Source organism: Bacteroides sp. 11BF (assembly GCF_019633765.1).
Taxonomy (GTDB): Bacteria; Bacteroidota; Bacteroidia; order Bacteroidales; family Bacteroidaceae; genus Bacteroides; species Bacteroides hominis.
The window spans coordinates 115343-173013 of the sequence record NZ_JAFKPJ010000006.1 but is presented as its reverse complement, the minus strand read 5'-3'; the positions used below and the strand labels follow the sequence as shown (position 1 = coordinate 173013).

Here is a 57671-nt window from a genome sequence, read left to right as displayed (position 1 = left end):
GCGTGGAGCCAGACCAGTTAAAACAAAACATGTAGGAAATGACCTGATTGTTGTATTCAAAATGAAAGACACCGGCATAAACTCAGAGGAATTTGCACCCAAAATAATAGGAACGGACAAAAATGGAAATATGATTTACGGTTACGCCCGGATGCCATTTGTAAATTACGAACCGGCTTTGCTCTCCACACGACGTCCAATATATGACAAAGAGACAGAAACACTTCAGATAGAAATACAGAATTTTGGCTTATCATCCTCCGAACCTGCAATATTAGAAATATCAAGCGATAACATCTGCTTAAAAAATATCAAGGTAAAAGCTCTTCATCCTTACGAGAAAACAACCTTATCAATTAAAAATGTTACTCAAACTTTGAAAAATAATACGCAGTATAAAGTTCTCATTTATGTTAATGGAATAGAAGTGAGTTGTAGCAGCTTTAAATAGAAAACAGCAGAATAGCAACACACGAATTACTATACAATCAAACGAATACATATCTTTATAGTAAACAAAGGCTAAATGACATAAACTAAATTATACATTTAGCCTTTATTTATCCGCGAACAACCGACAATTATTTAGCTATACGTATATTCATGCCGACAGGCTTCTTCACATATGCCCTTTTCATGTTATCAATATAAATCTCTTTGTTTGAGACACCTTCTTTGCAAATCACATTCCGGATAGTAACGTCTTTACATCCATTTAAATAAAACATAATATCATTTTTAGCAGAAAACCTCAATTGCATGGTACGTTCGACCGTATTATTCGCAAATAAAATACCTTCCGTACTTTTTGCAAACAACAAAGGAGTATTAAAACTCTTAAAAAGATTATTTTCTATCCGGATATTCTTATGGACAGGCCGGTTGGCATTGATGACAGAATTAGACGGATTAATCGCAATCACGGCATTTCCCGGTCCTCCATTATAAGCACAGTCTACAAATGTATTCTCTCTGATCAGCACATCATTGACGGGCCCCGACTCAAACCACCCTTCTGCATCACCTTCTATCAGAATAGCACTCATACCGACCTTATAATAAGTATTTTTTTCAATCACGACTTTGCGTGGCGTTGTGACCAACGTTCCTCTTGTACTGGTTCGAGTAAAGTAATTATTCCGGATTTCCACAGAAGGAGTATAAGTCAGGTTCTCTACACAATCATGATTTATTTCCAACCATTCAGGAACCTCCCGGTCGAACTTAACCTGCCAAATACGGTCCGACAAGCGCTTAACCGAATGTACAGATGCTGTTGAAAGCCGTTCCATGGTAGTCGCCTTCACAAAAGCAACCGTATCTCCCGTGAAATATGCTTGAAACCCATAACTTTGTCCATGCGAGAACCGCATATTCAATGTATTGGAACTAACTTTCTCAACTACTTTCAGGTTGGTTCCATGTATATTGATCGCGTCATCCTGAGCGCCTGCAAAGTAACAGCTGTCAATTAGAAGCCTCCCTCTGCACCCGGAAAAGTGCATCATATCCGCTGAAGCAGCCAACAATCTTCCTGATTTGGGTTCGGGCATACACTTTACCCTACACATTGTTATGTTATCAGAATACTGGCTTATTATCCCCAGACCATGCATATAATGCATTCGCATATCCTTCAGAACCACATTCTTACTTCGATGGATAAACATACCGACCTGATCACGGATCACGTCACGAATCGTCAATGTATTGCCTTGCTTCGGTTGGAAACCGGGCAAAGTAGTAAACCTAACTCGCCCTGCAACTATCTCTTGCGCATGTAAGTTGGATAAAACCTTCCACCCCTGGCTATAATGGCAGGTTTCTGTTTGCCCGTCATATTCGATACAATGATTTTTGTTAGATTTCCACCCCTCACCATAAAGGTTCAATTTCCCATTAACTATTTCATACTTAGTATCACGATGTACAGAAACGTCCACATAATTTTCACCCACATACTCATAATGTAATTCAGAGCCTGCCGGACGTTCAAAGTCAACGGACAAGCCTTCTAAGGTAACATCCTGACAGCTATCCAGTACGATTGTAGTCATTTTCCCATGAAACATCAATAAAGCTCCGTTACCTTCTACCTTCAGGTTTCGCATCTTATTAAACAATAGTCCGATCGTTTTAATTTTAGAAGGACACTCTTTTTCTGTAGATGTATTCGAGATATAAAATTCTTTTCGGACAGCTCCTTCCGGCCATATATCATATCTCCCTTTTGAAAAGGACAGCACCTTCGCCCCTTTCTGCTTACAAGCCTCAATCGCAGCCTGAAGTTGGGCAACACTATTCTCGTATGAATACGGTTTTAGCCCGAAATCGGATATGTAAATTGTATCTGTGCATTGTGCTTTGGATAAATGGACAAGAAAGGCAAAAAAAAGGCAAAGCAGTATTCTCTCTATGCTCATAATCAGTTATTGCGATTTATTGGTAATATTTTCATTCCTTTCGAATACTTTGCATACTCACATCATTATCTAAAACAGCGAATAAGCAACCTGTGGTTTCAGAGAGATCTTTAGAACTTTTCGCAGAAGACAGACACTCAATCTACAGAGTCCTAAAGACCTATGAACCTCCAAGGATGGCGGTTAATCCATCTCCAATTCGAACCTATATTCCTGATTCACCCGGATATCTGACAGAACAGGAATTACACATTCAGCAGGATCTACGTTTTTCTCAAAATAAATTTGCTCATCCGCCGATTTCAACCCGTCTATACGAATCACTAATGGGTTCACATCAACAGCCTCTTTCAGACGGTTCAAACTGATAATCCAATCGGTTCCGTCATAATAAGAATCAGCGACGAGTTTTCCGTTCAAATACGCATTGGCCACATCTCCTTTATAAGAAAGATACATCCGTGTTTCCTCGTCACCACATAGAGGTACCGGTGCTTTGACTTCATAAACGGCCAAATGTTCTTCGGGTGCAAAAGCCAAAGGTTTCTCTTGTCCGAAAAGAATTCGCACGGGCTTATTATCGGCCGCAGACAACCAGGTAGCATCCGTATTCCAAATAATCCGCTCACCGTTTTGCAGCAGAATTTCAATCTCACCCACTACTCCTTTACCAGAGGTAGAAAACTCTATTGTATTCTTTCCTTTCTGGATGAGTGCAGTAACATCAGCCCGTTTATATCCGCCCATTGTATTGGCTTCTACTTTCTTCCCGTTTAAGATGCAGTGGGCGGGGGCAAACGAAACATAACGTAAATAAGCCTTTTGAACTGTTGAGAATGTATGGACTGTGAACTCGCGTTTCACCTTATCGCCGCTTGACGGGCAAATCCATTTTCCCTTTGCCATAGGAGCGACAGAGCTGTATGCCGCACGTAGGTGACGGGGCTTCGACTGGAAGGTTTGTTGTTTGAAACAACCTTTTTTAAACATCCATATATCTGCTTGGGACGAGTCTCCAATTAAGGTAATTTTACTTTTATCATAAACTAATGAAGCATGAGTTATCGCTACAAACTCTTTCCCCGCCACAGTTCCTTTCCAGATATAGTCTGATTCTTCTTCTGTCAACGTAACAAAACGAACCATAGAACCATTTGTCTTGGTGATATTTATAATACATTCTTTTCCTGGAACAATTCGATCAATAAAATATCCCTCTTTCTCTTCCTTCAAAACAGCATTCTTCACTTCTATATTCTTTACATTCTTATCTGCAATCAAATACTCCGCCGGAATCTGGTCATCCTCGAAAAAGAAGAAAGTACAGTCCTCTCCATCTTTCAAAGAACAGATAGGTTGCGTCGTCGCATACTTCAGCCAAACCTCATTCAGATACTGATTGAAAGGCCAGAGAAAATAAGTGCCATTTTTAACTGTCACTTTTTTACGTGGTATGCGTACTGTTTCATCTTTCAACTTTATAGTGAACCGGACATCCTTATAATCCTTCCTACTGTTTTTATATAAATAATTAGAGCAAAACAAATAGCCGGCATTCCCATTTGAACGAACGGCCCATTGCAGATTCTCTCTATTTTGATTACTGGTAGGTAAATAAGCTATGGCCGGAGCAAGCGATGTACCAAAATCATTCATAAAATAGTTATATTTTTTAGTCTCTTGCATCACCGTCCCCAATGTCCCGAATTCGCGTATGGGTGCCTGATAATCATAACTTACCCGGGGGCCGGAAGATTGATACGTGCTTATTTTCCCTATAGGGTTAGTCCCACCGACATACATGTAATACCCCATCATATTGGCACCACATCCTAAACGTAAATTTATATTCTCTCCTGCCATTTCTTCGGGTACAACAGCACGGCGATGATAGAAAGCAGTCGTTCCCACTCCAATTTCACACGTAAAGAAAGGAGAATCATTGTTCTTTCCACTTAAAGATTCCACCTCTCCTTCTATTTTTATAATGTCTGTGCCTATGTTATCTGAAAGCCGGTTATAAGTAAAATATTCAAAATTGGATGTAGGAATCTCTTTTTTCCCAGAAGTTGTCCAGGGAGCCTCAATATAAAAACCGGCATAAGGTACTATTTCCCCCTTCGGGTATTCGCTATCCATCCAGTGAGTCATCGAATAAATCGGTACATCAAACCCTATTTCCACTGCCATTTTCTTTAAATTAAGCAGATGAGAAATGATCATCCCCTTTCGCACGTATTCATTTTCTAACTGGAGAGCCATGATAGGACCTCCGTCTTTATACAAAAGTCCCTTCACCTGATCATACACAGCCTGATACCATCGACGTGAATATTCCAGATATAAAGGATCGTTTGAACGTGTCTTGAGATTTTTATTATTTATAATCCAGTCAGGTAAGGCGCCGTTTCTGATCTCTGCATTACAATAAGGTCCGAAACGCAAATGTACTTTCATATCCAGTTCTTTACAAAGCTCTATAAAATGGCGAAGGTTTAGATTGCCTTCCCATGATAACTCCCCTTCAAATTCCTCGTGCAATGACCAAAGGCAATAAGTAGCTACAATATCAACTCCAGATGCCTTCATTTTCAGCAATGCATCTCGCCAATACCTTGAATCCATGCGGCTATAATGAATTTCTCCCATTACCGGCAACTGTGGGATGCCCCCTTCTTCCATATATAAATTATTGACGCGGATTTCTTTTCCGACAGGACCGGCATTCCCCATTTGCAGATAATTAATAGGGGGAGAAACCACCTTACTTAAATCAATATTGTATTGTGCAGATGCAGTTCCAATAATCAGAGAGTATAGAACGAATAGTATTTCTTTTTTCATTAATCAATATTTTTATAAGTTACCATTATCATAATGTTCTCCATACAATGATTATTCCGAACAGATAAAAAGTCATTCATACTTTTTCTGTTCGAAACAATCAATTTAAAATAGCTTGAAAGTCTTATTTACTGAAATCTTCAATTTTAATCGTCCAATTTGCTTTGTCACCATTTCCAGCCGTTACGCTATAAATAAATTCTTTAGCGGAAAAGTCTGCCGGAAAGGTCCCCATTGCAGGAGCATCTCCTACCGGACTAATACGTGCGGCTGTAGACACATCCACATTAATGGATAAAGTACTCAAAGAAACCTGATTCCTGACACCAGCTGTAAAAGCACTCGTCACTTCGGGAACTTTGATAGAACATTCTATTTTTTTTGCTTTCGTATCAATCGTCTTTGTCACTCCCATCTCTATCACACGAAGTCTTTGAGCAGCTTCATCCCACCATCTGTATTCAAATCGGATGTTGGTAATATCATTTTGATCATAAGTTTCAAGTTCATCCAAACCTGACTTAAGACAAGAAGTATTTAATACGATCAGTAATGCCAATGCTAAATAGCGATACAATGTTTTCATAACTTTACTTTTTTTGTTGTATTTGAAATTACCATCCCTCATTCTGGTCTAATGACGGATTATTTACTCTTTCACCTTCCGGAACAGGATATAAGTATCTTTTCTTTGTAAAGACACGTTCATTAAATACAGTCTGATAAGGCAATGGAATAATCTTAAATGTTTTTCCATCCTCTGATATACTGATCGAATGATGGGTTTTATTTAGTTCGGATATTGTTTCTTTACCATCCGCTTTTCCCCATCTCAGCAGGCTCCAGTAACGGTCACCCTCATGAACCAATTCTACCCTGCGTTCGCGTTTATACGCCTCCCAAGCTTCACTCAAGGACAAATCTTTGGAAAGAGCCGGCAAGCCGCCATGAATTGTACGGGTCTTATTGACATATTCAATGGCCGTTTCTATATCATTCAGTCGTAACATCACTTCAGCGTAGTTCAAGTAAGAACGTCCCAGACGCATAACAATCTGATGATAGTAAGTCGGATCTGAGTTCCATAAATTCCTACCAGTGTATACCCCTTTACGATAGATATATCCCGTCAATGCAGTTCCCCAGTCACTGCCTGTCTTACTGTCCCAATGCAAGTTACCCTTTTCACGCATCGTCACCAGACTATTGAAGTACTTGGAAGAGTCCTGTACAACAGTGGCATAAAAACGGTTATCTCTATTCCGGTATATCGCCTTTGATACATATCCTCCATTCTGTTGATACTCTTTATAGTAGCTACTTTCATCCCAGTTCTTTGCGTTTCCATCCGTATCTACCACTTCGTATTCATTGACTAAATCTACAGAAGGAAACATTCCGATCCAGCCTTCAAAGCTATCGACAAGTTTAGGATTGGCAAACTCCTTTAATTTATCATTGCTGATGTTAGGAACCAGATATTGCATCCACGTCCCGGCAAAAGTCGTATTATTTTCATGTCTCCACTGAGCCAGGATAACTTCATTCGAATTTAGCGCATAATCAAACTCATTAAAAAGCTTTTCATAATTCTTATCCAATTCATATATGCCCAAGGCAAAAAGATCTTCACTGGCTTTCTTTGCTGTAGCATAATATTCATTTTGTCCCGATTCAATGTAGGCAGCCCCATGCAACGCAACTTCCGCAATCAACGCATAAGCCGCTCCCCTGCTTAGCATACCTTGTTGGCTGGACAATGACACAGGCAAGTCAGGTGCTGCCTCCCTCAAATCTTTAAGGATAAAATCATAAGTCTCTTTAATCGTATTTGTTCTTGGCAGTTCCATGTTCTCCTCCGCATCAAGAACCCGATCCACAATCATTAATTTACCGAACAAGCGCGCACGAGTGAAATAGATCATAGCGCGCAACATTTTTGCCTGTGCTGTCAGATATTTCCTGTCTTGTTCTATAAATGTTTCATTTTCTTCCATCTTCTGAATGGTCAGGTTACATTTACGGATTTGCCCATACACATTCCATCCGGCATCATGATAACGATCTATCTGTTCCTTATTCACGTTCGAAGCGTTGCCATCGTCCTGTATCACATCATTATCCGTCCATTTATCATCCCAGATCAGCTTTCCAGTCGCATCGTTCAGCGTTGGATACAAAAAAGCCTGTGCCAGTTGCGGACTGCTCCATACATCGTTCTCTGAGAACTTATCCAACGGACCTTTGTCTAAAATATCACTGCAAGCAGAACATCCCCAAATAAGGGATAATGCTATTATTACATTTATCTTTTTCATAATCATTAAAATCCAATTGTTACACCTAAAGAATAAACACGTTGCACCGGATAGCCTCCCCTTGTTGAAGCTGTTTCCGGATCGAAATAATCCATGACATCCGATATCGTAAACAAGTTTGTACCCGTAATATTGGCTCTACAAGTATTCAACCATTTTACCCTCCGCAACAATTTATATTTAAAATCATATTCTAACGTCAAATTTTTCAAGCGTAGGAATGAAGCGTTCTTGACCCAGAAAGTAGAAGCAGCCTGATTGTTCGAACCATTGGCCGACGCCTCCAAAGAGATTCTGGGAAAAGTGGCATCTCTATTGTCTTCACGCCAATAATCCAGTTGATAATCATTCAGCACCCATATAGCTTCATTTTTCTTAGTCGTGACCCCAAATTCCATATTACGTTTTCCTGTTCCATATAGCAATCCTGACAAAGTGAATCCTTTGTAACCCAAAATAAAATCGAAACCGTAAGTGAAATGAGGAGCTGTCGGCATTCCCCAACGCACCTGGTCCTCTCCATCTATTTTACCATCGCCATTAATATCTTCGTAGGCAATATCACCTAATTTAGTAGCAGAAGACTGCAATCTCCGTGGTAATCCGAGTACTTGTTCCGGAGTTTGATACAGTCCGTTATTCATATACATAATGCCATAGTAATCTGTCTGATGCGTATTACGTTTATATGGATTTTTCAGATCAGACAATGATTCACCTTGGTTTTTAACGTACAGATTATTATAATAGGTCATATTTGTACCAACTTCGTAATAGAAATCAGATCCTATCTTATCATCCCATCTCAAGGAGACTTCAAAACCTTCCCGACGATGTTCATTCTCCGACTTTATTTGAGGAAGAGACGTTCCTAAGGGAACTACATATCGGTCTGCCGGACTAACCAGTCCCCCTTTGGTAACATAAAAGAAATAATCGACAGAACCTTTCAGGTGGTGATTAAAGAAAGCGGCATCAACGCCATAATTCAAAGAATTACGGGTATACCAACTTAACAGTTCCGGTGAAACCAAAGCCCCTTCATTGAAACCGGACTGCAAATTGCCGCCAATACAAATCGCGTTTTCAGCCAAGCTGTAAGTTGACAAATAGCCAAATCGGTTTACACCCGCTTCTGTTCCGGTTTGTCCATAAGAACCGCGCAGTTTCAAAAGATTTACATTCTTCAGGTTGAGACTTTTAAAGAACGGCTCTTCCGTGATATCCCAAGCCAATGCAACAGAAGGGAAGAAGCCCCAACGATGTCCAGGTGCAAAATTGTCGGACCCGTCATAACGGAAACTTCCTTCGATATAATACCGGCTGTCAAAGTCGTACTTCAAACGTCCGACGAGTCCCATACGTCCTCCTTCATCCGAATTACCGGAATTTTGCATGCCAATACTTGAACCGGCAAATAACTGATCTACAGTGGCAGACAGATAGTCTTTGCGTGAAGCCCAGAAGTAGCTTCCATTACTTTCGGATACAGTAAATACAGCCTTCGCATCTATAGTATGCTTCTCTGCAAAAGTCTGTGTATAAGCTGCGTTCAGCTCAAGACTGTACGAATCTCCGAAGTAAGCTTCTTCTTTCAATGACGGCTTGGTCACAACAACCAATGTTCCATCCTGATTATATTGGGGAGCACGGGCTGAAAGTCCCTTGACATGGCTGGAGTTCAAACGATAGTTCAACATGGTTCCAAGCGACAGACCTTTCACCCAAGGCAATGTCCAGTCGGCAACAAACTGAGTATTGACATATAACCCGTCATTCTTATCATATCCCGAACGTTCGTCCATCTCCATCAAAGGATGATCGGATATGGAGCTTAAGGTTCCATCCTGATTATACGCCAACTCCAGCGGCTGTTTATTATTTAAATGATCCCAGATGGTATTGGCACTAAACGAAGGGTACTTCTTTTTTTCGTATGCAGCATTAATATTTACCGCCACTTTAAGACCAATTTCTTCAAAAGTAGTATTTACGTTACTTCGCAAATTATATCTTGAATAGTTCAGTGCATCAGACTTGTACAAACTACCTTGCTCAAAAGTACCCAATGAAATGTAATAATTAATATCTTTACGGTTGCCTGTCATCGACAAAGAATGCCTGTACTCGGGCGCAAAGTTCTTCAACCCTAAATCAAACCAGTCTGTATTGGGATATTTCAAAGGATCGGACTGATTACGGATAATATCCATCTCTTCTTTGCTATACGTATAGTATTCTCCATATCCATCAGCCATTGCTGCTTGATTTTGCACATTGGCATAAGTATAAGAATCGATTTTATCAGACAAAACTGTGGGCTGGCTAAACTGTGCATTGAAAGTATACACGATAGAAGTTTTTCCTTTTCTTCCTTCCTTGGTTTTAACCATGATGATACCATCGGCCGCCCGAGAACCATAAACCGCCAATGAAGCCGCATCTTTCAAAACCGACAGACTCTCTATATCATTGGGATTCAAAGTTTGAAACTCCCAATCATCCGTACTGATTACCCCATCAATGACATATAATGGCTTGCCACCACCACGGATAGACAGGGAAGGAACGCTTCCGGGTTCGCCGCCCGAATTCTGAACGATAACGCCTGTCACACGTCCTTGCAAAACAGAAGTTACATTGGCAAACGGGAGATCCTGTAACTTTTCTCCCTTTACGGCAGTAACGGCGGCCACCATCTTTTTAGCCGAGGTCGCACCGTAACCGATCACGATGACTTCATCCAATACCTTTGTATCTTCCGTCAATTTTATGATCACATGATTTTTACCATTCACAGGCACGGTCTGGCTTACATAGCCGATATAAGAGACAGTCAACAAAGCTTTATCCGCTACTTCCAAGCTAAATTTACCTTCAATATCAGTAATGACTCCATTGGTTGTTCCTTTTTCCTGTACACTGGCACCAATGACCGCTTCTCCATTATTGTCCACCACCGTTCCAGTTACTTTTCTTCCGGTCTGCCGCGATACATCAGCTTCGCTGACCTTTTTGGAAAATACGATGTAATTATTAGTATGCTCGTACTTCAGATTCGTATTCCGCAAAAGTTCGTTCAGCATTTCGCTTACTTTAGCCTTCTTCTTTGAAAACAGGATTTTGGTTTTCACATCCAGTTCACGACTACTATAAACCACTAAATAATCCGTCTGTTTCTCTATCTCCGCAAACAGTGTCTCTACCGTCACAGAATTAGAGGATAGTTCTATTACTGCATTTTGCGCTTTGCCATTGGAGGCTAACAACTGGAAAACGCAGAAAAACATCATAAACACAGCTACTTTCATAATATTTAACGTCCTACTATGTATTTTTAGGCACAAAAGATGTGCTAACAAAGGTTCTATTTTCATATCTTTGTTTCCGATTAAGTTAATAATTTCTGAATTTTTGAAAGGGTTTGGAATACGTATTACTTAATAACCCGGGTTGGCAGGTGTTGACGCATCTGCCGACCTTTCTTTATTAAGATCATACATAATTAAGAAAAATCTTTTATGTTTTCATATCTTCTTTGATTTTATAGGTTCGACAATAAGGTTAACGATATAAAATGATTTCATTCGTATCTTCTTTCTGTTCTATCTTGAACGGATGAATTTTCTGGATGATGCGCAAGACTTCCATCACACCATCACGTTGACGAAATTTTCCGGTGTATTCATATTCAAGGATGGAAGGATTCTTGACAAGTATTCTCACATCATAATAGAGTTCCAGCTTTTTCAGTATATCNCACATCATAATAGAGTTCCAGCTTTTTCAGTATATCTTTCAGTTTTTGTTTATCAAAAGCATAGAGCCCTTCTTTCCAGATAATAGGATTCTTATCAATGGAACTTATAAGAAAACGTCCATTATCCTCTGTCAATTGCTGATTGGGCTTCAATATAACCCCTTGTCGCTCACATTCGGGACGGTATATGCGTACAGAGCCTTCAAGTAAAGCTACCGCTAACTCCTCTTTAGGATAATTAAATACATTAAACTGGGTTCCAAGTGCTTTTACATCTACCTTTCCCGTCGATACAATGAAAGGCTTATTCCCCTTCGCAACCTCAAAAAACGCTTCTCCAGTCAGTTTGACACGCCGTTCGTCACCAAACACTGACGGATAACTAAGAGTTGAGCCTGCATTGACCCATACCTTACTCCCATCCGGCAGCAGGATATGCGCACGCTGTCCAGCCGGAACCGATAATTCCTGGGCAACAACAGGCTGAAGTATATCCGTACCGACGAACGAGAAAGTAATCCACCAAGTGGAAACGATGCACACAAAGACAATTGCCGCATAACGTAAAAAATAAAAAAACAATCTTTTCCTTTTTTCCGCCTGCCGTGCTTCCATAAAGCACTTTAGGCTCTCCCTACCTAATAATTCGTTTTTCTCCTGCGGATGAAGATTCATCAGCGATTGCAAATGTTGATACTTCATCATCTCGCTTTTCAATTCCTGATCGGAAAAGGCTTTCTGCAATAAGGCTTTTCGTTCTTCCTTACTGAGTTCTCCTGCATAATATTTAATAATTTGACTATTCATATTGCATCTGTTCTATATGGTAAACGAAGCAAAAGAAAAAATCCGCCAAAAGGAAATAAAAAAAATCAGGAAATAGCAAACAAAAATATGAATAGAGGCAGGCAGTCCTTCAATTCTTCACGCAATTTCTTGTAAGCAATGCCCATCTGCGACTCTACGGTATTGATAGACAAATTCAATTCTTCTGCAATTTCTTTTTGCTTTTTCCCTTCCAGCTTATTCATTATAAAAATGTCGCGACATCGTTCCGGAAGTTTCTGAAGTGCACTGTTCAATAGCTCCCCTATATCGGTTTCATCCGAAAACTGCGTATTGAATATCTCCAGAGAATCATATTTCATCCGAAGTTCCATATCAAATTCATCTTGCATTTCCTGTGCGGTTTCTTGTTCAAGAACCCATTTGCGCAAATAGTCCAAACATCTGTTTTTGATGGAAGTAAAAAGATAAGCAGTCAGATTGGTATATGCATCCATTAAATCGCGCCTCTCGTACAGGTGCAAAAAAACGTCTTGAACAATATTTTCAGCATCACTTTCAGAAGTAACGTATTCGCGTGCAAAATATTTCGCACGCGAATACCATGTTATGTAAAATTGTTCGAAGTCTATCATAGTAATTAATATGTCATAGAGTTGAATGCAAATATAGCTGTTTATTTGTTAATAATGCACGTCGGCATCCAATTCCATCCAATGCGCTAAGCCAACAAGCATATAAATGCCGGAATTTAAAGCTCAATCCCTTTACAACTCCACCACACAATAGAAATTCCCGTTTTTCATTTTCCTGCAAGGCACTCCCAGCTTACGAAGTATTCTGCCAAAATGCACTATCTTCGTAGCCGACAGTTTAAAGCCGCTTTTCTTTTGTATGCGTCCTAAAATATCGACTGCGAGCAGGGTTTCACACTTTTCTCCCTCGCCGGCAGAGCGGAAATACTGTTGAAAGAGCTGTTCAACCGGAGTTTGCAGTTCAAATTCCTGATTGCTCTCCGTCAAAATGGCCTCTTCCTCGGGAGAGAAATAAAAGCGCTCACCGTCACGGAGCTCCCGCACTGCCTGCGCATAGAGTTGCGGATAGTTGATGACAGCATCATTACGGATTCTGCCGGTGATATTGATACAGATAAAACGGCGGCTTCCCGAAGGATCGGAAAGCAAATCGCTATGATTGCTGGTCGCTATGAACGAAGCATAACGCTTCAACTCGCGGACAGCCGCCTCGTTGGGCTTACGCACATTAAGCACCGGTTTCTGGAGTATATGTTTCAAGAAGCCTTGATGATTGACACTTACCTGATCGAACTCGTCAATATTGATCAGCATGAAGCGGTTGAGATAAAGCTCGGCATCGCGTTTCCGGCTGAAGTCAATGCTGTCGGTATAATAGGCTCTCAAATCAGGCGGCAGGATATTGCGGCAATAAGTGGATTTGCCGCATCCCTGCGAACCGATCAACAGGGGTGAAACGGAGTTGGCATACTGCTTGTCATTTCCTTTCCAGTGGGCCACCATTGCGAGAAACCAGCGATGGAAGAAGTCGGGCCAATGCGAATTGTCGCAAGGCACGTAGCGGGCTAACGCCCGAATGCGGTCTTTTCCATCCCAACGGGGCAAGCCATACAAAAAGTCGGTAACAGGTGAATAGACCGGCACACGTTCGGAGTTAATCCAGCGTTTCACATCCCTGTCCCAAAGTTCAAGCCCTTCGCTGATAGCATTTACCGCAATTGTATTGAGCACCCGGTCCGTCACCGGACGAAAATCGAAACAAAACGTCTTTCGTTCACGATATTCCACCACTCCGGCCAGTATGTTATAGCGAAACTCATAACGTCTGCCCATAAACTCGTCGGTACGTACGGCCATGGTCTGCTTGAGAGAAATGCAAGGATTACTTCCGAATCGCTTCTCAACGGCATACACATTGTGAACCGTCTCACGTATCAGTATTTCGGACACTTTACCCCGGAAATGCATCAGCGTCCAACCCACTACCTCTTCTTCGGGGATTCCCGAACGAAAACAGTTCCGGGTCAGTTCCACGATCAAAGATTTAGAATCCTCCTCCCGGTCGCAGCCTACCGTATTAAGAGCTTCATACAGTGAAGTTTCAAACAATGTCGAGATAATTTCGCTCCGTTCGTAACCGGGCATCATACGCTGCAAAGGATCAGTTTCCGCCTCCACTGTTTCGCGGTAGGTAACTTCACCGGGCATCGACAAAGGTTGCTCCAGGCGAATGGGGTAGGCATCCGGATTGAAATAGAGCCCCGGATCGAATGAATACCGGCAACTCTGTTCCGGCACCGGATTCTCAAGCGTAACATCCCGGTGTTCCGCCAAAAGCTGCCCTCTGTAAAAGTTCACCGCCCACTGGTAGGCATGAGCATGAAAAAATCCGGCTTCCTCTACGGTTACGGGCAATGAACCGTCGGGACGTAGGAAAGGCACGAGTATCTTTATACTCCGGCCGCTTGAACCGACAAAGGCAATCATCGTCTGAGGCAGTCCGGACAGCTTGTCACGCAAGCGTGCAGCCTCTTCCACTCCGGTGAATCCCTTCACACTCAGAAGTACCAATCCATGATAAGCCTTCATCACCGATATTTCTTTACTCTTGCCCAGTTCCACCGAAAAAAGGATACGGGGCAGTTTGTCCACCGCCGTGACATGTCCACTTCCACCCGAAAACTTCAGTGTCCGACGTAAAGCACTCACGGGGCAGGTTTTGGTTTCGGTTTTCATATTCTCCAACACAGTTTCGAGTTTCACCGTACGTTGTGCTACGACAGTTTCTTCCTTTCGGATCAGGGTTATTTTCATGGTTTTTCCGGTTTTTTATAGAATGGTAAAGATACTCTTTCTTACCGGATAAAGCAAGCAGATCATCGCAAATAAATCAATTATATTTAATAACAAACAAGAGGAGTATTACTTGTTTTCACGATAAATATTATGTATCTTTATAGGAGCATTATCCAAGCCCGGACAGCGGGACTCATGGGCCCGCATCCCCGGGCTGACAAGCCTGCATACCGAGGCTAATGAGCCCGGGGATGCGGGCTCAGGTAAAGAACAAAGGAAAAAGGCTAAAACAAAGAAAGAAAAACCAATAAACAAATAACTATCAACAATTAAAAACTAAACAAATTATGGCAGCACGTTATGATTTCAGAGAAGTTCCTTCTAAAAAAGAGAACGGAGAGGAACCCAAGCTTTATCCCCACATCATTTCGAGTGGAACCATCCGGACACGCACCATTCTTGAAGAAATTTCGGAAGCCTCCACCTTCACAGTAGGCGACCTGGAAGGAGTGCTCTGTGCCCTGACAGAAAAAATCTCCAAATATCTGGTGGACGGATACCATGTGGAGTTGGGCAAGATCGGCTATTTCTCGGCAAGCCTGAAGGCAACGCATCCGGTGAAAGATAAAAAAGAGATCCGCGCACAATCCATTTACTTCGACAACATTAATTTCAGGGCTTCGATGTGGTTTCGCAGACACACCAAGGGCTATGTGGAACGTGCCGGCAAATACGGTTCAAGAAGCTCGTCACAGCTCAGCGAAGAAGAAAAGCTTTTTCGACTGGAAAGGTATCTAAATGAAAATGCTTTTATCACCCGTTCGGACTACACCCGACTGACCGGAAGACTGAAAAATAAAGCGTTGGAAGATCTACACCGATTTGTAGATCAGGGAATTATCGAACCCAAAGGGCGAGGAAGCCTACTGGTATTTATCAAAAAATCGCCTTCCAAAGAGGAAATTTAGCGGGTGGAAGATGGAAGATGAGGGTGGAAGATAAACGGCTAAAAAACCGCATCTTCCACCCTATTAGTTTTCTACGAATCAGACAGTTATCTTTTAAAAGGTGGAAGATGGAAGATCGAAATGCATTTTTTGTATGAGAGGAGGATTTTCTTCATGAAAGCGGCAAACTTCGATTCCTCGTTTATTGGGTCTGTATCCTGAATTTCAGTATCTCCCATGGAGACCAGCATTGCCGCAAGCCTCTCCTCTATCGATTCAAAGAGTTTTGACTGTTTGGAAACACATTCATTCAGCAGTTCGGTTTGCTTTTCCAGCAAACGGATCTTTTCTAATGCATTAGCATATAATTTCGCGATTATCTCGACATTTTCAAAGGTGATGGCACAACCGTAGTCTTTTCCTGCTTCAGCCGGAAGACTATGCAATTTAATAAAATCACACACGCTGTCATCATTCAATAACAAAGTGTAGTTTACGTAAGTGAAAGTAATTTCAGGAAGTTCCGACCAAGAGAGAACGTCTTTTACCGTAGTCTCGTATTTTTCGGCAGCTTGCCGTAGAGTAATCCAATTAGCCATACAGGGAGAAAAGATTAAAGTTAAAATAATCTACCCTGCACGGTTTCTTGAATGTGATTATATGAAAAGGTACGGGGCATTACTCATCCAATGGATTAGGTATGTAGCGGCACCCCGACACATGGATAAGTAAGCCCGTACCAATACAGATACAGGCTGCACTCATCCGGTGTGTCTTATAAATCGCTACATTTTAATCCACCGAAGAGAACTGCGTATTTATGGGCATAAAAATGTTTATGCCAACCATAGTTCTACTGCAAAGATACGTTTTTTCTGAACAAAACAACAAACAATAATGAATGTTTTTCAGAAAAGCATTTATCTATCTGCAAGAAGATTATGCGGATGGCAGGATATGTTCAATCAAACGCAACCTAACTTTACTATTCATTTACCACAAACTGTCTGATCTGGCAGGCCGTACCCTTACTTTGCGGATGATGATCTTTTGACATCCTGAGCATCAGACGATGTTTGCCTTTCGGCAACTCCGTATCGAACATATATACCCAAGGAATATACAGTCCGCCGCTCCAAGCCGTAAACGTATCCAACTTTTTAAACGGAGCACCGTCGACACTATATTCCAGAATCCCGGCAGCCGGACCACTTACACAGAAGATACCGACAGCCGTCCCTTCAAAGTCGAGTGTCAGTTTCGCTCCGGGACGATCGGTTTCAAGCATGGGCACATCGACAAAGCCCGGACGCGTTTCGGCAATAAGGCGCGGAGTCCACGAAGGGACTAACTGCCAGCCTTTATTTATATGAGCTTGCCGGATGTCGACCAACTTACCATTTGTATAACTATATCCGTCCAGTGGCACGGCAGGAAGCACATGAGGCTTGACGGCAGTTCCGGCAGCAACACAAGAAGCATACATTTCATCGAGCACCTTATTTATCGTAGCCGCATAATAAGCATGCCCCAAAGGTTTGGGATGCGTACCGCCAAACTGTTCCCAAGTGAATTCACCTTCCCGCATACGGGCGGCGATTTCTGTAGCGAGGTTGACGGAAGGGATCAGATAATGGTTCGCCACCCGTTCGTGATTCAGAATCACATCGGGCATCTGACCTCCGTCCAGTTTCGGGATAAAAGGATCGTAGATAAAATGCAGCATCATGATATCCATAGACGGATTGGAAAGCAAAGCATGGCGTACGATACCTTCCATTCCTCTTACCTGCTCAATGGCATTAAAGCCGTTGGTATCATCGTTCACCGCCGCTTCCACAAAAAGCAGATCGACTTTGGCCTTGGACAACACATCGTCCGCCAAGCGGAATGCTCCGGGCGTACTGCCCGTAGAAGGAATCCCGGCATCGATAAAGGTAAACTTTGTATAAGGGAAACGCTGCTTCAAATCTTCACAAATCATATCCCTCCATCCCTTCATTTCTGTGATGGAACCTCCCAGAAAAGCAACCGTACCAACACGTTCTTTCTCAAACATCTGATACGAGTTACGATAGTCCCCTCTTAATGTATAGCATTGTTTGGCTTCATAACCCGGCTGATGGCGGATAATAAAGTCGACCACCGGAGCAGGATCTGACAAACTATGCGGATGATGATCCACTCCTGGTTTCAAGATAAGTTCGAATGGAGCCCCCATGGCTGTATATCGTTGGCGGACAATAGCCGAGTTCTCTGAAAACGGCACTACCTTGTCACTGTCTCCACATACACAGATCACCGGAATCCTCGCATCCGCCAAAGGTTTCAGCCGGTCAATCGGATTACCGGAAAATGAATTCATCTGATCATCCGTCAGCCCCCATTCCTCTAACAGACCTTTCCATAGTCCGGCATTCTCAGGCGAACGTCCCGGCCAACTGAATACGTTACAAACCGGAGCGTCCACATAGATACAGGCCACTTTATCCGGATGATCGGCCGCCCAATTATAAGCAAACAGACCTCCACGACTGAAACCCTCAAGCGTTACTTTGGGAGATAGTCCATACATACGTACCATATTCCAATAAAAATCAGTACCGGACTTCCGGGCACGGGGACTTCCATAAAGATGAGTCAGATCATAATATGCCACATGAAAACCACGCCTCAACAATTCTTCATCAACTGAAGCAAAAGCACCGAAAAAAGCAGGACGCCAGATCCAGGGATTGCCGGTTGCCGCATCTTTCGGGCAGACAACAATAGCCTCCCGATCCTGATAAGCAAAAGTATATTGATCGAACCCTTTCCATTTACCTTTAAGTCCCGGGAAGGGTTGAGAAACATGTGCCGGTGGTTCCTCGCCGGTCAGTTGCCGGTAAATGGCCTGTGCAATACGGACAGCAGCTTTTTCGTTGGGATGTACGTTGTCGGCAAAACACTCTTTCATCCCCGTTAACGGAGTATGCAGATCGATTACTTTCAATCCGTATTTGGCAGCCAACCGGTTGATAACCGGCATCACTCCATGAACAATGATACTATCATTGATGCCCCACTGGACAGCGTATGCGGGAATAGGATAACATAAATAAATTTCCGGCTTCGACGGTAATGCCCGAAGCGTTCGGATCATCGTCTCCATATCTTTCTTAAAATCGGATTTATATCGCCAGTTCTGAGGTTTCGTATCATTGGTCCCCAATTTAATAGTCACAATATCGGGATTATAGTCCAATGCTTGCCGATAGCGCTCTTCCTTCATATAGGGATTGTCCCCTTTCATCAGCATGGTGCGGGCACTGACTCCAAAGTTCCGGACCTCATAACCGTCGCCCAACATCTGCCCCAGCACAGCGGGATAGCTGTCTTTAGCAGGATTACGTGTACCTACACCATATGTGATACTATTACCGATACAGGCTATTTTAATAACCTTTTTTTGTGCTGCTACATATTGCACGGCAATAAAAAGCAGGAATAAAGAGATGATTGCGTTTTTCATTATTCTGTTAGTTTATCCGCCCCAAAGATACACAACGGTTTTTAAACCCAAAAAGATACGTATGAAAACAATTGTTCCTGACAATTATTCTAATTACCTTTGCCAGCAACCGCTATCAATAAAACAATGGAAACAAAAGACGAAGCCTGGCAAGTAGTCAGCAGCAAATATCTATTTCGCCGCCCGTGGTTGACCGTACGGTGCGACGATATGCTTTTGCCTAACGGCAATCATATCCCGGAGTACTACATCCTTGAGTATCCCGACTGGGTGAACACTATCGCCATCACCAGAGAAGGAAAGTTTGTATTTGTCCGCCAGTTCCGACCGGGAATCGGCAAACAGCTATATGAACTTTGTGCGGGTGTATGCGAGAAAGAGGATGCATCACCGCTTGTTTCGGCACAACGTGAACTGCTGGAAGAAACCGGATACGGCAATGGTAACTGGCAGGAATATATGGTGATTTCGGCCAATCCAAGCACACATACCAATCTGACTCACTGCTTTCTGGCAACGGATGTAGAACGAGTAGACATACAACATCTGGAAGATACGGAGTCACTTACAGTGCATCTGCTCACCTTTGAAGAAGTACAAGAACTCCTGCAAAGCAACCAAATCATACAGGCATTACATGCGGCACCGCTCTGGAAATACGTAGCAGAACAAAAACAAATGAAATAAAACAGTTGTCCGGGTAGGGAGTTTCTTATCGGCCGTTGTCTTTATAGAAAAGAACCTATAAAACCAACAAACTATATGAAAGAGTTTATGCTGATCACTTCCCTGCTTCTGTCATTCTGCATTCTCATTTTATGCAGAGACTACATTGTATTTATGCTGAAAAAATGAAAAAGTTTCGCTTTTATGCCTCTTTTTTCGTTTTGACATGACATAACAAATAAGGAATCATTATTTTGCTTTTCTTTGCATTAAGAAAAAAGCAAAATGGATTCCTTTGATAAATACATATCACGAAACCTCCCATTGGTCAGCCTGATCAGTGCGGTTTTCATTATATATCCCAACATAGCTTGCATTCCATGGGAGCTAAACTCTCTGAAACCATCGGACTACCTTGGTTTCTTTTCTTATTTTATATATCGCTTCCTTTTCTTTTGGGGAATGATCGGTTTTCTGATAAACTACAATCTGCGCCAGATACCGACAGCATTATTCCGCAAACGTCTGACCCACAATTTTCTGTTTGCACTGACCGGCTATCTGTTCTTCGCTTCCGTTTCGTACACCATTTCCTCGTATGGTTTCCATACTGACTTTCTGGGCAGTACCCTGATATCACAGTTCTTCACACTGTGCTTTTTATGTACACTGGTCGGATATATCTCTATGCTCTATACCCGGCAGAGAGAAAAAGAGCAGGAAATAGAACGTCTTCGTTTTGAGAACTTACAAAGTCGTTGTGACGCACTGGCCAACCAGGTAAACCCGCATTTCTTCTTTAACTCACTGAACGGAATATCTTCATTAATACGAAAAAAGAATGATGAAAACACGCTGATGTACGTCAATCAGCTATCTGATATCTTCCGGTACATCTTGCAAAGCGACCGGAAAGGGCTCGTCACGCTGAGAGAAGAACTGGAGTTCATCCAATCTTTCCAATACGTAATGGAGGTACGTTTTGCCAATAAACTGGTTTTTGCCATCGACGTAGCCGAAAGGCAAAAAGATTTGCTGACACTGCCTGTACTCTCACTACTTCCGTTAGTCGATAACGTCACCGTACACAACCGGATAGACAGCGAACACAAGATGGAGATCTCCATCCGGCTGAACGAGCAATCTGAACTGGTGGTGTCCAATCCCATTTACCCTAAACTATCCCCGCCCGACACAAACGGAACCGGACTAAGTAACTTGGAAAATCGATTCAATCTGTTAATGAATAAGCAAATCCGGGTGGAATCCGACGAAGAGACATTCCGGGTATATCTACCTCTAATATAGTAGTTGTTATGAAAGTACTGATTGTAGAAGACGAAACCGCTGCCTATGAAAACCTGACGGATATCCTCGCGGAGGTAGCCCCCGATATCCGGGTCATGGCCAATACAGAAAGTGTCACGCAGACTGTCGGATGGTTGCAGTCAAATCCGGCTCCGGATCTGATATTCATGGATATTCATTTATCAGACGGATCGGCCTTTGCCATTTTCGACAGAATAAAGCTGGAGACTCCTATTATATTTACAACGGCTTATGACCGATATGCCATCGAAGCTTTTAAAGTGAACAGCATAGACTATTTACTGAAACCTGTCAAGGTGGAGGATGTAGAACACGCACTGGAAAAATACAGCAAACTGACCCGACAGGACCTTTTGCAATATTTGGCACAACTGACGCAGCTGAAACCCGCACCCAAGTACAAAGACAAACTATTGATTGCACATAAAGACAAACTGCTCCCGGTGAGCATAAAAGAGATTTCTTATTTCTACGCAACCGGTAAAAACACATATGTATGCCTGAAGGACGGCAACTGTTATCCTTATTCCAAGACCTTGGAACAGATCGTCTCCTCACTCAATCCGACAGACTTTATCCGGGCTAACAAACAGTTTGTCATAGCCAGAGACAGCGTAACGGATATAACTATCTGGTTTGACAGCCGACTGCTCATCACACTCGATACCGAAGTGCCGGAACGTGTTTATGTCAGCAAAAACAAAGCATCGGAGTTTAAGACGTGGCTTGTAAACGATAAATAACAAACTCAATAAAAACAAACGCAATGATACGAAAAATCAGACTAACATGTGGCATCATCTGCCTGACACTGATCACCCTGCTGTTCCTTGATTTCACCGGAACACTGCACGGTTGGTTCGGCTGGCTGGCAAAAATCCAGTTCCTTCCTGCGATACTGGCATTGAACATAGGGGTAGTAGCCTTTTTAATAATTCTGACAGCCGTATTCGGACGAATCTACTGTTCGGTGATTTGTCCGCTCGGAGTATTCCAGGATGTGGCAGCCTGGGTTGGGAAAAGACGGAAAAAGTTGCCTTACTCCTATTCTCCGGCACTCTCTTCACTACGCTACGGGGCATTGGCTATATTCATCATTACCCTGATAGCAGGAGTTAGTTTCATCGCAACTTTGTTTGCTCCGTATAGTGCTTACGGACGTATTGCAAACAACCTGTTCCAACCCATCTGGTTATGGGGAAACAACCTGTTTGCTCATCTGGCGGAACGAATCGACAGTTATGCATTTTATGACGTCGAAGTCTGGATGAAAAGTCTGCCGACATTTATCATCGCTGCAGCGACTTTCGTCATCCTGATTCTGCTGGCATGGCGAAACGGGCGTACCTACTGTAATACCATCTGCCCTGTGGGGACAGTACTGGGATTTCTTTCACGCTATTCTTTATTCCGCGTCACGATTGATACGGATAAATGTAACGGGTGCGGACTGTGTGCACGCCATTGCAAAGCGGCATGCATCAACTCCAAAGAACATACGATAGACTACAGCCGTTGTGTGGCTTGCATGGACTGCCTTGGCAAATGCAAGCAGAAAGCGCTCAGTTACCAATTACGAACAAGCAAAACAGGATCACCACAAGTGAAGCAGAATGCTCCTCTGGCTTCATCCGGCCAAGTAAATGAAGCACGCCGCAACTTCCTGACCGTAACGACAATGGTAGCCGCAACATCGGCACTCAAAGCACAGGAGAAAAAAGTAGATGGCGGACTCGCCACCATAGAAGATAAAAAAATACCCAATCGGCAGACACCCATCACACCTCCCGGTTCGTTGAGTGCGCGTAATATGTCTGCACATTGCACGGCCTGCCAACTGTGTGTATCAGCCTGCCCCAATCAGGTATTGCGTCCTTCCACGAAACTGATGAACCTGATGCAGCCCGAAATGTCGTACGAACGCGGCTATTGTCGTCCGGAGTGTAACGATTGTTCCCAGGTATGTCCGGCAGGAGCAATCCGCCCTATCACGGTAGCCGACAAGTCTTCGACTCAAATCGGGCATGCGGTCTGGGTAAAAGCGAACTGCGTACCACTGACTGACGGGGTGGAATGTGGCAATTGTGCCCGTCATTGTCCGACAGGAGCCATTCAGATGATTCTATCCATACCGGACCAAACAGACTCTCCCAAAATACCGGCAATCAATACCGAACGTTGCATCGGTTGCGGAGCATGTGAAAATCTTTGCCCGGCACGCCCGTTCAGTGCCATCTATGTAGAAGGTCACGAAAGACACCGTATCATATAACACATCCCAAAAGCAGAAACATATGGAAAAACAGAATAAGCATATAGACCGAAGAGGATTCCTCAAAATTGTGGGTATCAGCGCCGCTACAACAACTGCCGCTCTTTATGGTTGCGGCTCCGGAGATAAAGCCGGTCAGGGACGGAGTGCCTCTTCTCCTGTCCCCACAGATAAAATGACCTATCGCTCAGTCGGAGGAATCAAAGATCAAGTTTCTCTCCTGGGGTATGGCTGCATGCGCTGGCCTACAATCCCTTCACCGGAAGGGAAAGGAGACCTTATCAACCAGGAAGCCGTCAATGAACTGGTAGATTATGCTATCGCCCACGGAGTAAACTATTTCGATACATCGCCCGTATATGTACAGGGCTGGTCGGAAAAAGCAACAGGAATTGCCCTCAAAAGGCATCCGCGTGAAAAACTGTACATAGCAACCAAACTATCGAATTTTTCAAACTTCTCACGTGAAAACTCACTGGCTATGTATCACCAGTCGTTTGAGGATATGCAGGTAGAGTACTTTGATTATTATCTGCTGCACGCCATCGGTGGCGGCGGAATGAAAGTGTTCAACGAACGATATATCGATAACGGCATGCTTGACTTCCTTCTCAAAGAACGTGAAGCCGGGCGTATCCGGCACCTCGGCTGGTCATTTCATGGTGATGTCGAGGTTTTCGACCAGGTACTCGCCATGCATGATACGGTGAAATGGGATTTTGTACAAATTCAACTCAACTATATGGACTGGCGCCATGCTACAGGAAACAATGTCAATGCGGAATATCTTTACGGAGAACTGGCCAAACGAAACATTGCCGCTGTCATCATGGAACCACTGTTGGGCGGGCGCCTGTCAAATGTCCCTGAACACATCGTGGGACGACTGAAACAGCGACGTCCTGAAGACAGCATAGCATCGTGGGCTTTCCGCTTTGCCGGTTCACCGGAACTGGTACTGACTGTATTGAGCGGTATGACCTACATGGAGCACTTGCAAGACAACATCCGTACTTATTCACCACTGGTTCCTCTGACCGATGACGACAAGGAATATCTGGAAGAGACTGCACAACTTATGATGCAATATCCTACCATCCCATGCAATGACTGCAAATATTGCATGCCCTGCCCATACGGCATCGATATTCCTGCCATCCTCGTTCATTACAACAAGTGCGTAAACGAAGGGAATATTCCGCAAAGCCGGACAAGCGAAAACTATAAAGAAGCACGGCGCGCTTTCCTGATAGGCTATGACCGCAGTGTACCCAAACTACGGCAAGCCAGCCATTGTATTGGCTGCAACCAATGCACCTCACATTGTCCGCAGTCTATCCGGATTCCGGACGAACTGCACCGTATCGATCATTTTGTAGAACAACTCAAACAGGAAACGCTATAATGGAAAAGATAATCGATCTACTCCACTCCAGAGGCTATTCCTGTGTGATCGGGAACGGAGCGGAAATACGCACCTTCACTCAGCGGGGCGTAGCCGATTTATACGATCTGTTCCAGCAAGAACCCTCTTTCATGGAAGGAGCCTGCATTGCCGACAAGGTGATTGGGAAAGCTGCCGCAGGACTAATGGTTCTGGGAGGAATCCGGCGGGTATATGCAGATGTCATCAGCCAACCCGCACTTACACTCCTGCATGATGCCAATGTTGAGGTTACTTATATCCGATTGGTGCCTTTCATTGAGAATCGGGACAAAAGCGGATGGTGTCCGCTGGAAACAGCTTGCCATGAAATCAGTTCTTTAGAAGAAATATTCCGGATCATTGAGAATTTCCTCTCCAAAATGAGGATGAAGAAAAATCTGCTTGGCATCCTGTTTGCCTGTACTTTTCTAAGTACCTCTTTAGAGGCACAAGTCCGGAGAGACACGACCCACACGACACAGAATTACGAGATAGATGGGGTAGTAGTCACCGGCACACGAAATGAAACTGACATCCGCCATCTGCCTATGACTGTTTCGGTCCTGAACCGCGAAACCATAGAGAAACGTTTAGAGCCTTCTTTACTCCCTATGTTGACAGAACAGATCCCGGGGTTATTCACAACCAGCCGTGGCATCATGGGGTATGGCGTGTCGAGCGGTGCGGCAGGTGGTATCAGCCTGCGTGGCATCGGAGGCAGCCCCACTACAGGATTATTAGTATTGATTGACGGACATCCACAGTACATGGGGCTAATGGGGCATCCTATTGCCGACGCTTATCAATCGATGCTGGCTGAAAAAGTGGAAGTAGTACGTGGCCCTGCATCCGTACTTTATGGTTCGAATGCAATGGGCGGAGTAATCAACATCGTGACCCGTCAGCAGCGGGAAGACGGAGTGAGAACGGGAGCCCGGCTGGGGTATGGCTCATATAATACATGGACGACTGAAGTTACCAACCAAGTAAAAAAAGGACGTTTCAGCAGTGTTATCACCGGTTCTTACAACCGGACAGACGGACATCGCCCCGATATGGAGTTTGAGCAATACGGCGGATATACAAGGCTGGGCTATGAATTGAACCGCACATGGAACATATCCGCAGATCTGAACCTGACGCATTTCAATGCCTCTAATCCGGGAACAGTCAGCACTCCGGTTTTCGATAACGATTCACGCATTACACGTGGCATGACTTCATTTGCTTTGGAGAATAAGTATGAACATACATCGGGGGCACTCAAGCTTTTTTATAATTGGGGTAAACATCACATTAATGACGGATACGGTACAGGCGAAGCACCACTGGACTACCGTTTCAACTCTAAAGACCGGATGACGGGAATTTCCTGGTACCAGAGTACTTCTTTATTTACGGGTAACCGGCTGACTGTAGGATTAGACTATATGCGATTTGGCGGTGAAGCATGGAATCGCTTCATTACAGACCGCCATAAAGAAAATATCTCGGATAAATCGGAAAATGAAATTGCGGGATACGTTGATTTCCGTCAGGCAATCGGTAGTCATCTGACAATAGACGCGGGTATCCGTGCAGATCATCACACTGTCTCCGGAACAGAATGGATACCACAAGTCGGCTTGTCGGTACAGTTGCCACACAACGCAAGCTTGAAAGCTATGGCCAGTAAAGGATTCCGCAACCCTACAATCCGCGAACTATATATGTTCCGCCCTGCCAATCCCGATTTATTACCGGAACGGTTATGGAATTACGAACTGTCTTATTCTCAACGACTGTTCGATCAAACGTTTTATTATGGGGTTAACCTCTTTTATATCAATGGTGACAATATGATCCAGACTATCCGCACAGACGGGCGTCCGCTGAACGTAAACACCGGTAAAGTAGAGAACTGGGGAGCAGAAGCCAGTATAGCGTACCACATCCATCCTACATGGAACCTGACTGCCAACTACAGCTGGCTTCATATGGAACACCCTCTGGTTGCCGCACCGGAACATAAATTATATGCAGGAATTGATTTCACAAAAGGCAAATGGAATTTCTCCACCGGAATACAATATGTGGCAGGACTTTATACTGTAGTGAGCCCTGAAGAAAAGAAAGAAAACTTTCTTCTATGGAATCTTCGGGGTAATTATCGTATCTGCTCCATCGCCGGTCTGTTTGTAAAAGGAGAGAATCTGCTGGCGCAACGTTATGAAATAAATGCCGGTTACCCTATGCCGAAAGCTACATTTATGGGAGGAATCAACATTAACTTTTAATTATCATATCATAATATGGAAACAACATCTATCAAGCTTTATTCATTAAATTACAACGATGCCAAAACATATCTGGCAGCGATGCTGTTTGTCGTGGGAAATATGGCATTGCCCCAACTTTTTCATCTCATCCCCCAAGGGGGTATCACCTGGTTACCGATCTATTTCTTTACTCTGATCGGAGCCTATAAATATGGGTGGAAAGTCGGATTGTTGACAGCACTCTTTTCACCTGTCCTGAATTCATTGTTATTCGGTATGCCCCATCCGGCAGTTTTACCTGCTATCCTTTTAAAATCAGTGCTTCTGGCTGTAGCGGCCGGTTATGCCGCCCATCATTATAAGCGTATCTCCATTCCCATTCTGCTGGTTGTCGTGTTGGCCTACCAAGTGGCCGGTACTTTGGGTGAGTGGATCATGGTCAAAGATTTCCTCAGTGCCGCACAGGATTTCCGTATCGGCCTGCCGGGAATGGCTCTGCAAATATTCGGAGGATACCTGTTTATAAGCCGTTTGATTTATAAATAAAAAGAAAGGCTTTCGCAACGTTAGCATTATCCGACTTAGGGTATCCGGTAAATATCTTCCGATCACAGTTAGATAAAGAGTAAGGCATCTGTTCAAATGGGCTTTACTCTTTATTTCTTCTACCGTACAGACAACAGTATATAATACAGCACCTCTACCATATTCCTAATTATACACTTCTTTGATGTATATAGTCCGTTTTGTATATATTTCCCCAATAAAGTCATTACCGTAAACAGTAACAGACAGATTAACTTTGCGACAATTATTGTTATCCATCCTATTAAAACTATTAAGAACATGAAACAACAAATCTGTACTATTACAAAGTATATCCTATTTGCTTTGTTAACATTCAACTTCACTGCTTGCAAACAACAAGAAGAGAAAACTCTTACTTTTGCCATTGCGTCAGACTTCCATGCGCAAGATGTACCCGACGGAAAAGAGCGGATAGAAGCTTTTATCAAAGCCGCAAAAGATAATAATGTGGATTTTATTATTGAATTAGGTGATTTCATCCGTTTGGATAGTGCTTCAATACCTTATTTAAATGCTTGGAACAGCTTTACGGGTGACAAATATCATGTGATAGGGAATCACGACATGGATCGGTATTCTCCTGAAGAATACGTAAAAGGCAGAAATATGCCGGGACGGTACTATTCATTCGACAAAGGAGATTTCCATTTCATCGTCCTGGACGGAAATAACCTCTACGACGGTAAGAAATATACTCATTATTCTAAAGCCAACTATTATGTCGATGCCCAAAAACGCGCATTTCTAGATCCGGAGCAATTGGAGTGGTTAAAAAAGGATTTGAAAGCCACAGACAAGAAATGTATCTTATTCTCTCATCAAAGCATCGAAAAAGCGATGAACAATAAAGAAGTCGTACGCCAGATTCTGGAGGACGAAAACAAACACGCGGGCTTTAAGAAAGTGGTACTGGCATTCAGCGGACATAATCATAGCAACTATACTGAAGAAATAAACGGAATCACTTACATGCAGATGAACAGTGCATCGTATGTATGGATAGGCGAACCGACACAGACAGAGAAACGTTATCCGGAAGAAATAAATAAAAAATACGGAATCTTACAATATTCAATGACTTACACCCAACCTTTATATGCTATTGTAAGCTTGAATAGTAAGGGAGCAAAAGTAAAAGGGACAAAAGCTGATTTTATTCCTCCTACACCAAAAGACCTAAATATGAAAGACTCAATTGACACTTTCCCCTTGGTGTCAGTTATAGAAGATGCAGACATAAAATTCTAAAAATATACCTTTAACTCCCCTTTTATCGCTAAAAGAAATAGAACAAAAATGAAAAAAGTCATTTTATTAAGTGTCTTATTATTATCTGTCATCACACTTAATGCCCAGAAAAAAGAGACATATAGGGAATTGACAAATCCGGTCACCACCAACCCTGCACAATGGGCAAAAGTCAAGACTACGCAGGTGAGTTGGGGAAGCACGGATTCACGATATAAAAAAGAGGAACCGGCTCCGATCTCCCGTATACAAAAGAGCATGAAACTGACTGCCTGGAAAGGAGAGAAAGTTTCCGCACAGTTCGTTGTATGGAGCACGCAGGATGTGAATCACCTGTCATTCGTAATCAGTGATTTGCGATCAAGTAAGAGCAAGATCACTGCAACTGGAAACATACAGACCGGATTTGTACGTTATGTGATGACTGACGAACTAAACAAAGATGGCAAAGGGGGTTGCGGTTATCGGAATAAAGCTGATTTTGATTCGACTTTAGTTGCCGACCCTATCGATCATCATACCCACATACTTTCCATTCCGGCACGCTCTACACAGGCAGGATGGATTAGCATCCGCATACCACAACAAACTAAAGAGGCACAGCATGGGCTGCCGGAGACACTTACCTCATCTACCCGGAAGGGCGTACCTCCATTCGCTTTGAGAGGTTGATAGAAGGTATACAGGCATTTGAAAAAATTCATCTGCTAAAAGAAGAGTTCAAGAGGAAAAATAATCGTCAGGGGCTGAATCAGATCCATAAAATTCTGAAGACATTCGATGAGTTCGGCCTGGAGACCCGTCCGGCAGCAGAAGTTGTGAAAAAGGCGAAAGAAATAATAAACCACTATTAACCGACAGAGATGAAAAGAAATATAATACTGATATGCCTGATGTTCACTGCCTCAGAGATGTACGCACAATGGGAGTGGCATAACCCGCAGGATAACCGAACCACCCCAGGTTCCGTTATCCAAAATCAAGGATGGAACGAAGACGGGGGCAATTATTGCCGTCTGCCATTACGAGCCAAAGCTAAAGTCAGAAAAAAAGTATGGAGCCTTGCCGGTGAATCGGCCGGACTTGCCATCCGTTTTAAAACAGACGCGAAAGAGATCAAAGTAAAGTATAAAACAACAGGAAACTACAGCATGCCACACATGCCTGCCACCGGAGTTTCGGGAGTCGACCTTTACCGTAACGCAGACCGTGGGTTCTGCTTCGGCAGTTATTCTTTCGGAGATTCCGTCCGTTATAATTATCAGATAGACCGTGGCAACCTTTCAAACGGCGAACAGGAATATACGCTGTATCTGCCGCTGTACAATGGAGTGAGAGCAATGGAAATAGGAGTCCCCGAGGGTAGTAAGTTCTCTTTCATACCCCGGATAACCGAAAAACCGATCGTTCTTTACGGAACCTCCATAGCGCAGGGAGCTTGCGCGTCACGCCCGGGAATGGCATGGGGGAACATCGTGAACCGGTCATTGGAAATCCCTTTTATTAATCTGGGATTCTCCGGAAATGGAAAACTGGAGAAAGAAGTGCTCGACCTCATCAACGAACAGGAAGCATGTGCTTATATAATTGACTGCATGGCCAATTTAGGCGACTATGACGTGGAACAAATAAAAAAGCTGGTAAAGCAGGCTGTTCTTCAAATACGTGAAAAGCACGATACACCTATCTTACTGGTAGAACATGCAGGATACAGCAATGGAACCACAAACCAAAAGCAATATGAAACCTACAGCCACACCAACAAAGGACAAGCGGAAGCGTATAAAGAACTGAAAAAAGCGGGAATAAAGGAGATCTATTACCTGTCAAGAGAAGAACTGGCATACGATCCGGACGCATGGGTCGACTATGTGCATCCTTCTGATGTAGGCATGATGCGGCAAGCAGCTGCCGTAGAAAAGAAACTCAGAAAAATGATTAAATGAAACATACTTCATCAGATCAGTAAAGATTCAATAAACAAAAAGATTACTTCTTTAAAACGACTATCATGAAAACATTTTTATTAGTACTTGTATGCTTTTGCTCACTCACAGGATTTTCCGCTCCCAAAGCCAAAAGAGTAGTATTAATTGCCTTGGATGGAATATCTGTAGAAGGCTTTCAAAAAGCAAACACTCCGAATCTGGACGCACTGCTAAAAGAAGGCGTGCTCTCAATTCAAACCAGAGCAGTGATGCCTTCGGTAACCTTGCCCAACTGGACAAGTCATTTAACAGGCAGCGGACCGGAACAACATGGGATCGTAGACAATGGCTGGGAAATCAATAAAAAGAAGTTCCCGTCTGTCGAAACCGATGCCGATGGTTATTATCCGTCAGTATTCAAAGTACTGAAAGATAAGGTTAGCGGAATGAAAACTGCTTTCTACTACAATTGGATTAACCTATTTTATCCCCATAACAAAGCCTATTTTGATGAAGTCAGCTATCTGGAGAACGATGCTTACCTTCCCAATTACGACAAGGCTTTCAAGTTCATCGTAGAAAACCGGAAACAACCCACCCTCGTATTTCTGTATTCCGTACATACAGACCATGCGGGGCACAATCATAAATGGATGTCTCCGGAATATATCAAATCCATCGAAGAAGCAGATGTCGAGATAGGCAAATTCATCGAAAAGATGAAAAAGGAGAAGTTGTATGAAAGCACACATTTCATGTTTTTAAGCGATCACGGAGGCATTAACTACGGTCATGGAGGAATGAGTGTGAATGAAATGATCGTACCATGGGGCATTACAGGACCCGGCATAAGAAAAGATTTCAATATGGAAGAACCTAACAATACAGTGAACACCGCATCGGTCATATTGCGCTTATTTAAGGTGAACCAGCCACTTCCCTGGACAGGAGAAGTACCTAAATCAATCTTTAAATAACAAATACCCTATGAAGAAGTTATTATTATCCATGGTTGGTTTCATGGCTATAGCAAGCATTCAGGCACAAAATGAAAACATACATTTTGCGAATACCATTGAGATTGCTCCGGAAGACAGCAAAGAAACCATTATCAACAAGGCGGCCCACATAGTGCCTACCCCCAATCAATTAAAGGCATTGCAGAATGAATTTATCGCCTTCATCCATTTCGGACCAAACACGTTCACCCGCATGGAGTGGGGAAACGGTATGGAAGATCCGAAGATATTCGACCTTAAGGAACTATATACCGATCAATGGTGCGAAGCCATGAAAGCAGCCGGCATAAAAATGGTGATCCTGACGGTGAAACATCATGATGGATTTGTTCTTTGGCAAAGCCGATATACCAAACACGGCATCATGTCCACCGCATTCCGAAACGGGAAAGGGGACGTATTGAAAGAGCTGTCTGCATCTTGCCGTAAATACGATCTGAAATTGGGCGTTTATCTCTCTCCGGCAGACTTGTATCAGATAGAAAACCCGGAAGGGCTGTATGGCAACCTAAGCAAATATACGCTGAGAACCATCCCGCGGGAAGTCGCAGGAAGACCTTTTAAGAACAAAACCCAATTTAAGTTTGAGGTGGATGATTACAATGAATATTTCCTCAATCAGCTGTTCGAACTCCTGACAGAATACGGTCCCATCCATGAAGTATGGTTCGACGGAGCGCATCCCAAACGGAAAGGAGGCCAGACCTACAATTATCCTGCCTGGAAGAAACTCATCAAAACATTGGCACCCCAAGCGGTTATTTTCGGACGAGAAGACATCCGATGGTGCGGAAATGAAGCCGGAGGTACCCGATCAACCGAATGGAACGTTATCCCATATATGCAGAATCCGGATACAGCGTCCCATTTTCCAGACATGGAAGCCCAAGACTTAGGAAACCGAGAACAATTATACAAAGGTAAGTTCCTGCATTATCAGCAGGCGGAAACCAACACTTCCATTCGCGAAGGCTGGTTCTATAGAGATGATACGCGACAGAAAGTGAGAAGTACGGATGATGTATTCGATATTTACGAACGTGCCGTAGGGGGTAATTCAACCTTTTTGCTGAATATTCCTCCCAACCGTGAGGGACGCTTCTCTCCCGCCGATGTCAAGGTATTGAAGGAAACCGGAGAAAGGATCAGGGAGACGTACAACACGGACTTACTGAAGAATGCCAATGGACCGAAGGAGGTTCTGGACGGGGATGCCGAAACTTACATCCAATCAGCTGACGACATTGTGATTTCCATGAATGCCCCCGTTACATTCAACCGTCTGCTCATTCAGGAGGCCATCCGCACGAATGGAGAAAGAGTGGAAAGACATACGCTGGAAGCATGGAAAGACGGAACATGGAAAGAGATTGCCCACGCCACCAACATCGGCTACAAGCGTATTCTGCGATTCCCAGAAGTGACTACCGATAAAATCAGGATTCGCATCAACGAAGCGCGCCTCACTCCCGCCATCAGTAACATCTCGGCACATTATTACCAATCCCGCCCCCCTCAACTGAGTTTTAAAAGAGCCTTGAATGGTATGATGACCATCGAGCCATTGCAACAGGAGTTCAACTGGAAAGCACATGGCGAAGACATCGCAAAAAATCTCAATGCGGGATTTAAGATCTATTATACCACCGATGGAACAGAGCCCGACACGAACGCTTCACTCTACACCGCTCCTTTCAAGATGGAAAAGGGAGAACTGAAGGCCGTAGCCGTACTCAACCGCCAGAAGGGAGCTGTACATAGCGAACTGTCCGGATTGATAAAGCAAGGATGGAAGCCCTTGGAGAGCAGCAACGGAACAGGCAAAAAGCAGATGCACAAAGCCTTTGACGCTGACCCGCGCACCTATTGGACCAGTGAAGAGGGGGTTCCTCCCACCCTCACTATTGATCTGGGAAAAGAAGAATCTTTGAGTGGCTTCGCTTATACTCCACAAAGAGAACACTCGAAAGGCATGATGGCAAAAGGCGATATCCTGATCAGCAAGGATGGCAGGAAATGGAAAAAAGCGGAGACATTCGTGTTCGGCAATTTAATCAATGATCCCACCAAGCGGTTTCATTACTTCAAACAAGCGGTGAAGGCACACTACGTACGCATTGAAACAACCGAAATCGCTGCCGGCGGAAAGACGGTGACCATCGCTGAAATTGATTTATTCTAAATATTAAATATAAATAGTGATTCATGAAGAAAAACATTTTATTCTTATTGTTACTGGCCGCTACCACGAGCGCAACTGCTGCATACAACGGCCGCGTGTTTGTTGACAAGAACAGCAATGGGCAGTTTGACCGTGGAGAGAAGACACTGGGAGGCATCAAAGTGTCTGACGGACTGAATGTAACGGAAACTGCGAAAGACGGAACGTACACACTGCCCGGACACGCCCGCCAACGATTTATCTTTATCACCACCCCATCGGGATACAAGACACTCAACAAACACTATCATAAGATAGACTCCCGGACGAATGGGTACGATTTCGGCCTTTTGACTTATCACCCAGGTATTGGCAAAGACGGATCGCATCAATACGTCCATGTTTCGGATACCGAAATATTCAACACCGAAGGCAACGAAGCCTGGGTGAGAAATATCCGGGAATATGCCGCCAATGAAAACGCAGCGTTCATTATACATACCGGAGATATCTGTTACGAGAACGGCATGAAGAAGCACATCAAGCTGATGAACACCGAAAACATGAACGTTCCCGTATTCTATTGCATCGGCAACCACGACCTGGTGAAAGGGAAGTATGGCGAAGAGGTGTTCGAAAACAATTATGGCCCTGTATACTACTCGTTCGACGTGGCCAATGTGCACTACATCGTCACACCGATGCCGGGTGGAGACCACAAGCCGGGATATACTCGCCTGGATGTGTGCAGATGGCTGAAAAATGATCTGGCACACATCAAGCCGGGGACACCGATTGTTGTTTTCAATCATGACATCCTGACGTATGGCGACGAGTTTATATATAAAGGTAGCGAAACGGAAAGTATCGACCTGAACAAACATAACCTGAAAGCATGGGTATATGGCCATTGGCACATCAACCACGTGAAGAAGCAGGGAAGCGTATATACAGTCTGTACCAGCGCACTGGACAAAGGCGGCATTGATCACTCGACCAGCGCTTTCCGAATCATGCATGTGGACGGGAAAGGAGATTTCAGCTCTGAACTGCGCTACTCGTATCTGAACAATAGCATCTGCATCGCTTCGCCTGCTGGTCATACAGCCTCACCGGAAGTGACCGTCAATGTGTACTCGTCGGCATCGCCGGTGCGCCGGGTCACTTACACTTGCCTGGATCAGGATAAACCTGTATTGAGAGACAAACGCCTCAGCCAAAGCTCCGACTGGTGCTGGACAGCAACATTGCCTTTGAAGGAAACGCATGCCGGCAAAGAACTCACCATACAAGTAGAAGCGGAATTCAAGAACGGAGAGACAGCCCGTTCCGAAAAAAACTTTGTCTATCTGCCTCAACAAGCCGACATCAGACTGACCGAGAACTGGGACAACCTGTTGGGAAATGCCACCCACACGGCCAAGGCCGCTACCGCACTGGACAGCATACCCGGATTGGCGTGGGTGAAAAACATAGGAGCCAATATATACATGACTTCTCCGCTGATACATAATGGCAACATATATACCGCTTCGGTAGACGAAGACCTGAAAGGGAGAGCGCACATCTATGCGCTAGACGGAAAAAGCGGTGAGATAAAATGGAAATATCCGGTGAAAAGTTCCGTTAAAAACACCATCGCGATAGATAATGGTCTTGTTTTCGCACAAGATGTACTGGGAAATCTCTACGCAGTGGACTGTGAAAGCGGAAAGCTATGCTGGGAAAGCAAACTGCCCGTAAACGGATTGCCCGCACTGATAGACGGATTGGTGGCCTGCGATGGAGTAGTATATGCGGGTACAGGAAAAGCCCTGTCGGCTTTCGAGGCCCGGACAGGAAGACGAATCTGGAAGAACGAAGGATGGTCACAAAGAGAAGGAACCACTTCGACACTGACACAAGGAAACGGCATCCTGATAGGTTCGGTACAATGGAGCGCACTCTATGGCAACGACTCGAAAACGGGCAAGATGTTATGGAGTGTCAGCAATCATGGACTGCGAAACAGAGGCGCATCTGCCGCCATGCACGGGTCGCTGTTATACCTGATATCCGAGAAATCGTTCTTCATCTTAGAAGCCGCTACGGGAAGAATAATTGTACGCAAACCCTTGCCGTATAACCTGGACGCAACTTCCACTCCACTACTCACCGACAAGGAAATCATCTTTGGCACGGCAAACAAAGGACTTGTGGCACTGGATAACGAAACATTGGAAGAGAAATGGAATTGTCCGATAGGCGATGCCTTGATCTACACCGCACCATACAGCCGCCCGACTTCGGGAACCATAGAAACCAGCCCGGCATTGGCAGGAAAAACCGTATATGTAGGCGCATCGGACGGAGGCATATACGGCATTGACAAAAGAACCGGAAAAATCGTCTGGAAATACACCACCGGAGCACCCATATTCAGTTCGGTGGCCATATCGGGCAATACATTGATAGCAACCGACTTCGGAGGAAATGTATACGCTTTCAGTACGATAAAGAAATGATAAAGAACGAGAATCAACCTCACATATCCCTGATTCACACATAGGGAGGTAAAAAGAAAAGTTTGAAGAAAGAAAGGCTGCTTCCCTTACGGAAAACAGCCTTTCAACATTTTGCAAGACAACTACCGGATCCTTAAGACAAAAAGATATCAAACACCCCATTTCAGTAACATTCACCTTATTAAAAACAGATGAGCCAGGAGATAAAAAGATAGAAACGGGAGCTTTCCGAAGGGGAAAACCGGGCTCCGGGGGATGAAGAGCCGGGCTTTTCGCGGAAAGAAGGAAGCTTTTGCTCTGAAAGAAGGAAGCATTTACCTCTAAAGACGGTTGCATTTCCTCCATAAGTCCTTATGTTTTCAAAATACATCCTTGTGTTTTCGGAATTTTCTCCTGTTATTTCCAGAATGATGGTTTACGAGAACTCTTTTATCTCTGGTTGGCGAGAAGAAACAGTGTTCGGCAACAGAACAGAAAGACAGCTATTTCTATCAAGAAAGACACCATAAAACACCCAAGAGCATAACTTGGTTTCTTTTCAATCGCAAACAAAAAGGACAAGAAGAAATAAGATATTAAAGTAATCAAGCAGGAGGCATTTTTTGCCACAACAAGTATTCCGGGACAAAAGAAACGATTCTGAAAGCGACTGATTATCAAAATGACAAAAAGAAAGACTTGTATACCGGCGTTTAAACCGATACACAAGCCTTCATCCATCTATTAACGTAATCAAATACAGTCCATATCAAAACAACGATTCATCGTTATCGGATACAAAGAACGTTCTTCTTATTTTGCCCAGAACTTATTTTGAACCAGATTTTTATTCAACGTAATATCATCCACCGCTATCGGAGAATAATAATATTTAGGCTCTTCGAACTTAAACCTACCTACCTGAGATTTCAAACGGATGTATCCCTTGTCTCCCTCGGTCAGTTCGATCGTATGTCCTTCCAGTGTATAAACAGTGACTTTTTTTCTTTCCTCTTCCGGAATATTATCAGCCTCTGCCTTATTTCTCACGAAAGCAATATCCGGTTGGCCATCACCTGTCAGATCGTACAATCCCATTCCTGGAATATAAGATCCCTCGGGTGCCTTTTCCATCAGTTTACCACAGCTCCAACGCATCAGGTCGTTATAGCGGAAACCCTCGCAAGCCAATTCAATACGACGTTCACGACGCACCTCCAGAACCGCTCCTCTTTGAGTCGAGGAAACATTGGAATAACGTGCCTCCTGCACCGGATCAATATTCGCAAGCCAATCTGCCAACGAAGCTTCCGGCATTCCGACGCGTTTGCGGATCAGATTAATAGAACGATCCACATCCGGCTGAGTCAGCGTGCCTAACTCCGCTTTTGCTTCGGCATAAATCAATAAGATTTCGGCGTAACGAAATATCGGCAAGTCTGTATAACTCAGATTCCATCCGATCTGGTCGTGCGTACGAGGATCGAACTTTATCTGCGGATAGCCTCCCGCATCCACATTTATACGATGGGGCTCACTCTCGCTGGCCTTTTGATATCCGGGCCACATGATAGTCTGGCGCAAGCGCGGATCGCGATTCTCAAAGATCTCCTGATACGTTTTTGTCGCATATCCCGGCACCGATTGGAAGGTCTTCGTCCGATTCCCGTCAATGACCAGGTAATCCTCCATCAGATCACGGGAGAGACCATGGTAAAAATCACAGACCTGCTGTGAGTTATGGAAACGTCCCAGTGCCTTGTCGTAATCACTCACCAGGATCATTTCCGGATTGTTTGTCAGGTTCAGACTGCAAAACAGGGATTCATAAGCCTCCAGTCCGTCGCTCTTCACTTCCGACAGGCTATATGTGCCATCCATCAGTTGTTCTGCCGCCGAAACCGCAACATTCAGAAAGCGGTCCGCGTCATTCAGCCCAAGTTCGGGATGATACTTCCTGAATGTACCTTCGTTCAAGGCGATCCGGGCCTGAAGAGCCAAAGCCACATTCCTGAAAATACGTGTCTTGCTTGCTCCCGTTTTCATGTTCTTTACGGCAAAATCCAGATCGGCCATAACCGAATCTACAACCAAAGCTCTGGGGTCTTGTGGCTTATACAATTCCTCGGTATCGGTAGTTTGCAAATCGGCGCTATACCAAGGCACGTCCGAGTATGATTTTACTTTATCGTAATACAACTTGGCACGGAACATCCGGGCAAGCCCTATATAGTGGTTGATTTCGGCTTTGTCACCGGTCACCTTTCCGGTACGCGCAAGCATAAAGTTCACCTTACGGATATCCCCCCACGACCAAGTACCCCAGGTTTCGGGAGAACGCAAGCCACTCAGCAGTTCATAAGTAGAACTTTCCTCCTTATAAAGCATATTGTCCGAAACAGCGTCCCAGTAAGAACCGCTCAGGTATCCATACATACCATTGGTGTACGACTCCAGGTCTCCCGCATTCTGAAAAAACACTTTCTCAGTAATTGATGTTTCCGGAAAACGATCCATGAAAGAATCATTGCAACCACTCAACACGTTCAACAGGCCAAAGCCTAAGGCAGTGGTATATAATTGTTTTTTTATTGATTTCATATTATTCTACTTATTTAAAATGTTACATTAAGACCAAAAGAGTAAGAACGTTGCAACGGATATTTCTGCCCGCCCAATCCTTCAGGATCTACTTTATAGTGTTTATACAACCCCGAAATGGTAAGCAGGTTATCACCAGAGAAATAAACCCTCACACGGTTAATCCCAACCTTGTTCATCAACAGTGCTGGCAACGTATAACCGAAAGTCAAATTTTTCAGACGTATGTAAGAAGCATCTTGCAAATAGCGGGTTTGCGCCAATCCGGCTTCTTTAGATGATGATTCAGCCACATATCCTTTCAGACGGGGGAAATAACCGTCGGGATTCTCTTCTGTCCAACGATCGTAATAGTTTCCTTTGGTGATATTGGTCCAAGGTTGTGCATAAATTCCCCAGAAATACAAGTCTCCCGATGGATTATAGTCTTTTTTACCTACACCTTGTAAGAAAAGGCTGAGGTCAAATCCGTTCCAATTTCCACCCGCAGTAAAGCCATAAGTAAAACGTGCTCTGGAGTTACCAATCACTCTCAAGTCACCATGGTCATCCAACGTATTGGCGCCTCTATACACTTCACCGTCACCATTCAAGTCCGCGAATTTCAAATCACCCGGAGCTATCGGACGCGAACTCGCATAAGATGCCAGCTTCGACTGGTCTGCATGGTTATCGATGTCTTCCTGCGAAGTGAAAAATCCCAAGGTAGTATATCCCCATATTTCTCCTATTTCCTTGCCTTCATAATTACTGCTTAATATACCGGTTGTGTTTTTGAATTTGGTGATGTAAGCGCGGCTGTCAGCCAAGTTAAATCCTAACTGGTAATCAAACGGCTTGCCGCCCAATTTAAACCGGTCTTTCCATCCCAATGTGATTTCCCAACCTTCGGTCTTTAAATCGGCAGTATTCTCTTTAGGCACAGGGGTTCCCAACACGTTAGGCAAAGGTTCTCCCGTAGTCAACATGTCTTTCGTACGGCGCACATAATAATCTCCATTGAAAGTCAACCGGTTATTAAGGAAGTTCATTTCCACACCCAAATTGGAAGTGGATACTTTCTCCCAAGTCAACCCTCCGGATACCAATCCCGGTGCATTGACGTATACCGGTTGTTCTCCGTCAATAATCTGGGAAGTTTTGCCCGATCCCATCGTTGCGATATATTCATAAGCACCTACATCCTGGTTTCCCAATACACCGTAAGAATAACGTAACTTAAAGAAGCTGAATATATTTTCAAAGGGTTTAAAGAATTTTTCTCTCGAAACTACCCATGCGACCGAACCCGACGGGTTGAAGACAAAGCGCGAATCTTTGGGGAAACGTGAAGTTCCATCGTATCGTCCGTTGAACTCGGCGATATACTTATCATCGAACGTATAATTGAAACGCGCATATCCTCCCCGAAGTGCCCAAGTAGTAATCGATTCGCTGACAGACATATCGCCCGTTGCCAATCCCAAAGTAGGAAGAGAGGTGGAAATCAAATCCTTACGACCTAACTGGGTATTCTCATAACGATATTCCTCTTGGTTGAATCCGGCAATTACAGTGATCGCATGCTTTTCATTAAATGTCTTGTTGAATGTAGCATAAGCATCGAACGTCAGACGCGTTGTTTCATTCGACTGGCTATAGGCGCTTGTCGTTTCATTGAAATATTTGGGTGCCATCTCAGGACCTTCATAGTAAGCAACCGGCAGGTAATGCCATCTATTTCTGTTCTTATCGAAGTTATAGGAAAAATTTCCGTTCACAAACAACACATCCTTTATAATATCCAGACGTGTCGCAAACTGGGTCTTTATACTTGAACTCTGTTCAGATGCACGTCCGCCCTCCTGCATCACTCCAAGAACCTGTGCTCCCTTTTTTGTCCACGAGCCATCGGGATTTGTCAACAATTCCAGAGGGCTGATACGATTGATTTCCCAGAAATAGCTCGAGCCCAATGACGTAGGTCGTTCATAGTCTTTTATAATGAAGCTCGTATTGTTAGAGATGCTCCAGAAGTCGGTAATCTTGAAGTTCAGTTTAGAACGCAGGTTATATCGATGAAACTTATCGGGATTGTATTTAATCATACCATCCGTGAAGTTATATCCGGCAGAGAAGAAGTAATTTACCCGATCTGTCTTGCCTGAGATATCTACGTTATGGTTCATCGAGAATCCATTTTTTTTGTAAGCCTCGTTTACCCAGTCCGTATTCCCGAAATAGCTGTAGGTGCCATTCGGATTCAAGAAATAGGGTGAAGTCGATGGATCTTCCGATCTTTTCTTGGCATACGCCAACTGCTCTTCATTAAACATATTATACAAAGGGCGTCCCATGATGTTTTTTGTTTGAGCCACAAGATACGGATCTGTGATAACCTCCGGTGTCTTAGTGTTTTGCCGCAAAGAGAAGTTATTATTATAATTAATGGTCAGCTTATCCGACTTACCAACCTTGGTAGTGACCAAAATTACGCCATATGCTGCACGCGAACCATAAATAGCCGAAGAAGAAGCATCTTTTAATACCGAAATGCTGGCAATATCATTACCGTTCATGTGATTCAACGCCCAACTGCTTGAAATAACACCATCAACTACAACCAACGGTTCGCCACCATTCAAAGAAGTGGTACCACGAATATTAAAAGAAGGAGCATCGTCTGCCTTACCACTACCGATAGTTACGTTCAGGTTGGCTACTGTCCCTTGCAGCGCTTGTCCCACACTGGTTACCGGACGGTCTTCTAATTGTTCAGTGGAGACAGTAGCAACGGATCCTGATAAATTTACCTTTTTTTGTACAGCGTAACCCACTACCACCACTTCATCCAAAGTCCGGCTATCTTCTTGCATGATAATATTAAGAGGCTTACCATCCCATTTTATCTCTTGAGTAGCATAGCCCACATAAGAAATCCGAATAATATCACCTTTCTTTGCGTTTGCAAAAGAAAAACGGCCATCCAATCCGGTAATTGTTCCAGTGGAAGTTCCCTTAACAGCCACAGATACTCCGATAACTGGTTCTCCTGTCACATCTTTTATTATACCGGTACAAGCACCGGCCTGCTGTGTGTTTTTCACATCGGTAACCCCCGGATGGGCAACCGAATAAGTTGCCGGACCAAAGATTCCCATAAGGAACAGCAGCATACTTACTGATCTTAGTTTTCTAAACATTGTTTCATTTTTTAAAGGTTATAACTTTTTCTAAAGGCTGCTGCAAAGTTAAATAGTAACAATATGTAGAACACTAAAAAAGGACAATATGGGTTTGTATTATTAGGACAGGAAAGAAACAAAAAGTGCACAAAAAGGAATAGTTGTTATTAAATTCACAAAAAAAGTATCAATATCTATTTTTATACTTTGATTTTATATAAATTTGCATATCTTTTACACTTAACATATAATATAGATACAGAGCTATGGAAGACCTTTCTACACAACAGCGCTCTATTTGGAGTTTATTAGAAAATATTACAGAGAATCTCAAAAGCAAGCGTCTGGCGGACGTTTTTCGTTTTATATCATTCTACCCTTCAGAGACATACGGGCCCCATAAACATCAACGCATTGAAATTAACCATGTTAAGAAAGGAAGTTGTATTCTCCATTTAGACAATGAAAGCGTAACTTTCCGTGAAAGAGAAACTATGATTATCACTTCAAATGTCAATCATCTATTTGAGGCAGGTCCAGAAGGTACAACCCTAATGCAATTGGAGTTTCTGCCGGATATATTTTCTCTTTTCAACCTAAATGTGGGTCTGGAAGCAAATGATCTCGCCCATACTTCTGTTTTTTTATTTTCGGAGGAAAACAGATTAATTAAAATAGTAAACAACATATGCATCGTACGTACGGTACAACGCATTATTAACGAACTGGAAGTAAAAAGTCCACATTACCAGTATCTGGCAGTAATGTATTATGCTGAATTACTAATTCTTATTTATCGTCATATGAATGAAGCTTACCTACCAATCTGCACAAACGATTCTTTGAGAAAAGCCATTGCATATATCCGTCTGAATTACTATTCAAACATCAATGTTAAGGATGTCGCCGAGCATATCGGTATCAGTGAAAGGCATCTTAGACGCATGTTCTCACAACATTTAAATCTAGCTCCACTAGACTACTTGAACCAAACACGGGTCAATAAAGCCATTGAGTTGTTACGAAATACAGATATGTCAATAAAAGAAGTATGTTTCCAATGTGGATTTCAGTCACCACAATACTTTTCACGTGTGTTTAAACAGCAAACGAGTATCTCTCCTCGCGAAATGACAAAATAAGATTTTATTTTGCATACCTTCTTTATTATACTCAATGAAAAGACAACAAACTCCAGATGTCACCGATTACAGTAAGCCTTTACACTTGAGATTGCCGTCTTTACATTAAATACATCTCTAAAAAATCAGATTATATTATATTATATTATATTCCAATCCTATTCGGCATTCTTCTTCAACCATTCTACTCTGCGTTGGTCAGGCAGGTGTCTTACCTTGAAGTGCTCAAATCTCACTTCAAATCCATTTCCATCAGGACAAGCAGCCATCAGTCCCACCTTCACGGGTATATTATCCTGTAACCAGGCATTACGCATTAGTGTGTAAGTTTTGTCATCAAATGAATAGAAAATTTCTACCGCATCCAGTCGTCTGACAGCTTTTATCCAGATATAAGGCACGGTTTTATCCAAAGTTATCACGCTCCAGTCACTCGTTTTATGAGTAACGACTGTACTCAAATTAAACTTCCCGTCTACAAACTCAATACCTGCTTTAATATAGTTTTCATGGTCAATACGAAGCATCAGTCCGGCTTGGTCGAAGCGTACTTTATAGTCACCTGTCACTTTTACTTTCGCTTCAAACTCACCACCATAGGTAGCATAATAGAATGGTGCATCATCTACCGTAAAACCATAGTGAGAAATCCGCCAATAATCACTTTGCGGAGTGACAGACATCGATAGTACATTATCTTTTATCTCCCATTGGTCCGGTTCATTGAACCATTGCATTTTTCCCAGCGTCTGTGCAAATGTCACTTGCACCATCAAACCCATAAATAGGGCCAAACATACTTTTTTCATTTTACTTTTTAATTATGTTTATCTTATAATGTATATTTTACTTTATCTTTTTCCGTGATTTGCCTAATCACACGGCAAGGATTACCTGCTGCAATCACATTGCCCGGGATATCTCTATTCACCACACTCCCCGCACCTATCACTGTATTGTCACCGATTGTCACACCCGGCAGCACACAAACTTGTGCTCCTATCCAGACATTATTACCCACATGAATGGGACGGGCATACTCTAATCCCCGGTTTCTTTGTTCTGCATCCAGAGGATGCCCCGCAGTATAGAATCCACAAGAAGGAGCTATAAAAACATTATCACCGAACGTTACTTTCGCTTCGTCCAGAATGACACAGTTCATATTGGCATAAAAATTCTCTCCTATCTCAATATTATAGCCATAATCGCAATAAAAGGGTTGTTCCAACAGAAAATGCTCTTTCGTCTTGTGAAGCAATCGACGAATAATGGCTTCCCGTTCAGTTATTTGCGAAGGACGTAAACGATTCAGTTCATAACATAATTCTTTGCAGACCTGCCGTTCGGCTATCAGCTCTGTATCATAATTAGCATCATACAGCCTGCCTGTTCCCATTTTTTCTTTTTCACTTTCCATCAACAACTATGTTTTATGATTATCTTTGCAAAGGTAAGAGCTTGTATCTAAGCCTGCAATGCTTATTAATAACCATTTCCCTTCCCGATATGGACATTGTTGACAAACTGAACAAAGAGTTTCTGGCACAGCCTTTCTGCAAAGATGAACAACTGCCTGAAGAACTAAAAGAGTATAAACAAATAGCATACAACTATGCACGGATAGAAAATGCAATTGCTGTGCTTAGCGATATGCATACCAACATCAGCTACATTTATTATGGGGGAACAGCCGAAACGTTGGGTATAGCCAAACGTGGAGAAAGCCGGAATTTTGAATCAATATGGGAAAAGGAAATCTTTAAACAGATTCATCCCGATGATCTGTCAGAAAAGTATGAACAGGAACTCCGCTTCTATCACTTCCTGAAACAGATTCCTGCGAAAAAGCGTGCAGATTATTTTCTTATGAGCAAACTTCGCATGCGTAATACTTCCGGAAAATATGTTCCTGTCCTGCACAGGATGTTTTATGTATCTACCCACTCAAGCAATAGCATGTGGCTGGCCCTGTGCCTTTACAATTTATCGACTGATCCTACCATGAATTGCATGGTCATCAACTCGGCAAACGGACAGGCCATAGAACTGGAAAAACAGGACTACAGCAGCCTTTTATCCGACAGGGAGAAGGTGATATTGAAGCTGATCGATACGGGGAAAACAAGTCAGGAGATTGCCCGGACCCTATTCATAAGTAAAAATACCGTCAGCCGACACCGGCAAAATATACTGGAGAAACTCCAGGTAAAGAATTCCATTGAAGCTTGCAGAATAGCGAAAGAGCTAAAACTACTTTCCTGACCGGGCTTTCAGAGGGGTGACAGATCACTGGTCCGGGAGATCCTTATGGGCAGCTTCCCAACCAATAATAGCATTCTTGCGCATCTCTCCCCAATGGTAATTTCCCGGTTCGCCGGTAGCCTTTATCACACGATGGCAAGGTATCAGAAAAGCAACCGGATTCTTCCCCACAGCAGTTCCGACAGCCCTACAAGCACCATTGTATCCGGATTTGGTCGCCAAATCGGCATAAGTCGCCAGCCCTCCTGCCGGAATCTTCAATAAAGTTTCCCATACTTTTAACTGGAATTCCGTTCCTTTCAAATGCAGTTTGATTTCTTCCAGCCTGTTCCAATCCCGATCAAAGACAGACAATGCATGTTGCTGCTTCGTGTCCGGTGATAGCACATATTTAGCGTTAGGAAATATACTTCGCAAATGATCAAAAGCTCTCCTCTCTCCTTCATCGACAAAGGCCATATGACAAACACCTTTATCGGTAGATGCTGCTATTATTTTACCAAACGGTGTATCGGCAAACGAATAATTAATATTCAATGCCAGTCCGCCGTTTTTATATTCACCGGGAGTCATTCCCTCTATGTTTATAAACAAGTCATGAAGTCGCCCTGTTCCCGAAAGTCCAAGCTCGCAGGCTGTATCAAAAAGTGTCGCATGGGTTTCTTTCAATATCTTTTTTGCATACTCAATATTCAGATATTGCAAGAAACGCTTCGGAGTTGTTCCCGCCCACTCGCTAAACATCCTTTGGAAATGGAAGGGACTCATATTGATATGTTCTGCGATCTCCTCCAATTTAGGCTGCGTACGATAGTTATTCTTAATAAATCGAATAGCATCTGCAATCCGATTATAATTCAGTTCCTGCTGTGACTTCATCTATATTCAAAAAAACACTTTGTCAGAAAGTTCAAGTTCAAGTAATATCTTCTTTGCAGGAATTCCACCACCATACCCTACTAATTTACGGTCACTGCCAATCACGCGATGACAAGGAACAAGTATTGAAATGGGATTCGCCCCATTGGCGGCAGCCACAGCGCGAATAGCTTTGGGATTGCCTAATTTCCGCGATAAATCGCCATAAGATAATGTCATCCCATACGGGATATTCAACAACTCTTTCCAAACAGTCTTCTGAAAATCGGTACCGACAAAGAACAACGGAATATCAAAAGCCGTTCTTTTCCTGCCAAAATATTCATCCAGCTGAATTATTGTTCGTACAATTACTTCGGATGAACTCTTTTCATAATCGGCATGTAACAGTTTCTGCATTCTCCGGTCAATTAATACCCGCCTTCCTTCCCTGTTCCAATCGCACATGCAAAGTTTTCCTTGGTAAGAGCCTAATATCAGCTCCCCGCATGGTAATTGGTAGTATTGTATCTGAATAACGTTTTTCATATTTCTCTCTTCTCTATTGGAAAATTAATAACTTTTTGTTTCCTTGATTTAATTTATCTGTCATTATCCGAAGCACAAGGAGCACAGACACATTCACTCTGTTCGAGTACGTAGCAAATGTACGAAGTTTCCAAATGAAAAATAACCCGAAACTTGCTAAAATCAGTTTCCGAATGAGTTATTTATATCATAAAACCAATTAGAGCGGAATTAATTGCATGAACGCTTCAACCGAACCATTAAAAAAACCTATTTAATAATTCTTCACCGGCTCTTCATGGAATGTACAGAGGCAACAAATACTAAAAAGGCTGTTTAAAAACTAATTGTTTAATAGAATATAGCTCTTTCTAAAAAGATAAAGCAATAAAAGAAATGCAAGAACGACATATTGACCGTAAACACTATTTTAATGAGCAAGCGTAAACCTGTAGAAACTATTACATTCCATATATAAAAAGCAAGATAGGATATCTCCCCGATAAAGTGTTGTATTTATAACCATAGAACAACCAAAACTAATCAGAAATATCCGAGTGTAAATCTTTAATTACCAGCATATTCTAAAATTTAACACTTTTCGGTTGCCATTTGTCGCTTCCCAAATTTCCACATATTTTTGAGACGTATTTCTGACGTGGAGAATTTGCGGGGCTTGTTTTTTGTCACACCGTGCAGACAGTTGACAAGGGTTTACAACCGTTTACGACAAGCGACAATAACCGCCCCGATATGCGGAAACAGTCACACTGTGTAGAAAAGCGACAATGGTTGACTTCCGTTCACATCCGTTTACCATTTCAGAGATATAGGATTGAAGAAATGAACCATTAAACGATAAAACGGTATGAAAGCAACCAGAAAATGCAGTTTTTGCGGCAAGTCCTTTGTAACCCGAAGCGGTATGCAAAGATATTGCAGTGAGGCTTGTCAGGCAGAAGCCAAACGAGCCAGAGTGATGCAGAAGAACAACCTCTTCAAAGTCGCCCAACCCTTGATGGAGATACAGCATCAGGAGTATCTCACCTTTTCCAAAGCAGCCATCCTCATGGGCTGTTCCCGACAGTACATTTACAAACTTGTAGCCATCGGCAAGCTGAAAGCCTCACGCATCAGCAACCGCATGGCATTCATCCGCAGAGCCGACATCGAGCAGATGTTGGAGGGCAATCCCTATCACCGCATCCTGCCCGGCAACACCTCCACACCAAGGAAATCATCTTCATCTTCCTTACCTGCCAAAAGAGAAAAAAGGGAAAAGGAAAGCGAAGAAGTGTTGGACTTCTATTCGGGCGAGGAGGTGATGTCCCTTTTTAAGGTAAAGCAGTCATGGCTTTACACTTCCGCCAAGCGTAACCATATCCCCATCTGCCGTATCGCAGGAAAGAACTATTACAGCAAGAAGCATATTGACGAGTTTTTCGGTGTGGCAGTTGATATTAGCGAAATTACCGACTGGCTACTGACCGAGGAGGTGGAGGAACTGTTCGGCATGAAGCCGACCGCACTCCGTGCCTACACCTATCGCCATAAGATACCCACTAAAAGAGAGTACGGGCGTACCTATTACTCCAAATCACATTTGAACGAACTCCGCAGAACTGACCTTGTGAACGATGAACGCTACTATACCGTTGAGCAGGTGCAGCAAATCTATGGTCTTTCGTCAGCCAACATCTGCCATATCGTCAAGGTGAAGCACATCGAAAAGATAAAGGTGGGTGTGAAAAACCTGCTTTTGCGCTCAGATGTGGAGCGTGTCATGGCTGAAAGGAACAAATAACCGTGAAAAATCGGGATTATCGAAAATTATTTCAAAATGATGTATCGTGGAGGTATTCACGGATATTTCACGTTGTTCCTTTGCCATCGGAAACATGGATACAACTCCAAAATGTATACAACCAATTAAAACATAATTATTATGAGTAAATGCAAAACAGTTACCTTGCGTAAGCGCAAGATTAAGAACGGGACACAGTATTCACTATGCCTTGACTACTATCCCGGCTACCGTGACAATGTCACCATGAGAGTGATTACACGTGAAGCCTTAGGAATTTACATCTTCGCCAAACCTGCAAACCAGCAGGAACGGGACTTCAACGCACGCATGATGAAGAAAGCGGTCATCCTGCGCAACCAGCGCTACGAAGCCATTTTCAATGAAAACAACGGCTTTTTTGACAAGACCAAGATGAAGGGCGATTTCCTTGCCTATTTCAAAGGACTGGCTGACCGCAAGAATATCAAGTGGCAGCACGTATACAAGCATTTCCAGCGGTTCGTGAACGGCAAATGCACCTTTGAGGAGGTGGATGTGGATTTGTGCCGCAAGTTCATGGAATACCTGCTTGATGCACCCCAATCCATCCACACCAACCAAAAGCTGCACATCAACTCCGCAGCAGGCTATTGGTCAACTTTCCGTGCCGTGCTGCACACCGCTTACCGTGACAGGAAGATAAAGGAGAACCCAAACGGCTTCTTAGACCGCATCGAGTGCATTCCCACCATCAGGGAGCATTTGAGCCAAGAGGAACTGATACGGCTTGCCGAAACACCCTGTGAGGAGGAGGTCTTGAAAAAAGCTTTTCTTTTCGCCTGTCTTACGGGACTGAGAAAGAGCGACATCAGACAGCTCACGTGGCAGCAGATACAACCATACACCAACGGCAGGATGTTCGTTACCACCCGTATGCAGAAAACCAAAGAAATAGTGCATAACCCCATCAGTGATGAAGCCTATGGACTGCTGGGAGAACGGGGCGAGGGACTTATCTTTGAGGATTTCAAGGACAAGATGCTGCAAGGACCACTCCAACGGTGGCTCACGGCAGCAGGGATAACCAAGAAAATCACCTTTCACTGTACCCGCCACAGCTTCGGAAGCCTGCACGTGGAAATGGGAACGGACATGGCTGTCATCCAAGCCTATCTCGGACATAAGAACATTACCACCACACAAATCTATTCCAAGATAGCAGCGCAGCAGATGTGTCAGGTGGTGGACAAGATAACCTTGAAGCGCAAGGAGGCATAAATGTCTCACATTGACAGGTATTCAGAGGGGCGGTTATGGCTACAAGGCTATAATCGCCCCTCTATGTTTTTGGCTTGATGCCACCATTTATAAGCCCCTCAGAGTATGAAACAGAGTATGATATGATGACATTTCGTGAAATACATTGAAAAAGACCGTTCTAACCGCAAATAACGGGCAGTAATTGGGAAAAATAGCATTAACTTTGCACAAAATAATACAGGAACATTCAATCTCTCAACGAAATATGGAATCATCAATCAAGGACAAATACATCATCTTGGGCTTTGTCGGCTTCGCCATCGTCCTAATATCTTCCATTGCCACGCTGGTAATAGCGGACAGCTTCAACCAAGACAACTTTGTCAGGTGGATAGTATTCGTATGCTGTAACCTGTTGGGATGGTTGCTCTATCTCTCCTTTCAGACACTTATCTTTGATACATACGAAATCTACAAAATCAAGTTCGGCAAGAAAGAAACGATTGCCGAAGCCATAGAGGTGCAGGAAGAACTGTCACAAAATACACTTGAAGAAGCCACATCTGTGCCTGGACCTACATCAGTCCCTGAGCCTGTACCCGAATCATCCCCGACAAAAGAAGAGACACTTATCCAAACACAACCGATAGAGCTTACTATCGCCCCGGATCTTCACGAAAAGAACCGTGCCAATTACGCAAGCAGAGAGCAACGGGAAAAGGAAGAGCGCATCCGCATGGTCATGGAGTATTGCCATTATTACCTGCCTCGCATTGCCGACCAAGAAACCGTGAACCACATCTGTACTGAGGTGGACAAATGGATGAATCTTAACACTTATACCCCGAAGCCCATACAAAGACCGTTTACCAAAGACATCAACAACATTCCACTCCGTCACTTCGTATGGAATATCTCTGAGCGTTTCCTGTACAAGAGATACTACAATGGGGATAACCGTGCCAAGTTCATCAAAGCCCTTTTCCCGAAATCGTTTGCTGATACAGACTTATCAACCATCAAGAATTTCAAGGTAGAGCCGTTAAAGACGGAAATTCCCATTGATGAACCCGAAAACGGCAAACTTGATTTCCACTATCCCGAGGATTATGTGCGGAATTAGGATAATCACGACACCAACGACAACCATCCGGTAACTCATAACCGCCTGTTTTACATCGTTTCCCGAGTAATTTTACCCGTCATTTATGGCTGGGCTTAATTATTCGGGAATTATTTTGCAATGACGTGTCGTGGAGATATTCACGGATATATCATTTCAGTCCTTTGCGCCAAGTCTTACAAAAGAGACGAGTACGCGAATGGAAAAATCAATTCTTACCTTCAACGACCTCCCCGAGGTTGTCGCTCAGCTTCGAGACGAAGTGATGAGCCTGAAAAGCCTGCTCGCCGAGCAGCGCAGTGTGAACAATGCCAAAACGGTGGACACCCACGTGCCCATGTCTGTGGACGAGGCAGCAGAGTATTTAGGTATCCCTAAGGGTACGCTCTACATGAAACTGTCAGAAGGGACAATCCCTGCCACCAAGCCCGGCAAACGCTATTGCCTTTACCGTGACGAACTGGACAAGTGGCTGGAAACCGCCCGAAAGAATCCCATACCGTTGTCAGACGAGGAACTGAACAAGTCCTTATCCTCTTCCCACCGTCGCAAGCCCAACCCACGTAACTGGTGAATGATATGGAAGAGGATAAGAACTATATCAACCTGATACGTGGCGACCTCACAAAAGCATCCCAAGCGCATAACGGTATGCCCGACAGTGTAGGCATGATGAATATCAAGACGGCAAACCAAACCATTCTTGAAGCATCGTTATTGCCTACGCCCCGTGCGCTGTGGGACAGCTTTTGGTACGAGGGGGAACTCTCCTGCTTGTTTGCCGATTCCAACGTGGGCAAGTCCATCCTTGCCGTGCAGATAGCCGACCGCATCGCCCGAACCGACAATGTGCTGTATCTGGACTTTGAACTGTCCGAAAAGCAGTTCCAGCTCCGCTATACCAACGAGCATGGAGAGCTCTACACCTTTCCCGACAAACTCTATCGGGTGTCTATTGACTGCAACCAGCTTTTGGATGCCAACTTTGAGGAAGCTATCATAGGCGGCATTGAACAGATGGCTGTGCAGACCGACTGCAAGATTTTCATCATTGACAATCTTACCTACCTGTGTTGCGCCATGGAGAAAGGCGATGCCGCAGGACGGCTGATGATTCAGCTGAACAATCTCAAAAAGAGATATGCGCTCTCTATCCTTGTCCTGGCACATACGCCCAAACGCTCTTTGGATTGTCCCATCACATCCAACGACCTTGCCGGAAGCAAACGGCTCTACAATTTCTTTGACAGCGTGTTCACCATTGGAAAAAGTGCCCAAGACGGAGGGCTTCGCTATGTGAAGCAGCTTAAAGTGCGCTATGGCACGTTCTCTCATGATGCGGATAATGTAATCGTTTACGAGATTGACAAGGTGGATGCTTTCTTGCAGTTCGTGTTCAGGGGCTATTCCACGGAAAAGGAACACTTGAAAAAATTGGGCGACAATGAATCAAGCCAAAGGGATTGCCAAATTCTGCAACTCTCCCAATCGGGCAAGTCCGTCAGGGAGATAGCCTCACAGGTGAATTGTGGCAAGTCCACCGTAAACCGTATCATCCAGCGCAGCAAAGAGAGTAAAAACGCAGGTGTCCCAAGTGTCCCACTGTCCCAACCCTTAGAGTGTGGGACAATGGGACAGGATGGGACAGCCGACAATCAACCATCAAAAACGGACTAAGCTATGGGCAATTATTCATTACAGAAGTATAAAGGAACGGCAACACGGCATACCTGCCCCAAATGCGGAGACAGGCATTCTTTCGTCTATTACGTGGACGAAAATAATGTGCCGTTGCATCCATCGGTCGGCAGATGTAACCACGAAAGCGGTTGTGGGTATCACTACACTCCGAAAGAGTATTTTCAAGAGCATCCTGAACACAGAACTACCAATGATTTCTCTTTTGACAGGCAAAGAGCAGAGCAGAAGAAAGTGAAGCAGCAAAGTAAGCCGACAGCCATCGGCTATATTCCCCCTCACTATGTGGAGAAGTCGCAAAGCGAGCGTAGCAATTTCTTCCGTTTCCTCTTCACACTCCTTACTTCCTACTATGGCGACAAGGCGAAAGAGGTGTTGAAGCGGTTGTTGGAGGAATACCGTTTGGGGGCTACCCGTGACGGCTCTGTTATCTTTTGGCAGATAGACAGGACGGGCAAGGTACGCACGGGAAAGGTGATGCAGTACAATCCCGAAGACGGACACCGTATCAAGGGAGGACAGACATCGGCAGTGAACTGGATACACAGCATATTGAAAAAGCAGCGTGTGTTGGCAGAGGATTGGCAACTATCCCAATGCCTTTTCGGGGAACACTTGTTGAAAACGCATCCCGACAAGGTGGTGGTCTTGGTGGAATCCGAGAAGAGTGCCGTTATCGGTTCTGCTATCTTCCCCGATTATGTATGGCTGGCTACGGGTGGTAAGAGTCAGATGAGAGAAGAGAAACTCCGTGTACTGTCAGGGCGAACCGTGCTTCTCTTTCCCGATGCCGATGCTTATGCCGAGTGGAAACAGCGAGCCGAGAGCATGTACTTTTGTAAGGTGGTGGTTTCGGACATCATCGAAAGGAATGCCACCCCGAAACAAAAAGAAGCCCATATCGACATAGCCGATTGGATTATCTTTCAGATACGGGAGGGCAAGGTGATGAGTACAGCCAACCACTTGGTCGAGGCTGAGAGAATCCTCCAGCGGATGATAGAGAAGAATCCCGTCCTGCAAAAACTGATAGACGATTTAGACCTTGTGCTGGTCGGTGCATCTCCAATCGGCAACGATGATGAAAAACCTCCCTGACGGAGGAGAGCGGAAGCCGTAGGCTGGAGTTTGCAGACAATGGCTTGCCATTGATATAGCCCACTATAACTACACGCTCCGCTTACGTAGTTGTGGGCTCTCCCGAGGGGATTAGGGTTTTACCCTAATGACCCACTCAGGGCGTTTCTCCCCTGAGAACCCAGAGCAAAGAGTGACCCTCTCTTTGCAATCTCCGCTTATGGGTTGCACCCCTAAGAACCCCATGCGTTTACGGACAGCGGAAAAGCAAACAATAAAGTACAAACCAAAAAACAAGTATCTATGGCAACAAAATCAAGCATACATATCAAGCCCTGCAACATCGCATCGAGCGAGGCTCACAACAGGAGGACTGCCGAATACATGCGCCACATCGGAGAGTCCAGAATCTATGTCGTTCCTGAACTATCCACCGATAACGAACAGTGGATAAATCCCGACTTCGGCAGTCCGGATTTGCGGATGCATTATGACAATATCAGACAGATGGTAAAGGAAAAGACCGGACGTGCCATGCAGGAAAAGGAGCGTGAACGCAAAGGCAAGAACGGTAAAATAGTCAAGATTGCGGGATGCTCCCCCATACGTGAAGGAGTGCTGCTTGTCAGGTCGGACACCACACTGGCAGACGTGCGTAAATTCGGTGAGGAGTGTCAAAGACGCTGGGGAATCACACCGCTGCAAATCTTCCTGCACAAGGATGAAGGGCATTGGCTGAACGGTCAGCCGGAAGCGGAAGACAGGGAAAGCTTCAAAGTCGGGGACAGATGGTTCAAGCCGAACTATCATGCCCATATCGTTTTCGACTGGATGAACCACGAAACAGGAAAGAGCCGAAAGCTCAATGACGATGACATGATGCAGATGCAGACCCTTGCATCCGACATCCTGCTGATGGAACGCGGGCAGTCAAAGGCTGTCACTGGTAAGGAGCATCTGGAACGGAACGACTTTATCATTGAGAAGCAGAAAGCTGAACTGCAACGCATGGATGCAGCCAAACGGCACAAAGAAGAACAGATAAATCTTGCCGAGCAGGAACTGAAACAGGTGAAATCAGAAATACGCACTGACAAGTTAAAGAAGACAGCCACCACGGCAGCGACAGCCATAACTAGTGGAGTTGCTTCTCTTTTCGGGAGTGGAAAACTGAAAGAACTGGAACGTGCCAACGAAAAACTGCAAGACGAGGTTTCAAAACGGAACACCAATATTGAAAAATTGCAGAGCCAAGTACAGCAGATGCAGAAACAGCATGATACGCAAATCCACAATCTCAGAGAAATGCACAGGCAGGAACTTGACATGAAAGAAAAAGAACTGTCACGGCTCGCCAGAATCATAGACAAGGCTTTCAGGTGGTTTCCGATGTTCAGGGAAATGCTGCGCATGGAAAAGTTTTGTGCCATGCTGGGATTCTCTAAAGAAATGACTGAAAGTCTTATAGTCAAAAATGAAGCCCTGAAATGTAGCGGTAAAATCTATTCCGAGCAACACAGGCGGAACTTTGATATAAAGGATGATATTTTAAGGGTGGAAAATGACCCTGACGATGAAAGCAGGCTGAACCTGACAATAAACAGGAAGCCGATTGCCGACTGGTTCAGGGAGCAATGGCACAGGCTTAGATATGGAGCAAGAGTGCCGCAACAGGAAGAAAGAAAAAGTAGAGGATTCAAATTATAATAGAAGCAATTTGATTAGTAATCTAAAAGCACTCCGATAACGATTAGAGTGCTTTTAGATTGTTTATCATTAATTATCAAAGCAAGTGCAGTTTAAGATTTTACTGAAGTTTGCATTAATAAAGAATATACTACAGCTGATATATGCGCAACATATTGTGACGCTTGTGATTCATTTCCCTTGAAATCCTTAACAAATACCGCTAAGGTATAACTGATATTATTAGGCAGACATATATAGGCAACATCATTGTGAGCTGCAAGAACACCATTTTCATTAACATCACCTGAACCTGTCTTATGCGCTATAACAACCCCTTCTTTATCAAGAAGTGGAGCTGCTATCCTATCTACACCTGTTTTGCATTCTTTTAACGTATTCTTAATGAAACTTTGTTTCTCATCATCGATAAGACCTTCAGTAAACAAACGATTCATCAACATTGCAGCACCAAGAGGAGATGTATAGTTAGAGTAAGCCTTGTTATGGTCAGCCGACATTTCCTCTTCCGTATAAGCTATCTGAAAACTTGAACGAGGAATGAGTGTGGCTATAAAACTATCTGTTTGAGCGACATTAACCATATCCTTAAACATAAGGTTGCTTGCATTGTTGTCACTCTGAGTAAGAGTATAACGCAGCAAATCTCTCACTGTCAATGATATGACTGGCCCTGAATAATCTTTCAGCATAGGACTCCAAGTCTTTGGGTCAAGTTTATCCCTATTTATATTTACTAAGGTATCAAGTGAAATTCCTTTATTGTCAAAGTCATTACAAAGAGCTAATGCCTGATGAACCTTAAACACACTCATCATAGGATAAACACTCTTATTATTGACCTTAACCGTATCTCTGTTATTAACAATAACCGCCACACCAATTTCGCCAGGACAAGCTGAGACAATTTGAGAAATGCTATCAGTCAAAACATTTGTTAAAGGAGGATTTGCGCTATCTTTTGTCGCTGATTTATGGAACAATGAAAATACCAAGATGAAAATGCAAACTAAAGCTATACTCAAAACTACGATTTGTTTTTTTCTGTTTTTTTCCATGTTTATATTATTTATATTTGTTTGACGAGAATATCTTTATTTGCCGACAAAGGTACATAACTTTACGGAAAAATATGTTTCTAAAATATATAAAAATATATAAATAGACAGCTGTGGGGAAAATGTGGGGAAAAATTAGATAATTAAAAAGGCTAAATGACTGGAAATAATCACTTAGCCTTTTAATCCGTACCCAGACCCGTACTTCGTAATTGCTGCGCCCATCATTCAAGACTGTCAAATCGGGTCTTTCCTGTCAAGCCAATGATGCCTATGCGTATGCCAAACACATGGATTACGGATTTCTCGTTCCGTGAACAAACACTTTATCCGCAACTCTGCTATGTGGTGTATTGGCTTAACTCCATTTCTATGGGCAACACTTTTGTTGCAGATTTCAAGCAGCTTTTATCGAAATACCCATCAGTAAGAACTCGTTTATTAGGCTTTCCTCATAATTGGGAACAAGAGCCTTTGTGGAGATAAAATAATTGCCCTGTTTCTTAAAAAGCACTGGGGCAAACCAGCTCCGTCTTTAATTGTTTCCAATAAATGGATTGTTTCAAGCCCCTATAGAAAGAGAACAAAAATTCCTGTGTGAAAATT

At 43.6% G+C, this 57671-nt stretch carries 43 protein-coding genes (1 of these 43 cut by a window edge); 25 read left to right on the top strand and 18 right to left on the bottom strand.

The window, feature by feature from the left end; all coding sequences use genetic code 11:
* Positions 1-451, top strand: the final stretch of a protein-coding gene (locus JZY04_RS08345) for a glycoside hydrolase family protein (protein ID WP_122142344.1). 1166 nt of this gene lie to the left of the window's left edge; the window shows 451 of its 1617 coding nt (coding positions 1167-1617); its start codon lies beyond the left edge, outside the window; it ends in the stop codon at positions 449-451.
* Between the two features lie 130 nt (positions 452-581).
* Here JZY04_RS08345 and JZY04_RS08340 read toward each other — a convergent pair whose 3' ends face one another.
* From JZY04_RS08340 to JZY04_RS08305, 9 genes are all read right to left on the bottom strand, one after another.
* Positions 582-2423: a right-handed parallel beta-helix repeat-containing protein gene (locus JZY04_RS08340; RefSeq protein WP_122142212.1), complete on the bottom strand. Its 1842-nt coding sequence runs from the start codon at positions 2421-2423 to the stop codon at positions 582-584.
* Positions 2424-2606: 183 nt separating this feature from the next.
* The gene (locus tag JZY04_RS08335; RefSeq protein WP_122142213.1) at positions 2607-5267 is read right to left on the bottom strand and encodes a beta-galactosidase; all 2661 of its coding nucleotides are present in this window, start codon (positions 5265-5267) and stop codon (positions 2607-2609) included.
* Positions 5268-5391: 124 nt separating this feature from the next.
* Entirely contained in the window at positions 5392-5853 is a 462-nt protein-coding gene (locus JZY04_RS08330; protein WP_022012290.1) for a hypothetical protein, read from the bottom strand.
* A 28-nt stretch (positions 5854-5881) separates the two neighbouring features.
* On the bottom strand, positions 5882-7591 hold the full coding sequence (locus JZY04_RS08325; RefSeq protein ID WP_122142214.1) for a RagB/SusD family nutrient uptake outer membrane protein: 1710 nt from the start codon (positions 7589-7591) through the stop codon (positions 5882-5884).
* On the bottom strand, positions 7591-10896 hold the full coding sequence (locus JZY04_RS08320; protein WP_234185316.1) for a TonB-dependent receptor: 3306 nt from the start codon (positions 10894-10896) through the stop codon (positions 7591-7593). The genes JZY04_RS08325 and JZY04_RS08320 overlap by 1 nt, the downstream gene beginning before the upstream one ends.
* A gap of 253 nt (positions 10897-11149) precedes the next feature.
* Positions 11150-11353, bottom strand: coding sequence for a DUF4974 domain-containing protein (locus JZY04_RS21260; protein ID WP_255584434.1), 204 nt, complete (start codon positions 11351-11353; stop codon positions 11150-11152).
* Positions 11313-12152, bottom strand: a complete 840-nt coding sequence (locus JZY04_RS08315; protein ID WP_255584433.1) for a FecR family protein — start codon at positions 12150-12152, stop codon at positions 11313-11315. Before JZY04_RS08315 ends, JZY04_RS21260 begins: the two co-directional genes overlap by 41 nt.
* Positions 12153-12217: 65 nt before the next feature.
* Positions 12218-12766 carry an RNA polymerase sigma-70 factor gene (locus JZY04_RS08310; RefSeq protein ID WP_022012286.1) on the bottom strand — a complete coding sequence of 183 codons (549 nt, stop codon included), beginning with the start codon at positions 12764-12766 and terminating at the stop codon, positions 12218-12220.
* A gap of 132 nt (positions 12767-12898) precedes the next feature.
* Positions 12899-14980, bottom strand: a complete 2082-nt coding sequence (locus JZY04_RS08305; RefSeq protein WP_181996330.1) for a VapE domain-containing protein — start codon at positions 14978-14980, stop codon at positions 12899-12901.
* 329 nt (positions 14981-15309) lie between these two features.
* Between JZY04_RS08305 and JZY04_RS08300 the strand changes: the two genes are divergently transcribed.
* Complete coding sequence (locus tag JZY04_RS08300) at positions 15310-15930, top strand: HU family DNA-binding protein (protein WP_005811523.1); 621 nt, start codon at positions 15310-15312, stop codon at positions 15928-15930.
* A gap of 86 nt (positions 15931-16016) precedes the next feature.
* Here JZY04_RS08300 and JZY04_RS08295 read toward each other — a convergent pair whose 3' ends face one another.
* Positions 16017-16508: a hypothetical protein gene (locus JZY04_RS08295; protein ID WP_005811525.1), complete on the bottom strand. Its 492-nt coding sequence runs from the start codon at positions 16506-16508 to the stop codon at positions 16017-16019.
* 386 nt (positions 16509-16894) lie between these two features.
* A complete protein-coding gene (locus JZY04_RS08290) occupies positions 16895-19420 on the bottom strand; it encodes an alpha/beta fold hydrolase (protein ID WP_122142217.1) in 2526 nt (841 codons plus the stop codon).
* Positions 19421-19546: 126 nt separating this feature from the next.
* On the opposite strand from JZY04_RS08290, the gene JZY04_RS08285 reads away from it, so the two are divergent.
* From JZY04_RS08285 to JZY04_RS08225, 14 genes are all read left to right on the top strand, one after another.
* Positions 19547-20107: an NUDIX hydrolase gene (locus JZY04_RS08285; protein WP_044300916.1), complete on the top strand. Its 561-nt coding sequence runs from the start codon at positions 19547-19549 to the stop codon at positions 20105-20107.
* A 264-nt stretch (positions 20108-20371) separates the two neighbouring features.
* Complete coding sequence (locus JZY04_RS08280) at positions 20372-21394, top strand: sensor histidine kinase (protein WP_044300914.1); 1023 nt, start codon at positions 20372-20374, stop codon at positions 21392-21394.
* 8 nt (positions 21395-21402) lie between these two features.
* On the top strand, positions 21403-22158 hold the full coding sequence (locus tag JZY04_RS08275; RefSeq protein WP_005782112.1) for a LytTR family DNA-binding domain-containing protein: 756 nt from the start codon (positions 21403-21405) through the stop codon (positions 22156-22158).
* 23 nt (positions 22159-22181) lie between these two features.
* Positions 22182-23687, top strand: a complete 1506-nt coding sequence (locus JZY04_RS08270) for a 4Fe-4S binding protein (RefSeq protein ID WP_044300912.1) — start codon at positions 22182-22184, stop codon at positions 23685-23687.
* 22 nt (positions 23688-23709) lie between these two features.
* Positions 23710-25092 (top strand): aldo/keto reductase, encoded by a 1383-nt coding sequence (locus tag JZY04_RS08265; RefSeq protein WP_032531586.1) that lies wholly within the window; start codon positions 23710-23712, stop codon positions 25090-25092.
* Positions 25092-27389: a TonB-dependent receptor domain-containing protein gene (locus tag JZY04_RS08260; protein WP_255584432.1), complete on the top strand. Its 2298-nt coding sequence runs from the start codon at positions 25092-25094 to the stop codon at positions 27387-27389. The genes JZY04_RS08265 and JZY04_RS08260 overlap by 1 nt, the downstream gene beginning before the upstream one ends.
* A 15-nt stretch (positions 27390-27404) precedes the next feature.
* Entirely contained in the window at positions 27405-27917 is a 513-nt protein-coding gene (locus tag JZY04_RS08255) for an ECF transporter S component (protein WP_032543012.1), read from the top strand.
* 300 nt (positions 27918-28217) lie between these two features.
* Complete coding sequence (locus JZY04_RS08250) at positions 28218-29207, top strand: metallophosphoesterase (protein ID WP_122142219.1); 990 nt, start codon at positions 28218-28220, stop codon at positions 29205-29207.
* 48 nt (positions 29208-29255) lie between these two features.
* Entirely contained in the window at positions 29256-29879 is a 624-nt protein-coding gene (locus tag JZY04_RS21485) for a hypothetical protein (protein WP_250707041.1), read from the top strand.
* Complete coding sequence (locus JZY04_RS21255) at positions 29837-30061, top strand: hypothetical protein (protein ID WP_310592404.1); 225 nt, start codon at positions 29837-29839, stop codon at positions 30059-30061. Before JZY04_RS21485 ends, JZY04_RS21255 begins: the two co-directional genes overlap by 43 nt.
* Before the next feature lie 9 nt (positions 30062-30070).
* Positions 30071-31153 carry an SGNH/GDSL hydrolase family protein gene (locus JZY04_RS08240; RefSeq protein WP_122142220.1) on the top strand — a complete coding sequence of 361 codons (1083 nt, stop codon included), beginning with the start codon at positions 30071-30073 and terminating at the stop codon, positions 31151-31153.
* 65 nt (positions 31154-31218) lie between these two features.
* Positions 31219-32112: an alkaline phosphatase family protein gene (locus tag JZY04_RS08235; protein ID WP_122142221.1), complete on the top strand. Its 894-nt coding sequence runs from the start codon at positions 31219-31221 to the stop codon at positions 32110-32112.
* A 10-nt stretch (positions 32113-32122) separates the two neighbouring features.
* A complete protein-coding gene (locus tag JZY04_RS08230; RefSeq protein ID WP_122142222.1) occupies positions 32123-34336 on the top strand; it encodes an alpha-L-fucosidase in 2214 nt (737 codons plus the stop codon).
* A 23-nt stretch (positions 34337-34359) separates the two neighbouring features.
* Positions 34360-36819, top strand: coding sequence for a PQQ-binding-like beta-propeller repeat protein (locus JZY04_RS08225; RefSeq protein ID WP_122142223.1), 2460 nt, complete (start codon positions 34360-34362; stop codon positions 36817-36819).
* Between the two features lie 792 nt (positions 36820-37611).
* Here JZY04_RS08225 and JZY04_RS08220 read toward each other — a convergent pair.
* Together JZY04_RS08220 and JZY04_RS08215 are read right to left on the bottom strand one after the other, a co-directional pair.
* Positions 37612-39399: a RagB/SusD family nutrient uptake outer membrane protein gene (locus JZY04_RS08220; RefSeq protein ID WP_122142225.1), complete on the bottom strand. Its 1788-nt coding sequence runs from the start codon at positions 39397-39399 to the stop codon at positions 37612-37614.
* Positions 39400-39413: 14 nt separating this feature from the next.
* Positions 39414-42539 carry a SusC/RagA family TonB-linked outer membrane protein gene (locus JZY04_RS08215; RefSeq protein WP_370635103.1) on the bottom strand — a complete coding sequence of 1042 codons (3126 nt, stop codon included), beginning with the start codon at positions 42537-42539 and terminating at the stop codon, positions 39414-39416.
* A 290-nt stretch (positions 42540-42829) separates the two neighbouring features.
* Here JZY04_RS08215 and JZY04_RS08210 point away from each other — a divergent pair, with 290 nt between their 5' ends.
* Positions 42830-43705, top strand: a complete 876-nt coding sequence (locus tag JZY04_RS08210; RefSeq protein ID WP_122142226.1) for an AraC family transcriptional regulator — start codon at positions 42830-42832, stop codon at positions 43703-43705.
* Between the two features lie 158 nt (positions 43706-43863).
* On the opposite strand, the gene JZY04_RS08205 is transcribed toward JZY04_RS08210, so the two are convergent.
* Together JZY04_RS08205 and JZY04_RS08200 are read right to left on the bottom strand one after the other, a co-directional pair.
* A complete protein-coding gene (locus tag JZY04_RS08205; RefSeq protein ID WP_122142227.1) occupies positions 43864-44514 on the bottom strand; it encodes a DUF1349 domain-containing protein in 651 nt (216 codons plus the stop codon).
* A 23-nt stretch (positions 44515-44537) separates the two neighbouring features.
* A complete protein-coding gene (locus JZY04_RS08200) occupies positions 44538-45125 on the bottom strand; it encodes a sugar O-acetyltransferase (protein WP_122142228.1) in 588 nt (195 codons plus the stop codon).
* 8 nt (positions 45126-45133) lie between these two features.
* On the opposite strand from JZY04_RS08200, the gene JZY04_RS08195 reads away from it, so the two are divergent.
* Complete coding sequence (locus tag JZY04_RS08195) at positions 45134-45970, top strand: response regulator transcription factor (RefSeq protein ID WP_122142229.1); 837 nt, start codon at positions 45134-45136, stop codon at positions 45968-45970.
* A 24-nt stretch (positions 45971-45994) separates the two neighbouring features.
* Here the strand turns inward: JZY04_RS08195 and JZY04_RS08190 are convergent, their stop codons facing one another.
* Together JZY04_RS08190 and JZY04_RS08185 are read right to left on the bottom strand one after the other, a co-directional pair.
* Positions 45995-46849, bottom strand: coding sequence for a methylated-DNA--[protein]-cysteine S-methyltransferase (locus JZY04_RS08190; RefSeq protein WP_122142230.1), 855 nt, complete (start codon positions 46847-46849; stop codon positions 45995-45997).
* 6 nt (positions 46850-46855) lie between these two features.
* The gene (locus JZY04_RS08185) at positions 46856-47377 is read right to left on the bottom strand and encodes a methylated-DNA--[protein]-cysteine S-methyltransferase (protein WP_122142231.1); all 522 of its coding nucleotides are present in this window, start codon (positions 47375-47377) and stop codon (positions 46856-46858) included.
* 847 nt (positions 47378-48224) lie between these two features.
* Between JZY04_RS08185 and tnpA the strand changes: the two genes are divergently transcribed.
* From tnpA to JZY04_RS08150, 7 genes are all read left to right on the top strand, one after another.
* A complete protein-coding gene (gene tnpA / locus JZY04_RS08180) occupies positions 48225-49160 on the top strand; it encodes a transposon Tn4555 protein TnpA (protein WP_004292844.1) in 936 nt (311 codons plus the stop codon).
* 141 nt (positions 49161-49301) lie between these two features.
* Positions 49302-50420, top strand: a complete 1119-nt coding sequence (locus tag JZY04_RS08175; protein WP_004338318.1) for a site-specific integrase — start codon at positions 49302-49304, stop codon at positions 50418-50420.
* A 247-nt stretch (positions 50421-50667) separates the two neighbouring features.
* Positions 50668-51525, top strand: coding sequence for a transposon Tn4555 protein TnpC (gene tnpC / locus JZY04_RS08170; protein ID WP_004339687.1), 858 nt, complete (start codon positions 50668-50670; stop codon positions 51523-51525).
* Between the two features lie 199 nt (positions 51526-51724).
* Complete coding sequence (locus JZY04_RS08165; protein WP_004338328.1) at positions 51725-52099, top strand: excisionase family DNA-binding protein; 375 nt, start codon at positions 51725-51727, stop codon at positions 52097-52099.
* 5 nt (positions 52100-52104) lie between these two features.
* Positions 52105-53202 (top strand): AAA family ATPase, encoded by a 1098-nt coding sequence (locus JZY04_RS08160; RefSeq protein WP_004348225.1) that lies wholly within the window; start codon positions 52105-52107, stop codon positions 53200-53202.
* Between the two features lie 3 nt (positions 53203-53205).
* On the top strand, positions 53206-54321 hold the full coding sequence (locus JZY04_RS08155; RefSeq protein ID WP_004292742.1) for a DUF6371 domain-containing protein: 1116 nt from the start codon (positions 53206-53208) through the stop codon (positions 54319-54321).
* Between the two features lie 282 nt (positions 54322-54603).
* A complete protein-coding gene (locus tag JZY04_RS08150) occupies positions 54604-56007 on the top strand; it encodes a mobilization protein (RefSeq protein ID WP_119979522.1) in 1404 nt (467 codons plus the stop codon).
* A gap of 92 nt (positions 56008-56099) precedes the next feature.
* Here JZY04_RS08150 and JZY04_RS08145 read toward each other — a convergent pair whose 3' ends face one another.
* Positions 56100-57065 (bottom strand): extended-spectrum class A beta-lactamase CfxA3, encoded by a 966-nt coding sequence (locus JZY04_RS08145; RefSeq protein WP_004348227.1) that lies wholly within the window; start codon positions 57063-57065, stop codon positions 56100-56102.
* Between the last annotated feature and the right edge of the window lie 606 nt (positions 57066-57671).

Bases quoted from the DNA above. Each gene is read 5' to 3' on its own strand.
- JZY04_RS08295 (WP_005811525.1), bottom strand. From the start codon at position 16,508: ATGGCTAATTGGATTACTCTACGGCAAGCTGCCGAAAAATACGAGACT.
- JZY04_RS08195 (WP_122142229.1), top strand. From the start codon at position 45,134: ATGTTTTATGATTATCTTTGCAAAGGTAAGAGCTTGTATCTAAGCCTG.
- JZY04_RS08215 (WP_370635103.1), bottom strand. From the start codon at position 42,539: ATGGGAATCTTTGGTCCGGCAACTTATTCGGTTGCCCATCCGGGGGTT.
- JZY04_RS08290 (WP_122142217.1), bottom strand. From the start codon at position 19,420: ATGAAAAACGCAATCATCTCTTTATTCCTGCTTTTTATTGCCGTGCAA.
- JZY04_RS08210 (WP_122142226.1), top strand. From the start codon at position 42,830: ATGGAAGACCTTTCTACACAACAGCGCTCTATTTGGAGTTTATTAGAA.
- JZY04_RS08230 (WP_122142222.1), top strand. From the start codon at position 32,123: ATGAAGAAGTTATTATTATCCATGGTTGGTTTCATGGCTATAGCAAGC.
- JZY04_RS08190 (WP_122142230.1), bottom strand. From the start codon at position 46,849: ATGAAGTCACAGCAGGAACTGAATTATAATCGGATTGCAGATGCTATT.
- JZY04_RS08240 (WP_122142220.1), top strand. From the start codon at position 30,071: ATGAAAAGAAATATAATACTGATATGCCTGATGTTCACTGCCTCAGAG.
- JZY04_RS08310 (WP_022012286.1), bottom strand. From the start codon at position 12,766: ATGATAGACTTCGAACAATTTTACATAACATGGTATTCGCGTGCGAAA.
- JZY04_RS08325 (WP_122142214.1), bottom strand. From the start codon at position 7,591: ATGATTATGAAAAAGATAAATGTAATAATAGCATTATCCCTTATTTGG.
- JZY04_RS08235 (WP_122142221.1), top strand. From the start codon at position 31,219: ATGAAAACATTTTTATTAGTACTTGTATGCTTTTGCTCACTCACAGGA.
- JZY04_RS08175 (WP_004338318.1), top strand. From the start codon at position 49,302: ATGAGTAAATGCAAAACAGTTACCTTGCGTAAGCGCAAGATTAAGAAC.
- JZY04_RS08280 (WP_044300914.1), top strand. From the start codon at position 20,372: ATGGATTCCTTTGATAAATACATATCACGAAACCTCCCATTGGTCAGC.
- JZY04_RS08305 (WP_181996330.1), bottom strand. From the start codon at position 14,980: ATGAAAATAACCCTGATCCGAAAGGAAGAAACTGTCGTAGCACAACGT.
- JZY04_RS08255 (WP_032543012.1), top strand. From the start codon at position 27,405: ATGGAAACAACATCTATCAAGCTTTATTCATTAAATTACAACGATGCC.
- JZY04_RS08340 (WP_122142212.1), bottom strand. From the start codon at position 2,423: ATGAGCATAGAGAGAATACTGCTTTGCCTTTTTTTTGCCTTTCTTGTC.
- JZY04_RS08160 (WP_004348225.1), top strand. From the start codon at position 52,105: ATGGAAGAGGATAAGAACTATATCAACCTGATACGTGGCGACCTCACA.
- JZY04_RS08225 (WP_122142223.1), top strand. From the start codon at position 34,360: ATGAAGAAAAACATTTTATTCTTATTGTTACTGGCCGCTACCACGAGC.
- JZY04_RS08205 (WP_122142227.1), bottom strand. From the start codon at position 44,514: ATGAAAAAAGTATGTTTGGCCCTATTTATGGGTTTGATGGTGCAAGTG.
- JZY04_RS08285 (WP_044300916.1), top strand. From the start codon at position 19,547: ATGGAAACAAAAGACGAAGCCTGGCAAGTAGTCAGCAGCAAATATCTA.
- JZY04_RS08300 (WP_005811523.1), top strand. From the start codon at position 15,310: ATGGCAGCACGTTATGATTTCAGAGAAGTTCCTTCTAAAAAAGAGAAC.
- JZY04_RS08265 (WP_032531586.1), top strand. From the start codon at position 23,710: ATGGAAAAACAGAATAAGCATATAGACCGAAGAGGATTCCTCAAAATT.
- JZY04_RS08220 (WP_122142225.1), bottom strand. From the start codon at position 39,399: ATGAAATCAATAAAAAAACAATTATATACCACTGCCTTAGGCTTTGGC.
- tnpA (WP_004292844.1), top strand. From the start codon at position 48,225: ATGAAAGCAACCAGAAAATGCAGTTTTTGCGGCAAGTCCTTTGTAACC.
- JZY04_RS08200 (WP_122142228.1), bottom strand. From the start codon at position 45,125: ATGGAAAGTGAAAAAGAAAAAATGGGAACAGGCAGGCTGTATGATGCT.
- tnpC (WP_004339687.1), top strand. From the start codon at position 50,668: ATGGAATCATCAATCAAGGACAAATACATCATCTTGGGCTTTGTCGGC.
- JZY04_RS21485 (WP_250707041.1), top strand. From the start codon at position 29,256: ATGAAAAAAGTCATTTTATTAAGTGTCTTATTATTATCTGTCATCACA.
- JZY04_RS08275 (WP_005782112.1), top strand. From the start codon at position 21,403: ATGAAAGTACTGATTGTAGAAGACGAAACCGCTGCCTATGAAAACCTG.
- JZY04_RS08250 (WP_122142219.1), top strand. From the start codon at position 28,218: ATGAAACAACAAATCTGTACTATTACAAAGTATATCCTATTTGCTTTG.
- JZY04_RS08270 (WP_044300912.1), top strand. From the start codon at position 22,182: ATGATACGAAAAATCAGACTAACATGTGGCATCATCTGCCTGACACTG.
- JZY04_RS08145 (WP_004348227.1), bottom strand. From the start codon at position 57,065: ATGGAAAAAAACAGAAAAAAACAAATCGTAGTTTTGAGTATAGCTTTA.
- JZY04_RS08320 (WP_234185316.1), bottom strand. From the start codon at position 10,896: ATGAAAGTAGCTGTGTTTATGATGTTTTTCTGCGTTTTCCAGTTGTTA.
- JZY04_RS08155 (WP_004292742.1), top strand. From the start codon at position 53,206: ATGGGCAATTATTCATTACAGAAGTATAAAGGAACGGCAACACGGCAT.
- JZY04_RS08150 (WP_119979522.1), top strand. From the start codon at position 54,604: ATGGCAACAAAATCAAGCATACATATCAAGCCCTGCAACATCGCATCG.
- JZY04_RS08165 (WP_004338328.1), top strand. From the start codon at position 51,725: ATGGAAAAATCAATTCTTACCTTCAACGACCTCCCCGAGGTTGTCGCT.
- JZY04_RS08335 (WP_122142213.1), bottom strand. From the start codon at position 5,267: ATGAAAAAAGAAATACTATTCGTTCTATACTCTCTGATTATTGGAACT.
- JZY04_RS08185 (WP_122142231.1), bottom strand. From the start codon at position 47,377: ATGAAAAACGTTATTCAGATACAATACTACCAATTACCATGCGGGGAG.
- JZY04_RS08330 (WP_022012290.1), bottom strand. From the start codon at position 5,853: ATGAAAACATTGTATCGCTATTTAGCATTGGCATTACTGATCGTATTA.
- JZY04_RS08260 (WP_255584432.1), top strand. From the start codon at position 25,092: ATGGAAAAGATAATCGATCTACTCCACTCCAGAGGCTATTCCTGTGTG.